The organism is Blastomonas sp. AAP25 (assembly GCF_001295965.1).
GTDB classification, from domain to species: domain Bacteria; phylum Pseudomonadota; class Alphaproteobacteria; order Sphingomonadales; family Sphingomonadaceae; genus Blastomonas; species Blastomonas fulva.
Genome location: NZ_LJHP01000014.1, coordinates 1 through 57,000 on the forward strand (window position 1 = coordinate 1; position 57,000 = coordinate 57,000).

The 57,000-nt window shown below is 65.7% G+C and carries 52 protein-coding genes (1 of these 52 only partly in view); 22 read left to right on the forward strand and 30 right to left on the reverse strand.

Annotation, left to right across the window (positions count from 1 at the left end; genetic code table 11):
• Positions 1–92: 92 nt before the first annotated feature.
• The 8 genes from IP68_RS11235 to IP68_RS11270 all read left to right on the forward strand — a co-directional run bounded on the left by IP68_RS11235 (position 93) and on the right by IP68_RS11270 (position 6,776).
• On the forward strand, positions 93–1,262 hold the full coding sequence (locus tag IP68_RS11235) for an amidase (protein ID WP_054135091.1): 1,170 nt from the start codon (positions 93–95) through the stop codon (positions 1,260–1,262).
• On the forward strand, positions 1,259–1,564 hold the full coding sequence (locus tag IP68_RS11240) for an REDY-like protein HapK (protein ID WP_054135092.1): 306 nt from the start codon (positions 1,259–1,261) through the stop codon (positions 1,562–1,564). The genes IP68_RS11235 and IP68_RS11240 overlap by 4 nt, the downstream gene beginning before the upstream one ends.
• Entirely contained in the window at positions 1,564–2,361 is a 798-nt protein-coding gene (locus tag IP68_RS11245) for an SDR family NAD(P)-dependent oxidoreductase (protein ID WP_054135093.1), read from the forward strand. The genes IP68_RS11240 and IP68_RS11245 overlap by 1 nt, the downstream gene beginning before the upstream one ends.
• 192 nt (positions 2,362–2,553) lie before the next feature.
• Positions 2,554–3,420: a polysaccharide deacetylase family protein gene (locus IP68_RS11250; RefSeq protein ID WP_054135094.1), complete on the forward strand. Its 867-nt coding sequence runs from the start codon at positions 2,554–2,556 to the stop codon at positions 3,418–3,420.
• Positions 3,417–4,178, forward strand: a complete 762-nt coding sequence (locus IP68_RS11255) for an enoyl-CoA hydratase/isomerase family protein (protein ID WP_054135095.1) — start codon at positions 3,417–3,419, stop codon at positions 4,176–4,178. The genes IP68_RS11250 and IP68_RS11255 overlap by 4 nt, the downstream gene beginning before the upstream one ends.
• Before the next feature lie 4 nt (positions 4,179–4,182).
• Positions 4,183–5,070, forward strand: coding sequence for an alpha/beta fold hydrolase (locus tag IP68_RS11260; protein ID WP_054135096.1), 888 nt, complete (start codon positions 4,183–4,185; stop codon positions 5,068–5,070).
• A gap of 15 nt (positions 5,071–5,085) precedes the next feature.
• Complete coding sequence (locus IP68_RS11265) at positions 5,086–5,994, forward strand: hypothetical protein (RefSeq protein ID WP_054135097.1); 909 nt, start codon at positions 5,086–5,088, stop codon at positions 5,992–5,994.
• Positions 5,991–6,776, forward strand: coding sequence for an aspartate/glutamate racemase family protein (locus IP68_RS11270; RefSeq protein ID WP_054135098.1), 786 nt, complete (start codon positions 5,991–5,993; stop codon positions 6,774–6,776). Before IP68_RS11265 ends, IP68_RS11270 begins: the two co-directional genes overlap by 4 nt.
• Positions 6,777–6,892: 116 nt before the next feature.
• Here the strand turns inward: IP68_RS11270 and IP68_RS11275 are convergent, their stop codons facing one another.
• The gene (locus IP68_RS11275) at positions 6,893–7,870 is read right to left on the reverse strand and encodes a quinone oxidoreductase (protein WP_054135182.1); all 978 of its coding nucleotides are present in this window, start codon (positions 7,868–7,870) and stop codon (positions 6,893–6,895) included.
• Positions 7,870–8,637 carry a hypothetical protein gene (locus IP68_RS11280; RefSeq protein WP_054135099.1) on the reverse strand — a complete coding sequence of 256 codons (768 nt, stop codon included), beginning with the start codon at positions 8,635–8,637 and terminating at the stop codon, positions 7,870–7,872. The genes IP68_RS11275 and IP68_RS11280 overlap by 1 nt, the downstream gene beginning before the upstream one ends.
• A 126-nt stretch (positions 8,638–8,763) precedes the next feature.
• On the opposite strand from IP68_RS11280, the gene IP68_RS11285 reads away from it, so the two are divergent.
• Positions 8,764–9,510 (forward strand): hypothetical protein, encoded by a 747-nt coding sequence (locus tag IP68_RS11285; RefSeq protein WP_156318070.1) that lies wholly within the window; start codon positions 8,764–8,766, stop codon positions 9,508–9,510.
• Between the two features lie 24 nt (positions 9,511–9,534).
• Here IP68_RS11285 and IP68_RS11290 read toward each other — a convergent pair whose 3' ends face one another.
• From IP68_RS11290 to IP68_RS11350, 13 genes are all read right to left on the reverse strand, one after another.
• Positions 9,535–10,998, reverse strand: a complete 1,464-nt coding sequence (locus tag IP68_RS11290; protein WP_197275785.1) for an exopolysaccharide biosynthesis polyprenyl glycosylphosphotransferase — start codon at positions 10,996–10,998, stop codon at positions 9,535–9,537.
• Between the two features lie 207 nt (positions 10,999–11,205).
• Positions 11,206–11,871, reverse strand: a complete 666-nt coding sequence (locus tag IP68_RS11295; RefSeq protein ID WP_082382307.1) for a bifunctional 2-polyprenyl-6-hydroxyphenol methylase/3-demethylubiquinol 3-O-methyltransferase UbiG — start codon at positions 11,869–11,871, stop codon at positions 11,206–11,208.
• Between the two features lie 34 nt (positions 11,872–11,905).
• Positions 11,906–12,736, reverse strand: a complete 831-nt coding sequence (locus tag IP68_RS11300; protein WP_231683931.1) for a GDP-mannose 4,6-dehydratase — start codon at positions 12,734–12,736, stop codon at positions 11,906–11,908.
• A gap of 11 nt (positions 12,737–12,747) precedes the next feature.
• On the reverse strand, positions 12,748–13,779 hold the full coding sequence (gmd, locus tag IP68_RS11305) for a GDP-mannose 4,6-dehydratase (protein ID WP_054135104.1): 1,032 nt from the start codon (positions 13,777–13,779) through the stop codon (positions 12,748–12,750).
• Positions 13,780–13,826: 47 nt separating this feature from the next.
• Entirely contained in the window at positions 13,827–14,981 is a 1,155-nt protein-coding gene (locus tag IP68_RS11310; RefSeq protein ID WP_054135105.1) for a glycosyltransferase family 4 protein, read from the reverse strand.
• A gap of 4 nt (positions 14,982–14,985) precedes the next feature.
• On the reverse strand, positions 14,986–16,038 hold the full coding sequence (locus tag IP68_RS11315) for a glycosyltransferase family 2 protein (RefSeq protein ID WP_054135106.1): 1,053 nt from the start codon (positions 16,036–16,038) through the stop codon (positions 14,986–14,988).
• A 40-nt stretch (positions 16,039–16,078) separates the two neighbouring features.
• The gene (locus IP68_RS11320; RefSeq protein ID WP_197275786.1) at positions 16,079–17,233 is read right to left on the reverse strand and encodes a DUF1972 domain-containing protein; all 1,155 of its coding nucleotides are present in this window, start codon (positions 17,231–17,233) and stop codon (positions 16,079–16,081) included.
• Positions 17,234–17,253: 20 nt separating this feature from the next.
• Positions 17,254–18,327, reverse strand: coding sequence for a dTDP-glucose 4,6-dehydratase (gene rfbB, locus IP68_RS11325; RefSeq protein WP_054135108.1), 1,074 nt, complete (start codon positions 18,325–18,327; stop codon positions 17,254–17,256).
• On the reverse strand, positions 18,327–20,432 hold the full coding sequence (locus tag IP68_RS11330; protein ID WP_054135109.1) for an acyltransferase family protein: 2,106 nt from the start codon (positions 20,430–20,432) through the stop codon (positions 18,327–18,329). Before IP68_RS11330 ends, rfbB begins: the two co-directional genes overlap by 1 nt.
• On the reverse strand, positions 20,425–21,282 hold the full coding sequence (gene rfbD, locus IP68_RS11335; protein ID WP_054135110.1) for a dTDP-4-dehydrorhamnose reductase: 858 nt from the start codon (positions 21,280–21,282) through the stop codon (positions 20,425–20,427). Before rfbD ends, IP68_RS11330 begins: the two co-directional genes overlap by 8 nt.
• The gene (rfbC, locus tag IP68_RS11340; RefSeq protein WP_054135183.1) at positions 21,279–21,824 is read right to left on the reverse strand and encodes a dTDP-4-dehydrorhamnose 3,5-epimerase; all 546 of its coding nucleotides are present in this window, start codon (positions 21,822–21,824) and stop codon (positions 21,279–21,281) included. Before rfbC ends, rfbD begins: the two co-directional genes overlap by 4 nt.
• Positions 21,821–22,720, reverse strand: a complete 900-nt coding sequence (rfbA, locus tag IP68_RS11345; protein WP_231683935.1) for a glucose-1-phosphate thymidylyltransferase RfbA — start codon at positions 22,718–22,720, stop codon at positions 21,821–21,823. The genes rfbC and rfbA overlap by 4 nt, the downstream gene beginning before the upstream one ends.
• 243 nt (positions 22,721–22,963) lie before the next feature.
• Positions 22,964–24,427: a flippase gene (locus tag IP68_RS11350; RefSeq protein WP_054135111.1), complete on the reverse strand. Its 1,464-nt coding sequence runs from the start codon at positions 24,425–24,427 to the stop codon at positions 22,964–22,966.
• Between the two features lie 254 nt (positions 24,428–24,681).
• On the opposite strand from IP68_RS11350, the gene IP68_RS11355 reads away from it, so the two are divergent.
• Complete coding sequence (locus tag IP68_RS11355; protein WP_156318072.1) at positions 24,682–25,962, forward strand: hypothetical protein; 1,281 nt, start codon at positions 24,682–24,684, stop codon at positions 25,960–25,962.
• Positions 25,963–26,063: 101 nt separating this feature from the next.
• On the opposite strand, the gene IP68_RS11360 is transcribed toward IP68_RS11355, so the two are convergent.
• The 6 genes from IP68_RS11360 to IP68_RS11385 form a co-directional block, all read right to left on the reverse strand.
• On the reverse strand, positions 26,064–27,278 hold the full coding sequence (locus IP68_RS11360; protein ID WP_156318075.1) for a hypothetical protein: 1,215 nt from the start codon (positions 27,276–27,278) through the stop codon (positions 26,064–26,066).
• Between the two features lie 13 nt (positions 27,279–27,291).
• Positions 27,292–29,490, reverse strand: a complete 2,199-nt coding sequence (locus tag IP68_RS11365) for a polysaccharide biosynthesis tyrosine autokinase (protein ID WP_054135114.1) — start codon at positions 29,488–29,490, stop codon at positions 27,292–27,294.
• Positions 29,491–29,509: 19 nt separating this feature from the next.
• Positions 29,510–30,247, reverse strand: a complete 738-nt coding sequence (locus IP68_RS11370) for a polysaccharide biosynthesis/export family protein (protein ID WP_054135115.1) — start codon at positions 30,245–30,247, stop codon at positions 29,510–29,512.
• Complete coding sequence (locus IP68_RS11375) at positions 30,240–31,694, reverse strand: O-antigen ligase (protein ID WP_156318077.1); 1,455 nt, start codon at positions 31,692–31,694, stop codon at positions 30,240–30,242. The genes IP68_RS11370 and IP68_RS11375 overlap by 8 nt, the downstream gene beginning before the upstream one ends.
• A 254-nt stretch (positions 31,695–31,948) precedes the next feature.
• On the reverse strand, positions 31,949–33,733 hold the full coding sequence (locus tag IP68_RS11380; RefSeq protein ID WP_054135117.1) for a hypothetical protein: 1,785 nt from the start codon (positions 33,731–33,733) through the stop codon (positions 31,949–31,951).
• A gap of 123 nt (positions 33,734–33,856) precedes the next feature.
• Complete coding sequence (locus IP68_RS11385) at positions 33,857–34,858, reverse strand: class I SAM-dependent methyltransferase (protein WP_054135118.1); 1,002 nt, start codon at positions 34,856–34,858, stop codon at positions 33,857–33,859.
• Between the two features lie 225 nt (positions 34,859–35,083).
• On the opposite strand from IP68_RS11385, the gene IP68_RS11390 reads away from it, so the two are divergent.
• The 9 genes from IP68_RS11390 to IP68_RS11430 all read left to right on the forward strand — a co-directional run bounded on the left by IP68_RS11390 (position 35,084) and on the right by IP68_RS11430 (position 44,052).
• Entirely contained in the window at positions 35,084–36,016 is a 933-nt protein-coding gene (locus tag IP68_RS11390; protein WP_054135119.1) for an NAD(P)-dependent oxidoreductase, read from the forward strand.
• Between the two features lie 72 nt (positions 36,017–36,088).
• Positions 36,089–37,378 (forward strand): NAD(P)/FAD-dependent oxidoreductase, encoded by a 1,290-nt coding sequence (locus tag IP68_RS11395; protein ID WP_054135120.1) that lies wholly within the window; start codon positions 36,089–36,091, stop codon positions 37,376–37,378.
• The gene (locus tag IP68_RS11400; RefSeq protein ID WP_054135121.1) at positions 37,375–37,827 is read left to right on the forward strand and encodes a GtrA family protein; all 453 of its coding nucleotides are present in this window, start codon (positions 37,375–37,377) and stop codon (positions 37,825–37,827) included. Before IP68_RS11395 ends, IP68_RS11400 begins: the two co-directional genes overlap by 4 nt.
• Positions 37,824–39,275 carry a UbiA family prenyltransferase gene (locus tag IP68_RS11405; RefSeq protein ID WP_054135122.1) on the forward strand — a complete coding sequence of 484 codons (1,452 nt, stop codon included), beginning with the start codon at positions 37,824–37,826 and terminating at the stop codon, positions 39,273–39,275. Before IP68_RS11400 ends, IP68_RS11405 begins: the two co-directional genes overlap by 4 nt.
• Complete coding sequence (locus tag IP68_RS11410; protein ID WP_054135123.1) at positions 39,275–40,609, forward strand: FAD-binding oxidoreductase; 1,335 nt, start codon at positions 39,275–39,277, stop codon at positions 40,607–40,609. Before IP68_RS11405 ends, IP68_RS11410 begins: the two co-directional genes overlap by 1 nt.
• Position 40,610: 1 nt before the next feature.
• Positions 40,611–41,339 carry an SDR family oxidoreductase gene (locus tag IP68_RS11415; protein WP_054135124.1) on the forward strand — a complete coding sequence of 243 codons (729 nt, stop codon included), beginning with the start codon at positions 40,611–40,613 and terminating at the stop codon, positions 41,337–41,339.
• Positions 41,340–41,355: 16 nt separating this feature from the next.
• A complete protein-coding gene (locus IP68_RS11420) occupies positions 41,356–41,985 on the forward strand; it encodes a DedA family protein (protein ID WP_054135125.1) in 630 nt (209 codons plus the stop codon).
• 190 nt (positions 41,986–42,175) lie between these two features.
• Positions 42,176–42,997, forward strand: coding sequence for a class I mannose-6-phosphate isomerase (locus tag IP68_RS11425; RefSeq protein ID WP_231683936.1), 822 nt, complete (start codon positions 42,176–42,178; stop codon positions 42,995–42,997).
• Positions 42,994–44,052, forward strand: a complete 1,059-nt coding sequence (locus IP68_RS11430; protein WP_054135127.1) for a mannose-1-phosphate guanylyltransferase/mannose-6-phosphate isomerase — start codon at positions 42,994–42,996, stop codon at positions 44,050–44,052. The genes IP68_RS11425 and IP68_RS11430 overlap by 4 nt, the downstream gene beginning before the upstream one ends.
• Positions 44,053–44,082: 30 nt before the next feature.
• Here the strand turns inward: IP68_RS11430 and IP68_RS11435 are convergent, their stop codons facing one another.
• Positions 44,083–46,371 (reverse strand): hypothetical protein, encoded by a 2,289-nt coding sequence (locus IP68_RS11435; RefSeq protein WP_054135128.1) that lies wholly within the window; start codon positions 46,369–46,371, stop codon positions 44,083–44,085.
• Positions 46,372–46,389: 18 nt separating this feature from the next.
• A complete protein-coding gene (locus IP68_RS11440; RefSeq protein ID WP_156318081.1) occupies positions 46,390–47,286 on the reverse strand; it encodes a hypothetical protein in 897 nt (298 codons plus the stop codon).
• Positions 47,287–47,423: 137 nt separating this feature from the next.
• Here IP68_RS11440 and IP68_RS11445 point away from each other — a divergent pair, with 137 nt between their 5' ends.
• Positions 47,424–47,921: a VOC family protein gene (locus IP68_RS11445; RefSeq protein ID WP_197275787.1), complete on the forward strand. Its 498-nt coding sequence runs from the start codon at positions 47,424–47,426 to the stop codon at positions 47,919–47,921.
• Between the two features lie 26 nt (positions 47,922–47,947).
• On the opposite strand, the gene IP68_RS11450 is transcribed toward IP68_RS11445, so the two are convergent.
• The 5 genes from IP68_RS11450 to hemC form a co-directional block, all read right to left on the reverse strand.
• Positions 47,948–50,080, reverse strand: coding sequence for a transglycosylase domain-containing protein (locus tag IP68_RS11450; RefSeq protein ID WP_054135130.1), 2,133 nt, complete (start codon positions 50,078–50,080; stop codon positions 47,948–47,950).
• 163 nt (positions 50,081–50,243) lie between these two features.
• A complete protein-coding gene (locus tag IP68_RS11455; protein ID WP_054135131.1) occupies positions 50,244–50,870 on the reverse strand; it encodes a molybdenum cofactor guanylyltransferase in 627 nt (208 codons plus the stop codon).
• Positions 50,871–50,875: 5 nt separating this feature from the next.
• Positions 50,876–51,787 (reverse strand): mitofilin family membrane protein, encoded by a 912-nt coding sequence (locus tag IP68_RS11460; protein ID WP_054135132.1) that lies wholly within the window; start codon positions 51,785–51,787, stop codon positions 50,876–50,878.
• Positions 51,787–52,500: a uroporphyrinogen-III synthase gene (locus tag IP68_RS11465; protein ID WP_054135133.1), complete on the reverse strand. Its 714-nt coding sequence runs from the start codon at positions 52,498–52,500 to the stop codon at positions 51,787–51,789. The genes IP68_RS11460 and IP68_RS11465 overlap by 1 nt, the downstream gene beginning before the upstream one ends.
• On the reverse strand, positions 52,500–53,492 hold the full coding sequence (hemC, locus tag IP68_RS11470) for a hydroxymethylbilane synthase (protein ID WP_082382311.1): 993 nt from the start codon (positions 53,490–53,492) through the stop codon (positions 52,500–52,502). The genes IP68_RS11465 and hemC overlap by 1 nt, the downstream gene beginning before the upstream one ends.
• A 41-nt stretch (positions 53,493–53,533) precedes the next feature.
• On the opposite strand from hemC, the gene tsaD reads away from it, so the two are divergent.
• Both tsaD and IP68_RS11480 read left to right on the forward strand, forming a co-directional pair.
• Positions 53,534–54,580 (forward strand): tRNA (adenosine(37)-N6)-threonylcarbamoyltransferase complex transferase subunit TsaD, encoded by a 1,047-nt coding sequence (gene tsaD / locus IP68_RS11475; RefSeq protein ID WP_054135134.1) that lies wholly within the window; start codon positions 53,534–53,536, stop codon positions 54,578–54,580.
• A complete protein-coding gene (locus IP68_RS11480; protein ID WP_054135135.1) occupies positions 54,577–55,566 on the forward strand; it encodes an NAD(P)H-dependent glycerol-3-phosphate dehydrogenase in 990 nt (329 codons plus the stop codon). The genes tsaD and IP68_RS11480 overlap by 4 nt, the downstream gene beginning before the upstream one ends.
• 251 nt (positions 55,567–55,817) lie before the next feature.
• Here IP68_RS11480 and IP68_RS11485 read toward each other — a convergent pair whose 3' ends face one another.
• Both IP68_RS11485 and IP68_RS11490 read right to left on the reverse strand, forming a co-directional pair.
• Positions 55,818–56,618 (reverse strand): epimerase, encoded by an 801-nt coding sequence (locus IP68_RS11485; RefSeq protein ID WP_054135136.1) that lies wholly within the window; start codon positions 56,616–56,618, stop codon positions 55,818–55,820.
• A 55-nt stretch (positions 56,619–56,673) separates the two neighbouring features.
• On the reverse strand, positions 56,674–57,000 hold the 3' portion of the coding sequence (locus IP68_RS11490; protein WP_171900259.1) for an acyl-CoA thioesterase. The gene runs 81 nt beyond the window's last position; the window shows 327 of its 408 coding nt (coding positions 82–408); its start codon lies off the right edge, out of view; it ends in the stop codon at positions 56,674–56,676.

Below are 57,000 nucleotides of genomic sequence, written 5' to 3' on the forward strand. Positions count from 1 at the left end.
GGGGGGGGGGGGGGGGGGGGGTGGATGCGAGCACCACTGTCGGCTCCATCTCGCCTACCCACCCCTAACCCCTCCCTGAAAGGGAGGGGAAGGTGACCCTCGACCCCTACAACGCCTTTGTCGAACACGCCCCCGACGCTCCCACATCGTCCGGCTCCCTCACCGGCATCACCGTCGGCGTGAAGGCCAACATCGCGGTCGCAGGCCTGCACTGGACCGCCGGCATGGCGCTGTTCCGTGACCGGATCGCCAGCGAGGACGCCGAAGTCGTCGCCCGTCTGCGCGCTGCCGGGGCGTCGATCGCCGGCATCCTCAACATGGAGGAAGCAGCGCTCGGCGCCAAGACCGACAACCCATGGTTCGGCGCCACCCACAACCCGCACGCGCACGGCTACACCCCCGGAGGCTCCTCGGGCGGCAGCGGCGCGGCGGTCGCCGCAAAGCTGTGCGATGCGGCGCTTGGCACCGACACCATGGGATCGATCCGCATCCCGGCGGCCTATTGCGGCATCTATGGCTTCAAGCCGGGCCCCGAGCGCGTCAGCCAGCATGGTCTCGAGCTCGCCGAGCCCGGCTTCGATGCAATCGGCCCGCTGGCGCGCTCGCTCGATCTGCTCGAAAAGGTCGCGCGCGTCATCTCCGAGTTCGGCGAAGCGCCTGCCGCGCTCGGATGTGCGACACTGGCCGATCTTGGCGCCGTCGAATGCGAGCCCGCGGTGCTGGAGGGTTTCGGCGCGGCAAGGTCCGCGATCGGCGAGATCGCGCACGTCACCCTGCCCCACCCGCTCTCGCGGGTGCGCTATGCCGGGTTCATACGGACCGTGCGCTTCATGGCCACGCACTTCGCCGACGCCGACCCGGCCCTGCTCTCCGATCACCTCAGGCGGCTGATCGCATATGGCCCGCGCCGGGCGGAGGCGGACTGGGCCGAGGACCAGCGCGTACTGGCCGAAACGGCGGACGCGGTGCGCGCGATCGTCGCCGACCATGGCACCTTGCTGCTGCCCACCGCGCCGCAGACCGCGTTTGCGCATTCCGCCACAGCCCCAGCCAACCAGGCCGATTTCACCTGCCTCGCCAATGTCGCAGGCCTGCCCGCGCTCGCTCTGCCCGCAGGGTTCAGCGCCGATGGCCTGCCCGTCGGCGTGCAACTGATCGGCGCGACGGGGAGCGAGGTTGCCCTGTTCGCCCGCGCGCGCGCGCTCGATGCCGCGCTCGCCGCCTATCGCCCGCCCACTCTAGCCAAGGAGCCCGTCCCATGAAGATCATCGTGCTGTTCAATCTCAAGCCCGGCGTATCGGTCAGCGACTATGAAGACTGGGCGCGCACCCGCGACATTCCCGGCGTCAACGCGCTGTCGTCGGTCAGCAGCTTTACCGTGCACCGCGCGACCGGACTGTTCGGATCGGACGCCGCCTCGCCGTACGCCTATATCGAGATCATCGACATTGCCGCGATGGACCCGTTTATCGCCGACATCAGCACCCCCGAATTCCAGGCGATGGCCGCGCCCTTCCAGGATTATGCCGACAACCCGCAGTTCATCCTCACCGAGGATCTGTGATGCGCCGGTTCGAGGGGAAGACGATCGTCGTCACCGGCTCGGGCAAGCACAAGGGGCTGGGCCAGGCGATCCTGCAGCGCTTTGCCGATGAGGGCGCGAACTGCGTGCTCTCGGACCTCGTCATCGATGCCGAGGCGCAAGAGGTCGCCGCCGAACTGCGCGGGCGCGGGGCAAAGGTCGAGGCGATCGCGTGCAACGTCGCCAAAGCGGACGAATGCCGCGCGCTGGTCGATGGCGCGATCGCCGCGTTCGGGTCGCTCGATGTCTTCGTCAACAATGCTGGGATCGGCTTCATGATGAAGCCTTTGCTCGATGTCGACCCGGCCGACTGGGACCAGGTGCTCGCCGTCAACCTGTCGGGCGCGTTCTACTGCACCCAGGCTGCGGCCAGGGCGATGATCGCAGGTGCGCGCGGCGGGCGGATCATCAACATCGCCAGCCAGGCCGCCAAGACCGGCTTTCCGCACCTGCCCGCCTATGTCAGCTCGAAGCATGGCATGGTCGGGCTGACGCGCGCGAGCGCGGTGGAGCTGGGCGCGCACGGGATCACCGTCAACGCGGTCTGCCCCAACCATGTCACCACCGGCCTGGGCGCGCAGCAGAACGAGTATTTCTCGAAGCTCTTGGGCTTTGCCAGCGTCGAGGCGTATCTTGCCAACATGAAGGCCAAGAACCCGATGGGCCGCCCGGGCCTTGCCAGCGACACCGCGTCCGCCTGCGCGTGGCTGGCGAGCGACGATGCGGTGTACGTCACCGGCGAGGCGCTCAACGTCTCGGGCGGCGAGGAGATGCACTGACGCAAACCTCCTCTCCCCTTGCGGGAGAGGATACGAAGCCTTGCGAGCTTGCTCGCCAGGCGCAGTTGGAGAGGGGGGCGCAAGATCGCCACCGCAGCATCACCCTCTCCCAGCTTCGACTAGGACCTTGCCAGGTCCAAGTCTGCGCAACCCTCTCCCGTCATGGGAGAGGGATTTTGGAGACGAAGTGAAATGATCGAAGAACGGATCGACTGGCCAAACGGCGCGAAGCTGGCGTTGAGCGTCGTGGTCAATGTCGAGGAAGGCAGCGAGATGACCATCGCGCGCGGCGACCGGGGGATGGAGCCGGTCGACGAGCTGGGTGTCCACGTCAAATCCGCCATCCGCAACTATGGCAACGAGAGCAACTATCTCTACGGCATCAAGGCCGGCGCGCCGCGCGTGGTCAAGCTCTTGAAGCGCTATGACATCATGGCGAGCTGGACGGTGGCGGCGATGGCGCTGGAAAATCATCCCGAGATCGCTGCGGCCATCGTCGAGCTGGGCCACGAGCCGGTCAGCCATGGCTGGCGCTGGGTGCACCAGTTCAAGATGGACGAAGCGGCCGAGCGCGAGTTCATCGCGAAGGCCGTCGACTCGATCGAGAAGACCACGGGCACCCGTCCCTATGGCTGGCTGTCGCGCTATCTGCACACCGACAACACCCGCCGCCTGCTCAGCGAGGCCGGGTTCGAATATCATATGGACGACTATTCGGGCGACATTCCCTATTGGGACCGCGACACCGTGCCCGGCAAGCCGATGGTGATCATGCCCTATCAGCTCGACACCAACGACATGAAGATGTGGACCGATCCGGCGATGACGCCGAACCAGTGGCTCGACTACGCGGTGCGCTGCTTCGACCAGCTCTATGCGGAAGGCGAGGAGGGCAATCCCAAGATGATGTCGCTGGGGCTGCACCTGCGAATCATCGGCAGGCCCGGGCGCATCTGGGCGCTGGAGGAGTTCTTCCGCCATGTGCGCAGCAAGAACGACGTGTGGGTGACGACAAGGCGCGCGATCGCGCAGCATTTCGCCTGGACGGTGAAGCCATGACCCTCTCCCTTACCCTCGATAACCGCATCGCGCACCTGATCGTCGACCGGCCCGACAAGCGCAACGCGTTCACGCAAAGCATGTGGGAACAGCTGCCCGGGCTCATCGACCAGGCGATGATCAACCCGGACGTGCGCGTGATGATCCTGCGCGCGAGCCAGCCGGGTGCGTTCAGCGCGGGAGCGGATATCGCCGAATTCGGTGCAGGCGCGCAGGACCCGCACTGGCGCACCAAAAACCAGGCCGCGATCCGCCGCGCGATGGAGACGCTGGCGCGCGCGCCCAAGCCGGTGATCGCGCAGATCGAGGGCGACTGCATCGGCGGCGGCTGCGGGCTCTCGCTGGCCTGCGATTTCCGCATTGCGGCGCCTGCCGCGCGGTTCGGGATCACGCCTGCCAAACTGGGCCTCGTCTATTCGCTGCATGATACCAAGCTGCTGGTCGATCTGGTGGGCCCAGCGGCGGCCAAGCGCATCCTGTTCACCGCGCAGCTGATCGATGCGGACCAGGCGCTGCGGATCGGGCTGATCGACGAACTGGCCGACGATGCCGCCGCCGCCGCACAAGCGCTTGCGGTTCAAATCGCCCAGGTTTCGTCGCATAGTGTGCGCGCCAGCAAGGCGATGATCAGCCGCATCCTCCACGGCCAGGCCGAGGACGATGCCGAAACGCTGGCGCAGTTTTCCGATGCCTTTGGCGGGCCAGATTTCGCCGAGGGCGTCGCGGCGTTCCTCGCCAAGCGCAAGGCGGAGTTCTGACAGGATGGACGGCGTTGCATCACCTGCAACCGTGCGCCGCCGCTATGTCGACGGCCCTTTCGGCCAGATCCACGTGCGCGAGGCAGGACAGCCCGATCCGGCCCGTCCGAGCATTGCCTGCTTCCATATGAGCCCGATGACCGGGCGCACCTTCGAGCGTTTCATGGGGCCGTTGTCCGCGATCAGCGGGCGGCATGTGATGGCGTTCGACACGCCGGGCTTCGGCATGTCCGATGCCCCGCCGCGCCCGCCCGCCATCGCCGATTACGCCGATGCGCTGATCGCGGGAATCGAGGCGATCGTGGCAAACCGCGCGGTCGACCTGATGGGCTATCACACCGGATCGATGATTGCCTGCCAGCTGGCCGCCGAGCGCCCCCGGCAGATCCGGCGGCTGGTGCTGGTCTCCGCGCCGGTGTTCACGGCAGAGGACCTCGCCCAGATGCGCGCCGAATACCGCCATCGCGCGCCAGAGGCCGACGGCAGCCACATCCTGCACCGCTGGCAGCGCTTTCACCACCACTTCTCGGCCGGCGGGCTGCCGCTCGACGCGATCAACGATGCCTTTCCCGATGGGCTGATGGGCCGCAACATCGAGCATTGGGGGCATGATGCCGCGTTCGGCTTTGCTCCGGGGATGCGGCTGGCGGACGTCGATCAGCCGGTGCTGCTGCTCAATCCCGAGGATGACCTGCGCGCGCACACCCTGCCCGCACCTGCGTTGCTTAGCCATGCTCGCATGGTGATGCTCGATGGCTGGGGCCATGGCTTTCTCGATCTGCATGCGAACGAGGCCGCCGCTTTGGTCGAGAGTTTTCTGGCCGCACAGGCCGACCCCTTTGCCGCACTGACCTTGCCCGCCTGCACAAGAAAGCCTGTCCTGTCCGCATAACCGAAAGGCCCACCGATGTCGCATCACCTCAAGCACGGAACGATCATGGGGGGCGTTGTCGTCACGCCCGATCTGGACGCGGCATTGGCCGATTATCAGGGGCGGCTGGGGCTCGATCTGGTCGAGACGGGCCCGCTTGCTGCCGATCTTGCCGCGAGCTGGGGGTGCCCACAGAGCGCAGGCGCGCCTTATGCGATGCTGCGCCCCCAAAGCGGCGCGCACTGCTTTATCCGGCTGGTCGAGCAGGCAGACCATCCCGATTTCAAACCCACCCGCACCTATGGCTGGGCCGCTTATGAGCTGACGGTCAAGGACGTGTTCGGCTGGCCAGATCGGCTCGAGGGCAGCGGGTTTCGCGTCATCGGCCCGCCCAAGGAGATCGCGGGCCTGCCCTATTTCATCCCGATGCAGGTTCTGGGGCGCGGCGACGAGATGATCTATCTGAACGAGGTGGCGATGGATACGCCCTCGTCCGACCTGCCCAGGGCAATGAGCCTGACCGACCATATCTTCATCGTGATCCTCGCGGCGCAGGACCGGATGGCCTCGGTCGACTGGTACCGCCACGCGCTCAGGCTCGACGAGGGTGACAGCTACACGCTCGAATACTCGATGATCAACGCTGCCTTCGCCAAGCCGGCGGGAACGCAGACGGTCATCACCATGGTGCAGAACGAGCGGCTGCCGATCCTGGAGATCGACGATTATCCGCCGGAAGCGACCATCCGCCCCGCGCATGCCGGCATGCTGCCGCCGGGCAATGCACTGGTGACGCTGGCGGTCGAGAGCTTCGACGATCTCGACGTGGAATTCCTGACCGAGCCGGTGCTGCGGCATGGAGACCTGTACATGGGCAACATGGCCGCCACGGTGCGCGGGCCCTCGGGCGAACTGATCGAGCTGATCGAGACCGGGCTGTTGTGAGGCGGATCGGTCTGATCGGGGCGGCGGTCGATCCGCTGGCGCGGACAGGCCCGGCCCCCGAGCTGGCGGCGCTTTTTCCCGGGATCGAACTCATCGCCTTCCCCTCGCGCGTCCCTGCCTTCCCCTACACCCCGCTCGAACAGGCGATGCAGGCGCTTGGGCATGCCGAGGCCGCGCTGCAGGCAGCCGATGATGGCTGCGGCGCGGTGGTGATCGACAGCGTCGGCGATTACGGGCTCGCCGCAATACGCGCGATGCTGCCTGTCCCTGCGATCGGATCGGGCGAGGCGGGGCTGGCCGAGGCGGCTGCGCAGGGCCGCAGGTTCGGGATCGTCACCGTCTGGCACGAATCGATGAACTTCATCCTTGCCGAACGCCTTTCCGCGAGCGGTTGCGCAGAGCTCTGTGTCGGCATCGTCAATGTCGGAGAGGAGAGCGATACCGAGACGCTGTCCGGGCCCGACGGCTATCTGGCGCAGGTCCGCGAAGGCCGTACGGGCGTGGTCGGCAAGGTGCTCGCGGGTGTCGCCGAGCTTGCCGCGCGCGGCGCCGAGGCGGTGATGCTGGGCTGCACCTGCATGTCGGGCATGGCCGATGGAATCGCGGACGCGGTCGATATCCCGATCATCAACCCGCTGGCCGCAGGCGTCAGGGCAGCGATCACGGCACCGCCGCTATCCGTGACACCGCATCTGCGCGAAGGCCGCGCCGACCTTCTGCGAGCGATGGTAGCCGCGGTGGCGGACGAACCCGCCGAAGACTGCCCGGTCTGCATCGGCTGACGCGGTCCCCTGCGGACGCAGGGGCCCATCTCCTGCCCCAGCCAGATAGCACAGCGGATGGGAGATGGGCTCCCGCCTTCGCGGGAGATGGGATAGGGCTTCGTTGCGTTACCCCGTCAAGGAACCAGCAAGGTCGATCCGCTCGTCGCGCGTGATTCGAGATCGCGGTGCGCCTGCGCCGCCTGTTCGAGCGGATAGGTCTGGCCGATGGTGACCTTGACTTTGCCCGATCCGATCATCTCCCACAGCCGCGCTGCGCCGGCTGCGCGTTCGGCGGGGTCGGTGTAGTAATCGAACAATGTTGGCCGGGTGTTGTAGAGCGAACCCTTGGTGGCGAGCACGCCTAGGCTGATCCCGGTCACCGGCGCGCTGGCATTGCCATAGGAGACGATCAGCCCGCGCTTGCCGGTACTGTCGAGCGAGGCTTCCCAGGTATCGAGCCCGACGCCGTCGAACACCACGCGCACGCCCGCGCCACCGGTCAGTTCGCGAACGCGCTTGGCGGTGTCCTCGCGGGTATAGAACACGATATGGCCGGCGCCCGCCTGCTGCGCGAGCGCGGCCTTGGCCTCGCTGCTTACCGTACCGATCACGGTCGCGCCCACGGCCTTGAGCCATTGTACCAGCAGCAGCCCCACCCCGCCGGCGGCGGCATGGACCAGCACCGCCTGACCCGGCTGGACCCTGGCGCAGCGCTCGACCAGAAACTCGGTGGTGCAGCCCTTGAGCAGGGCCGCAGCCGCGATCTCGTCGGAAATGTTGTCGGGCAGCTTGAACAGGCTCGACGCCGCGACATTGCGCACATCGGCATAGGCACCGCGCGCCGGGCCAAAGGTCGCGACGCGGTCGCCTACCGCCAGGCCTTCGACGCCTTCGCCGACCGCTTCGATGAAGCCTGCCGCTTCCAGCCCCAGACCGCTGGGCAGCTCCACCGGGTAGATCCCGCCGCGATGATAGGTATCGATATAATTGAGACCAACCGCGGTCTGGCGCAGCGTCACCTCACCTGCACCGGGTGCGGGGACATCGACCGTGTGCCATTCGATCACTTCGGGCCCACCGGTCCGCGCGAACATCGCTGTGCGTGCCTGCATCATTCTGCTCCATCCAATGTGCAACTGGCCTGCATCCAGCGCTGGTTGATTCCGACCCGGACCGCGCCGGGGTCGGCCCAGCCATAGGCGACCGCCCGGTTCGTGTCATCGGGGGTAAAGACATAGAGCACGAGGCTCGGGCGGTTGCGGGTCGGCTCGGGCCAGACCACATTGCGGATACGGATGATGGCTTCAGGCGCGCCGCTGTCGCCGCCGCCAAGCCGCAGCCGCCCGCCCTGATCATGGGTGCGCATGTTGCTCTTGAACAGCCAGTCCTCGTTGTTCTCGGACGTGGCACCGGCAGATCCAGCGGCATCGCGCTTCACCGTCAGCCAGCAGGTGAACGGCCGCGCCCGGCGCAGCAGCGTAGTGCTGCCATCGGGAAGGCGCAGCGTCATGCCAGCGCCATCGATCCGCAGCGGCACGGCCGCCCCGGCACAGCCTTTGCTTTGCGGCGAGAAGGTCATCGCGCCATCAGGCGACGCGGTCAGCCCCAGCGTGCAATCGCCGATGCGCCATCGATCGGCGCTTGCGACCACGGCTTCGCTGGCCAGCACGGTTCCGAACCGGTCGATCGTCTGCCAGACCAGCGCCGAACCCTCGCCCGGATCGATCTGTACCCCGGTCCACGGCGGCGGCGTGCGGCCGGCCTCGCCGTCGAAATACACCTGCTCCTCGTTGGTGAAGATGCCCTGGGCGACGGGCGCAGGCTGCGCCAGCGCGGGGCTGGCGACGCCGATCAGCAGCGCGGGGAGAAGAGATGTCATCGTTGCATTGAAGCGGCGGCGGGCGCCCGGGTCAATCGAAATGTCCGGACAAATTGCGCTTCACGAAGGACGTGCTAGTCTTGGCACCCATGAAGGCAGGAGACGATGATGGTCCGGATGTTCTGTATGGCTGCGGCATGGCTGTGCCTGGCGCTGGTTCCTTTGCGCGCAGCGCCCGAAGAGAACGCGCGCGCGGTGCTGGAGCGCGCGGTCGAAGCAGCGGGCGGCGAGGCCTGGCTCAACCCAACGACGCTGTATCTGGCAGGCCATGCGGTCTTCTATTCACCCGACAGCGCCACCCCGCGCAGCACCGCGGACGACTATCGCATGTGGCGCGCGATGAATCCGAACCGCACCACCGCGCACGGCGCAGACGGCAAGGTGCGGATCACCGCAAAGTCCGGAGACAGGCTGATGTTCGAGGTCGGGTATGACGGGACCACCACCTGGACCGAAAAGGGCGTGATGCCCAAGGACCAGGCCGATGCCTATTGGGCGAGCAATTTCGGCTTCGGTATCATCCGCGAAGCGCTGGGCACCGGCTTCACGTTGGAACGCGCGCCCGATCGCGATGTCGGCGGCCACTCGATCGCGCTGATCCGGGTAATCTCCCCCGATGGCGCGACCACCCTGTTCGGCATCGACCGGCAGAGCCACTATATCCGCTATATGGGTTTCGTCACCCCGCGCGGCTTTCACGAGCGGCACTATGACGACTTTATCCGCCTGCCCTCAGGATGGGTGCAGGCGCGCGAAGTCACGCTGTATTACAACGGGGTGAAGGCGAACACGGTGTACTGGCGCGAGGTGAAGGTCGGCGAGCCCATCGATGCTGCGCTGTTCGCTCCGCCCGAGACGGGTGCGCAGCGCTGAACCCAATCGACCGGACGATGCCGGTCAGAATGCGTTCTTGTGAAACACCACCATCGCGGTGCCCAGCAGGATGCGGATGTCCGACATCAGGCTCCAGTGCGACACATATTCCAGATCCGACTGCAGCCGCAGCGTGAGATCGGTCTTCTGCTCGGTAGCACCGCGGAACCCGCGCACCTGCGCAAGGCCGGTGAGGCCGGGCTTGACCACGTGGCGCTGCCAGTAACGCTCGTCGATATCCCAGAACAGCGCATCTTCCGCGCGCGAACCCAGCGCATGCGGGCGCGGCCCGACCAGGCTCATGTCGCCGAACAGCACGTTGAGGATCTGTGGCAGTTCATCGATGCTGGTGCTGCGCAGGATGCGACCCACGCGGGTGATGCGGTCGTCATCGCGCGACGTGGAGCGGTTGCCATTGGCATCGCACACTTCCGTGCGCATCGATCGGAACTTCCAGATCTTGAACGGCCGGTTGCCAAGGCCGATCCGTTCCTGCCGGAAGAACACCGGGCCGCGGCTGTCGAGCTTGATCGCAAGACCGACCAGCGCGAAGGACGGCAGCAGGAAGGGCAAGGCTGCCAGCGAAATGGCAAGATCGAAGGCGCGCTTCATCATCTGGTGGTTCCAGGCCAGCCGACCGCTGTTGAGCAACAGGCTGGTATGGCCGGAACGCTTGGAAATGCTGAGCGCGGCGAATTCGTCGAGTTCGGGCACCACGATTTCGCAGCGCACGTCGAGCGTCTTGAGCGCCGATGCCCAGGCCGACCGCGCCTGAGGCGAGCAGTGGATCACCACGCGGTCCATGCCCTTGGCCAAAGTGCCCAGACGGTTGACCGCCACCGCGCTCGCTAGATCGGGATGCAGGCCCATCGCCCGTGCCTCGATCGCGCCGGGACCTGCGGTCGCTGCCATCGGGACGCCGTCGTAGATGCACAGGATCGCGTACACCCCTTCGTCCAGCCGCTTGCGGAACACCACGCGGGTGATGGTGCGGGTCACCGCGATGCCGGCAAGGCTGAAGACAATGCCCAGGAAGAACACCCCGCGCGAGAACTCCGCGCCGATCTTCATGAAGAAGGCGATCAGCAACAGGCATCCCGCCGCCCGCACGAGCGCGCCTGCGGCCGAGGCGATGCCGGACCAAAGATTGCTGACCTTGCGGGTGTTGTGCGCATTGTTGTTGAGCGAAAACAGCAGGAACAAGGGGACGCTGATCGCGACCATGTTGGTGGCGTGATCGGTATCGAGGCTGCCGAGGTATAGCAGGCTGGCGAGGAAGAAGCCCGCCATGATCGAGGTGACATCGGTCGCGATTGACAGCAGCGACATGAGGCCGCGCATCCGCTTGCGGCCCTTGAGGCCGTCGAGCCGGACGAGCGTGTCGAAATCCACATGATCCCCATGCCCCGTCTGGATTGGGGCGGAATCAAGGTCCTGACCGGTAAGGCTGGCAGGGGTGACAAGCGCGGATTTCTTGGCTGTCAGCATATTGGATTTGGCTCCTGCGATTCGATCCATCATGCGCCCATACGGCCAAGCAATACCAGAGTCTGCTGCAATGCACAATAGCAGGCCGCCGGATCCCAGCCACGATGGCCGTGGTCGGCGCACGGTCCGGCGTATTCAGGCGATAACTCGAAGCGGCGAACCGTCGCGCGTTTCGGCACCAAAACCGATTCGCGCAGACGCGGTTCGTCAGTCAGTCCGTCGCACGCGGATGAGATACTGGAGGTTGGTGAAGCTGTTGAGCGCGCCCAGGCTCAGCGCCCGCGCGAGCTTGACCTTGGTGCCACCCGGCGCGTTGCCCCGGATCTCCTCGAGCTTGAGCCCCGAGCTGGTCATCAGTTCGATGGCCGTGCTGCGGACGAAGAAACGCAGATGCGTGCGATCGAGAATGCCGTCATCGGCCAGGTCCCAGCGATTCTGGAAGGCCAGCGGAAGGAAGGCGGAATAGTGCCGCACATTGGGCACGCTCGCGACGATCACGCCACCGGGCACCAGCGCCTTGTGCAGCCGGGCGACGATCTTCCACGGATCGACGAGGTGCTCGAGCACATCGAGGCACAGGATCGTCTGGAACGGCCCTTCGGCTTGCAGCACCGAATCCAGAAAGGCCGGCTCTTCGATGTTGCCGCTATAGCTGAAATCCTTGTGCACGCCTTCGGCGGTGGCATCGATCAGATCGATCACACCGACCCGGTCCGCCTTGCCGAGCTGCTTGAGCCGCACGGCCGTAGCACCAACCCCGCCGCCCACATCCAGCAGCGTCCCGCCGCCATTGGGAACCAGCGGAATGATCTCTTCGCGAATGTGCTTGTGGTAATCCATCCGTGATGGATCGAGGGCGGTCTCTTGTGTCATCAATTACCCCAGGAAAGCGGTTCAACGGCTCGTATCATGCCGCCAGCATCCATTCCAACGTATCTTCCAGGCTTTTTGGCTGCCAGTCTGGAAGCAGCGATTGCAGCAGGCTGGCATCGCCTGCGAGAATTTCGACCTCGTTCGCGCGCATGAACGCGGGATTTGTGGCGATCTCGATATCGTGTCCGGTGATCCGGCTGGCGATGGCGATGATCTGGCGGATATTCCATACCCTGCCGGTGCAGACATTCACGACCTGGTGAGCAGGGGGTGCCAGGCTCAGCCCGCAATAGGCCGCGACCACCGAGCGCACATCGCCGAAATCGCGGCTTACATCGATATTGCCCAAAGTGATCACCGGTTCACGCCTGCGGAAATGCGCCACGATCTTGGGGATAAGATACTGCTCTTCCTGCCCCACACCGGTGTAGTTGAACGGCCGCGCGATGGTGATGTGCAGCCGGTCCGCCCACATCCGCGCGCCCAGTTCCATCGCCCATTTGCTCACCGCATAATGGTTGGCGGGGTTGGGCGGGGTGGATTCATCGAGATAGCCGCCGGTCGTGTTGCCATAGATGTTGGCGCTGCTGGCAATCAGCACATGCGCACGCGGCGCGTGCCGCGCAACGGCATCGAGCAGGTGATAGGTGCCCAGCTGGTTGACCTGATAGAACGGGTCGACCGCATCGGTGCCCACGAACGCGATCGCGGCCAGGTGGATCACCCGGTCGGGACTGACGGCTGCGACTTCCGCATCGACCGCCGCGGCATCAGTGATATCGCTGGCAAACGGGACAACCTCGTGCCCGCGCGACAGCAGTTCCGCCACCAGATAGGTGCCGGTAAAGCCGTCAGCGCCGGTCACGAGAACCCGCATCAGAACGAGGCGCCGCGCGTGTTGCGCTCAATGTCCGCAGCCACCATCAGTCGGCACAGCTCCTCGAGCGGGGTGCTGCTCTTCCAGCCGAGCAGGCGCTCGGCCTTGTCGGCGCCGCCGATCAGCAGATCGACCTCTGCGGGGCGATAGAAGCGTGGATTGATGCGGACAAGCTGACGCCCGGTGGCCGGATCGGTGCCGACCTCGTTTTCTTCCTTGCCGCTCCATTCGATAGCCACGCCGGTTTCGGCGAACGCCAGCGTGACGAAATCGCGCACGGTGACTGTGCGGTTGGTCGCCAGCACGAAGGTTTCGGGCTCGTCATGCTGCAGCATCAGCCGCATGCCTTCGACATAGTCGCGGGCAAAGCCCCAGTCGCGCTTGGCATCGATGTTGCCGAGCTCGAGCACATCGGCCTTGCCCAGATGGATCTTGGCGACGGTGTCGGTGATCTTGCGTGTCACGAACTCGCGTCCGCGCAGCGGCGATTCGTGGTTGAACAGGATGCCGCTGGTGCCGAACAGGCCATAGCTTTCGCGATAGTTGATCGTCATCCAGTGCGCATAGAGCTTGGCCACGCCATAAGGGCTGCGCGGATAGAACGGGGTGTCCTCGGTTTGCGGGATCGCCTGAACCTTGCCGAACATCTCCGATGTCGATGCCTGGTAAAAGCGGATCTTGGGGTTCACGATCCGGATCGCCTCGAGCAGGTTGGTGACGCCCAGGCCCGTGATCGCGCCGGTGGTCATCGGCTGGTCGAAGGACACGCCGACGAAGCTCTGCGCGGCAAGGTTGTAGACCTCGGTCACGCCGGTCGAATCGAGCAGGCGGATCGCGGAACCCTGATCGGTCAGGTCGTATTCGACCAGATGCAGATTGGGGTGCTTGTCGACCCCCAGCTCTTCAAGCCGCCAGAAGTTGACCGAGCTGGTGCGCCGGTACGTTCCATAGACCGTGTAGCCGCGCTCGAGCAGGTTTTCTGCCAGATACGCGCCGTCCTGTCCGGTTACGCCTGTAATAAGTGCCTTCATCGATCCTCCAGAGGTCATATGCGCCCAGAACTGGTGAGGTTACGGGTCTAAAGTGATTCGGCTTGCGCCGATAGCATCCTGCCGGTCACGTCCCAATGGCGGTCTCGCGCGGCATAGGTGGCCGCATTCGTCGCCAGATCGGTCAGCTGTTCCGGGTTAGCCAGCAGTTCGCCGATGCGGGCTGAAAGCGATTGCGCATCACTCGCGGCAAAAAGCAAGCCGCGCGCATCGTCGCCGATGACATCGCGCATCGGTGGCAGATCGCTGGCCAGCACCGGCCGCTCCAAACTCATCGCCATCAGCGCCACCGCGCTTTCGTAGATTCGAAGATACGGCAGCGCGACGATGTCCGGCGCGCGGTAATAGGCCGGGGCGTCGGCATCGTCGACATGGCCGATATCGAACCGGATCCGGTCGTTCAGGCCGTGTTCGCTGGCAAAGGCGCGGTACTCGGCCTCCTCTTCAGGCTTCATCTTGCCCGCGACCAGCAGCAGCAGCCGCGCATCGTCGCGATGCGCCACCAATGCCTCGAGCAGCACATGCAGGCCCTTTTCGCGACGCGGATTGCCGAAGAACAGGATGACGAGCTTGTCCTGCGGCAGGCCCAGCCGCTCGCGCGCCTGCACCTTGGAGGGCGGGTCGGGGAATTGCGCGATGTAGTTGCCCGAAGGCACCACGGTGACGTTGGCGGGCGCTCCATCCAGCGCCGCCAGCAACGCGGTCTGCGAAAAGCCGTTGTGCGCGATCAGCAGATCGCACGCGGCTGCGATGCGGCCGAGCTGCGGACGCTGGTTGGGCTGATCGAGCCGCGCCACATCGTGCACGATCGCCATGGATTTCATCCCCAGCAGCTTGCACAACCGCACCGCGTAAAGTTCGAAGATATCCATCTTGAACAGGTGAAAGATGCACACCTTTGCGCCGGACTTTTTGGCGGCGAGCAAAGATGTCGTCAGGTCGCGCATCAGCCGCAGGCCGCGGATTGCCTTGGGATCGGAGCCATAGATCGCCTTGAAGGTATCCACCTTGCGATAGCGTGCGCCCACGTCGGTCGATGCAGGCAGCGAATACAGGGTCGTGGCATGCCCCTGATTGACCAGCGCGTGCGCCTGGTTGTCGGTGTAATAATGCATGCCGCCATGCGAGCCGATCGTCTCGATGATCGCGATGGCGGGCTTGGGGCTGGACGCGGCGGAAGACATGGGTTCAGCTTTTTCCCTTGATGGGCGTGGGTGCGCGGCTGGCCGACAGCCAGGCGCCCGTGCGATAGCGACCGGCCAGGAAATCGCGAAGCGCGTGCAGCACGATGCGCACCCCGCGCATATCGCCCTTCAGCCCGTATTTCGCTGCGATGGCGCACAGCCGCGCGATATTGGCAGGCACCGCGCCCGGCTGGAACCGTTTGGCGACGCGCAGGCGGTTGACCAGATTGTAGTAGAGCGAAAGGTCGCTGGGGCGGCCGCGGGCGTTGGTGCCGATCGAGCCGCCTTCCTTGTGGAACACCACAGATCCCGGCGCCCAGCCCACGGTGAACTGCGGCTTGCCGCGCAATGTCCAGTCGATCTCCTCGAAATAGAGGAAATAGCTTTCCTCCATCAGCCCGACCGCATCGATGAAGCGCCGCGACGCCAGCATCGATGCGCCGGGGGGATAGGACATCTGCGCCTCCACCTCGGCGCGCGAGGGCAATGTCGCGAGCGTCGCGCCCTGGCCGATCTCGCCGCCCGCACCGCGCGCGATGTCATAGCGCCCCGCCACCGCCTGCACTGTGGTCTTGTCGTGGTGGTAGACCAGGGTCGATCCACAGATTCCCATCCGCGGATCCTCGGCCATCCGGGCGCGCAGTGCGCTCAGCGAATCGGGTAGAACCTCGGTGTCATTGTTGAGCAGCCAGACCGCCTCGATGCCCCTGTCCGCCAGCGCCAGCGAGATGCACAGGTTGTTGCCGCCGGCAAAGCCCAGGTTGCGCTGCGAGGCGATGATCGTGAGATAATGGTCCGGCGCGGTATTGTTCAGATCGCTGTCGGACAGCATCCGGAAGGTCCGACCCGATTGCGCGAGCGGCCCTGCTGCCCAGGCGGCAAGCTTTTCCGCCGATCCGTCGCCCGAGCCATTCTCGCACACGAGCACCGCGACATCCGGGTCGGCCAGATGCTGCAGCGATTCGAGGCAGGCGATGGTGTCGGCCGCATTGCGCCAGTTGACGATGGCGATCGCCACGCGCGGCGCCACCGCCACCGGGGCGGGACCGGCGCTCATGCGCTTGCCCCTTTCGGCTGGAGGCCGGGCGCGGCGCGCATCAATAGGCCGGCTTCACCGGTGCGCCGTCGGCGACATCTTCGAGCAGCATGCGGTACTGGCCCAGCACCTTTTCCCACTCGAAATCGCGAGCATAGCGGGCGCGGGCGGCCACCCGCGCGGCATCGGCTGCGGCAGGATGGTCAAGCAGATGCTCCATATGCGCGGCGCACTCCTCGACGGTCGCAAAATAGAACTGCCCTTCGCCTGCGGTCCACAGGTTGAAGCGGTTGTTGTGCGCAATCACCGGGTTGCCGGCACCCAGCGCCTCGACCAGCGAGGGGTTGGTACCGCCCACCTGATGGCCGTGCATATAGGCGAGCGTGTAGAAGCGCAGCGCCGCCAGCCGGTCTGCGTCGTAGATCGCGCCGGGAAAATCAACCTCGGCGCTGGCGGCCGCCTTGACCTTCTGGTGATAGGCGTTGCCATCCTCCAGCTTGCCCAGCACCACCAGCCGCGCGTTGCGGGGCTTGAGCGAGAACGCCTGCACGATCTCGAGAATCGAGTTTTCAGGCTCGATCCGCGCGATCGAGACGAAATAGCGGTTCGGCGTCACACCCAGCGGCTCGAGCAGCGCGGCATCGGCGCCGGTGATCAGATCGGCCCCATAAGGGATCACCACCGACTTGATGCCGCTGACCGAACGCAGATGGTCCGAGATCGAGGGGTGGTCGGCAATCGCAACCTGGCTCAGATACGATCCGGCACGCTCGTTGAGGTAGAACCAGGCCTTGGCGGCTGCGGACCATTTGGCGCGCTTCCACTCGATCCCGTCCATGTTCATCACCACCTTGCGGCGCTTGATGCGGTTCAATGCGGCGAACACGGCGGTGTTGTAGCCCAGCACCAGATCGACCCCCGGGCGCGACAGCACGTCGCGCGTCGCCTTGAGATCGAAGCTGATCGTGCCGACCGGGCCTGTCCGCGCGATCGGGATGTGGCGGCGGTGGACACCCTGCCACTCGTCGTCGTAAAACCCCATGTCGGCGCCCGGCTGGACATCGTCCTGGCAATAGACGGTCACGTCCCAGCCATGCTGCACCAGATAGGGCGCAAGCCGCGCGGCGAAGGTCTCGAACCCGCCATGCGCGGCGGGAACGCCCCGGCAGCCCAGAATGTTGACGCTGCGGCGCGGATTGGTGGCGGATTGAGTCACGGTATCCCCCTTGCCCGCCATCAACCCTTGTTCAGCTTCGCGCGTTCGAGCAGCGGCTGCCACCAGCCCTCATTGGCCAGATACCAGGCAAGCGTCTCGGCAAAGCCCTGGGGGAAATCGCGCGCGGGTTCATAGCCCAGCTCGCCGCGGATCTTGCGCTCGTCGATGGCATAGCGCCGGTCATGGCCCTTGCGGTCCTCGACATAGGTCTTGAGGCTGGCGGTCGGCTGGCCCTTGGCGGCGGGCGCATCGGGGAAGCGCTGGGCCAGCGTCGGATCGGCCGCAAACGCCGCATCGACGCCCGCGCAGATTTCCTCGACCACGCGGATATTGGGGAGCTCCTGCCCGCCCCCGACATTGTACACTTCGCCGACCCGGCCGTTCTTGATGATCAGCTCGATCCCCAGGCAATGGTCCTCGACGTGCAGCCAGTCGCGCACGTTCATGCCATCGCCATAGATCGGCAGGCTGCGGCCCGACAATGCGTTGAGCACGAACAGCGGGATGAGCTTTTCGGGAAACTGGTAGGGCCCGTAATTGTTCGAGCAGTTGCTGGTGGTGGTCTCGAGCCCGAAGGTGTGATGGTAGGCGCGCACCAGATGGTCCGAGCCTGCCTTCGACGCGGAATAAGGCGAGTTGGGCGCATAGGCCGTGGTCTCGCTGAACGCGGGGTCCTCGGGGCCGAGCGATCCATAGACTTCGTCGGTCGAAACGTGGTGGAACCGGTGCGGCATGCCGCTGCCCTTGTCCAGCCACGCGGTCTTGGCGGCCTTCAGCAGGCTGTGCGTACCGATGACGTTGGTGGTGACGAACGCGTCGGGCCCGGTGATCGAGCGATCGACATGGCTTTCGGCGGCAAAGTGCACGATCGTGTCGATCGCATGATCGGCCATCAGCTTCGAGACCAATGCGGTGTCGCAGATGTCGCCCTCGACCAGCTCTACCCCGTCAAGCCCGTCCAGATTGGCCCGGTTGCCCGCATAGGTCAGCGCATCGAGCACGATGACGCTATCGGCAGGCGCCACCTTGCGCCACCGGTGCACGAAATTGGCGCCGATAAAGCCGGCTCCGCCCGTTACAATCAGATTTGCCATCAGTTGATCTTTCCAGGATTGATGTCTTGGGCTGCGCGGCTGGATGCGGGCGACCCGGATTGAATGGTCTTGACGAAGGACGGCAGCAACAGCGTGTTGGCGTATCCCGTCAGGTGGTCGGTATCGAAATAAAGCGGCTTTCCATCCTTGTAGCCCCTGCATGTCGTGCCCGGACACAGCACGGGAAAGGGATCCCATATCTCTGCTCCCGGGGTTGCTGCCACCGCCATGGTCAGCATCTCCAGGGTTTTGCTGCGACGCAGCATTTGTTCGGCAGCTAGCACGTCGGTTTTGCGGTCACAATAGGGGTTTATGCGCGTCCAGGCGTCGGCGCAGCGGAACAGCGCGGTGGGCAAAGTCGGCTTGGGCGCCTCGAGGACGATGCGCAGGCCCAGCCTGTTGAAGGGAGCCAGCGCCGCAATCGCGCGGGCAGCGCCCTGGCCGATCGTGGTGGGAACGCCGGGGCCCGGGGGCGCTGCTGGCACGCCCCATTCGTCGCGATAGCGCGGCGTGTACAACGCCGAGACGAGCAGGACATCGTTGGCGCGGGCGTTGCTGCGCACGCTGGCGAGCACGGCGTTGCGGAAAGCGTCGCAGTCTGGCCGGGGGGCGAGATAGGCGCCGTCGAGCAGCGGGCAGCCGCCGCGCGACAGGATGCGCACCGGTGTCCGCGCCTTTGCCGCGAGTTCGAACGCCATCCGCTCATAGGCGCCGCCGTGCGAATCGCCGGTGATGAACACCTGGGGCAGATCGCCGCGCCCGCACTGCGGTGTGAAGACGATCTCCTTGCCACCCTGAAGGCCTGTCTCCTGACGGCTCACCGAGCAATCGGCGGCGGCCGCTTCGGGCAGGCTGTAGGGATCCCACACCAGCCGGTCGTTGGTCGCCGAGAGCCCGGCGACCGGGCGCAGCAGGGCCATCGACACCGTCACCGCACCGACCAGCGCACCGATCGCAGCGAACGCGCCGAAGAAGCGCAGCATGCTGGCCGAGCGCACCGGACGGCTGTGCCGCAACGGCTGCTCGATCCAGTAATAGCTGCCGATCGCCAGCGCGAACATCGCTGCCAGCGCCGCCAGCTTGAGCGGCAGGCTCTCGAGCCCGGTGGTCCAGCGCATCATCACGATGACGCCCCAGTGCCACAGATAGAGCGAATAGCTGATCTTGCCGACGAAGCGCAGCGGCGCGGTGCTGAGCAGGCGATCGGCGATGGAACCGGGGAACAGCCAGACGGACACGATCAGGGCTGCGGTGGCGAGACACGGCAGCAATGCGCCGGGGAAGGGGAACCCGCGCCCCGGCACCAGCCAGAAGCTTGCTATCAACGCAAGCAGCGCCAGCCCCGACGCCGGGCTCACCAGCGACGCCGATACCGGCAGTCCCTTGCGGCCAGACCAGCCATCGAGCTGGCAGCGCAGCAACAGGCCGAGCCCGAGCTCCCAGAAGCGCGTGGGCAGCATGTAGAACGCGAAATCCTGCCAGACGGCAGTGAAATGCCATGCTGCGACCAGCGAGCCGAGGCAGAGCGCCCAGGTGAGGCCGAGCGTCACCATGCGGGCAGACGGCAGCGCCTGCCGCCGCACGATCAGAAAATAGGAGAGGAAGGGGAAGAGCAGATAATATTGCTCTTCCACCGCCAGCGACCAAGTGTGGGTGAAGGTGTTGAACTCGCTGGCCGCGACGAAATAGCCGTTGGATTTCCACAGCAGCAGCAGGTTGCTCGCCCCAACGATCGCGCTGACCCCGGTCATGTCGATCAGCTTGGTCGCCGGAGACGAAGGCAGCAGCAGCATGCCGACCAGCGCCAGCACCAGCACATAGGCGAACAGCGCCGGCATGATCCGGCTCAACCGGCGACGATAGAACCAGGTGAAATAGTCGGTGAAGCTGGTCTTGCCCGAATCATAGACCGAATGCGCGACAACGAAGCCCGAGATGACGAAGAACACATCTACGCCGACGAAGCCGCCGGGAATCCAGCTGGCTTCGAGATGGTAGAACAAGACCGACAGCACCGCGAAGGCACGCAGGCCGTCGATTCCGCCGATAAACCGCGTCGGACCTTCCGAAGTGGCAGCGCCCCCCGCTGCTGCCGCGTCAGCCATTGGCCGCGATTTCGCCCAGCATCACCCGCAGGTTGGATCGCCAGTGCGGCGCGGGTGCGCCCAGCGCGGCGAAGGTCGAGCTCTTGTCGAGCACCGAATAATGCGGGCGGCGCGCTGGCAGGGGAAATTCGGCAGTGGTGATGGGGATCACGGGGACCGCCTTTTCGAGCAGCCCCCTGGCCAGCGCCTCTTCCTGGATCGCCACGGCAAAATCATACCAGCTGGCAGCGCCGCTGTCGGTGTAATGGTGGATGCCGGTGACGCCGTCGCGCGCCAGGGTCCACAGCGCCTGGGCCAGGCCCGGCGCATAGGTCGGCGTGCCGATCTGGTCGGCGACCACGCGCACCTCGGGCCGTTCAGCCATCAGACGCAGCATCGTGCGCACGAAGTTGCCGCCGGTGGGCGCATAGACCCAGGCGGTGCGGACGATCAGCGCATCCTTGCCCGCGGCCTGCTCGCCCGCCAGCTTGGTGCGGCCATAGGCGCTGACCGGATGCGGCGCGGCAACGGGCGCATAGGGCACGCCGCAGGTGCCATCGAACACGAAATCGGTCGAGACATGGACGAACCGGGCGCCGCACGCGCGCGCTGCATCGGCCAGCGTGCCGACCGCGGTGCCGTTGACGACCAGCGCCGCATCCTCTTCGCTTTCGGCCTTGTCGACCGCGGTATAGGCCGCCGCGTTGAACAGGATATCGGGCCGGACATCCGCGACGCAGGCGCTGAGCGCTGCGGCATCGGCGATGTCGAGCGTGTCGATATCATGGCTGACGATATCCGCGTCTGCAGGAGCGGTTGCGGCAAGGCCCCGGCCCAACTGGCCCTTGCCGCCGACGATGAGGACTTTCATGAATACGCCTTGATCTGATCGAATGCGGTGCCTTCGCGATCCTTTTGCGAGAGCTGCGGCACGATATTGCCCAGCGGCCAGTCGATGCCGACGGCAGGATCATCCCATTGCAGCGACTGCTCGCTCGCCGGTTCATACAGCGAGGTGCACTTGTAGAGGAAATCGGTGCCGTCCTCGAGCGTGAGGAAGCCGTGGCCGAAGCCCGGAGGCACCCAGAACATCCGCTTGTTGGCGGCGCTGAGTTCGATCCCGAACCACTTGCCGAAATAAGGCGAGGAAGCGCGCAGATCGACCGCGACGTCCCAGACGGCGCCGGACACGACACGGACCAGCTTGCCCTGCGGATTGGGGTTCTGGAAATGCACCCCGCGCAGCACGCCCTTGGCCGAACGGCTGTGGTTGTCCTGCACGAAGGCAAGGTCGAGCCCAGCGTCCTTGAAGCGCGCCTCGTTCCAGCTTTCGAGGAAGAAGCCGCGCTCGTCGCCGAACACCTTGGGCTCGATCACCAGCGGGCCGGGAATATCAACGGGACTGATGATCACCACACCTGCCCCTTGTTGGCCAGCAGCTGGAACAGGTAATCGCCATAGCCGCTCTTGCGCAGCGGAGTGGCGATGCGCTCGAGTTGGGCATCGTCGATAAAGCCGTTGCGCCAGGCAATCTCTTCGGGGCAGCAGATCTTCAGCCCCTGGCGTTCTTCGGTGACGCGGACATAGAGCGCGGCATCGAGCAGCGATCCGTGCGTGCCGGTGTCGAGCCAGGCATAGCCGCGGCCCATGATCTCGACCGACAGATCGCCCTGTTCAAGGTAGATGCGGTTGAGATCGGTGATCTCGAGCTCTCCGCGCGGCGAGGGCTTGAGATCGCGCGCAAGCTCGACCGCGCGGCCATCGTAGAAATACAGGCCGGTGACCGCGTAATTCGACTTGGGGTGCTCGGGCTTTTCCTCGATCGTCTCGGCCTTGCCGTTGGCATCGAACGAGACCACGCCATAGGCCTTGGCATCGCTGACATGATAGCCGAACACGGTGGCGCCTTCGGTGCGCGCATCGGCGGCGGCGAGCAGATCGACCAGGCCGTGGCCATAGAAGATGTTGTCGCCCAGTACGAGCACCGAAGGATCGCTGCCGACGAAATCCGCGCCGATATGATAGGCCTGGGCCAGACCGCCGGGATCGGGCTGGATCGCATAAGTGAGCTCGATGCCCCAGTCGCTGCCATCGCCCAGCAGCGCCTTGAACGCGGCCTGATCATGCGGGGTGGTGATGATCATGATCTCGCGCACGCCCGCCAGCATCAGCGTGGAGAGCGGGTAATAGATCATCGGCTTGTCGTAGACCGGCATGAGCTGCTTCGACGCGGCACGGGTCAGCGGATGCAGACGGGTGCCCGCGCCTCCTGCCAGGATGATGCCTTTTCTGTTGCTCAGCTTGCCCAACCGTCAATCTCCTCGTCGCATGTATCGGCCCTGCCCGCAGCGGCTATCCTGATGCGCAAGGCGGATGCCTTGCCGGATCGGGATTGCGCGGATGTGTGCTGTGCTCGGCTTCTGGCCAGGACCCTTGATCTTTCAGCGCAGTTTCGCTGACTGTTGCCACCCCTTTTGGTGGATGGAGCTATACAGCCATGGCAGGCCCTTGCAAGTGGCCGAAACGGGCAGTGCCCTAGCCTTCGGCCCGCTTTAGCGGACTCTGGCGATCGACTGCCGGCCCCAGGGCAGCACCCGCGTGATGATCTGGCGAAGCTGCGGGGGCGCGATCCACAGCCCCAATGCCATCGCGACCGCGGTCAGCAGCGCCCCGATGCCGAGCAGCGCCATCAGCGACAGCGAGGCGATTTCCGAGATCGCCAGACCCGCAAGCAGCAGCACGGCACAGCCCAGCGTCGCCCAGGGCGCCGCGATCCGCCCTGCGACCAGCGACAGCAGCACATAGTCCACCGCCAGACGCAGGCTGAACGTGACCGCCGCGCCGACCAGCCCGAAGCTGGTGAGCGCAAAGTACAGCACCGGGAGATACACCGGGAGCTCGACGAGCAGCACCTTGGTGACCAGATCGGGTCTTCCGGTGGCCTGCAGCCGGGCATAGGGCACCAGCGACAGCGAGTTGATCCAGTATCCTGCCAGCAGGATCTTGCCGACGAACCCGACCTCGCGCGCAATGTCGGCCCCGACCCAGATCGACAGGAACGGATCGAGGATGAAGACCCCGGCGATCATCACCGGGGTCATGATCGCAAGGACCGCGGTGATCGCGCTGGCGGTCAGCCGGTTCGCATCCTCTCCGGTCAGCGTGGCGAGCCGCGGGAACATCGCGTTGGTCAGCGACATCGGGACCACGGTGATTCGCTCGGCCAGCTGGAACACCACCGCATAATGGCCGACAACCACCGCGCCCAGGATCGCGCCGATCAGGAAGCGGTCCGAGACGACAAGCAGCGGTCCGATCATCGAGGTGAGCATCACCCAGCCGCCATAGCTGAGCAGCGGCTTGACCAGCTTGCGGTCGGGGCGCACCGGCTGGCCGCGCACGAGGTCCACCTGACAGCGCTGCCACAGCACCAGCAGCGCGAGCGCGCGCGCACCCAGCGCGGAGAGCAAGACCACCGGCAGATAGGGCCCATAAAGCCACGCCACCGCCAGCGGCAGCAGCTGGAACAGGGTGGTCGAGAGCACCGAGATGATGTTGACCTCGAGAAACCGCTCGCGCCCCTGCAGCGCGCCGGTGAGCACGCCGGTCGTCGTCGCCACCGGCACCGCCAGCGCGAGCAGCGGTGCGGCTGCGATCACTTCGGGGCGCAGCGCCTCGTCGACGCGGAAGAAATGGCCGAACAGATAATAGCTCAGTGGCCAGAACAGCAAAGCGCCCACCGCCCCCATCACCACGTTGACGCACAAGGCCGTCCAGAAGGTGGCGGCGCGCTCTGCAGGCGGCGCATCCCTGAGCGCGGCAATCCGCTGCGACGTCGCGCGGCCCAGCCCCAGATCGAACAGCCCGAAATAGCCGAGCAGCAACCAGGCGATCGCCAGCACGCCATAACGGTCCGGCCCGACGAGCTTGAGATAGACAGGCACCGTCGCCAGCGCGAGCACGATCGGCAGCGCGGCACCGACGAGGTTGTAGGCAGAATTGCGCGAGACGCTCATTGGGGGTGTCCATTTGCCGCGCCGGGGTCCGGCAGGCATGTCAGCGCGGAAAAGCAGGGCGGCGTGATCGGTTGCACTGAAAATCCCACCTCTGGTTGCTGCGCTCGCGCATAGGCGCTGCGGGACGGGTTCGACAAGGGCTTGTTCAAGGCCGATCAAATTATGTAATGTCCGCCGCGCAGCACATTTGCCATCGGCTTTGCCATCATGGTAGCAGCGCGCATACCGCCTCAACCCATCATAAGGTGCGATCCTTGGCCAACGCTTCAGCCCCCTATTACGCCATGCGGCCCCAGGCCGTGGCAACACGCCCCAATTCGCTCTTTGCGGTCGGTGGCCTGGGAGCGGCCTATCTGACGTTCGCCGCGTTGTGCACCTCGCTGATCTTCTACGGCTTCGTCGCCGATCTTCTCGGAGCGGCGGGGGAAACCATCCGTCTGTCCGCGATCGTGGCGACCGCGATCCTCACGCTGACCGGCGGTGCCATCTGCCTTTGGCGGGGAAAGATCTTCGCCGCAGGCCTGACGCTGGCGGGTCTGTTTTCGATCTTTCTGTTCCTGTTCGTGTTCTCGATGAACTCGGGCGTCCCGTTCACGGTCAATTCGGGTGGCGAGTATATCGGGCTGACGTTTGTCGGCCTGTTCGCCCTGACGTTCCAGGACCGCAGCTTCGGCCGGTTGATGCGCTGGTTCTACATCCTGTGCTGCGGCTATGCGGTGTTCTATCTGATGGCATCCGGCGCGATCAGGCTGGGCATCATCGATACCGGCGGCATCACCCGGGCCATCGCCAGCGCGGACGATGCCGGTCGAGGCGACCGACTGCACGCGGCAGCATTGCTGCTCGTTTTCGGGACTGCCTATTCGGTGGTCCAGATGCGCCTGCGCTTCGCCGTCCCTTATCTTCTGGCAGCAGGGCTGTTCGCGATAGCGTGGTGGGTAACGGAATCCCGCGCCATCACCACCGTCACCTTTCTGGTCATGGTGGGGTATGTCGCGCTTCGCAACGTTCCGCTGATGGGCCGCGCGGCATTTCTGGCGTATCTCGCAGGAACGCTTTTCTCCATCCTGCTGCTGATCGATCCCAGCCTCAATCCGTTCCTGTATTTCGGTGATCAGTCCGCATCGATCCGCGTGAATTCGGTCGATATCGCCTCTCAGTCGATGCAATATTACTGGCTGACCGGCGCCGGAATCTCCTTCGGTGTCGAGAACTATCGGCCGCTCACCGGGATCACCTACTTCTTCCCCGGCGACATCGGCATGATGGGCATCTTCTACATGTATGGCGTTGCCGGCCTGATGATCTACATGTTCATCAGCTACCTCGGCTGCCACAGCTATTGGCCGGTCCTGAAGCTGGGATACAGCGCGGTTCTTGCCGAAGCGGTGACGCTTACCGCCATCGTCCTCGCCTTGTACAGCCTGCAGGCGCCTCAGTACAACGGAGGGTCGTCGGGATCGATCTTCGCGATGATGCTGATTGCGCTAGCCCTGCAACCCAGACAGGCACAGGCCATTCCGCGGCCAAGGTGACGCTTGCCGGTCGCAAGACCACCTGATGCACTAGCACTAGCACCTAGGACGCAACCCGTCACCGGCTGCGGTCACCTGAACGCCTAGCGGGCAGCAACCGTTCAGTTGGGTGCGAGTTGCAGCTGCGAAATGGAGAATTCGGAAGGGATCTGAGCATCCGCGCCGATCGCGTTGGCGGTCAGCCGGAGCAGTGTGCACGATGCCGGGGTGGCAAGCGCGGCGCTGTATTGCGCTCGTCCACGGGTCAGCGGGACATCGCCCTGCCAGAACACCGGTGCCGACTGCTCGCCGACACAGGCTGCCGTCCAGCGGACCTGCGCCTGCGCCGAGGACTGCCCGTAATCGATCGTGTGGCGAAGCTGGTAGGCGGTTCCGGGCGTTACCGGGATATCTCGAGCGGCAAATCTGCCCGACGCGAGCGGATTGACCATGACCGCCAGCGTCCTGCCATCTTCCAGCGACGCATTGAGATCGCCAGTCTGCTCGAACGACCATGCAAGGCTTCCGAACCGGCTGTCGGTGGTGGTGCTGTTCCAGCCTGGCGCCGCAAACGCCTTTGCATCGAACGCGGAGAACACCTTCGGCGCGAGCGCCAGTGCCCTTGCCCCGTCGCCGCGCGCCATCAGCCGATAGAGGATCTGCGCGAACGCGGGCTCGTAGCCGGGTGCCGCCATCCGGTTCGCGACCGGTTCGACCAGCGCAACCACGTTATCGATATCGGCCTGCGCAGCCGTCCCCACGAAAGGCACCGCCCAGCTGGCCTTGCGCGCGATATAGGGCCGCACGGCCGCACGGAAGTCTGGCTGCGCCAGCGCCGTGGTCATCTGCGGGAACAGCGCCTTCTGCAGATCGGGCCGCACCAGCATCGCGGCGTCATAGTGGACCAGCGCCCGGGCGGGGGCTGCGTTGCGGCGGTGGTATTCCGCCAGCCACAGTTCGGTGATGCTGTCGCGGCGGGAAACGCGGCTGGCCATCTGCATGGCCTTGAGCGCTTCGGGCTGTCGGCGGCTGATTTCCTCGTGCACGCCCAGCGTACGCAGCAGCACACGGTTGAGCGGGTCCTGGCGCAGGCCAGCGCGCGCGTTGGCAGCATCGTCCGCGCCGGCTTCGAACTGGTTGCGCACCACCATGCGGTCGTTCATCGCGGCCGCCACCGCGCCCGGATCGGTCGGGCGGGCGCGATACGCGGCTTCGGGGTTGGCGCGGCGCATGTTGCTCGCCACCGAATAGTCGAACGACCAATAAGCCAGCACCAGCGCTGCAAATCCGAGCGGCCAGCGCGCCGCGCGCGCCGCAGGCGAGGCAGCCATCAACACGGGGTACCCATCCTTACTGGTCGAGGTCCTTGCGGTCCGAGCCATAGCCATAGCCGTAACCATAGCCATAGCCGTAACCGTAGTTCATCGATCCTTCGCCGACCTTGGTCAGCACAACACCCGACAGGCGGGCGTTGGCCATGACCAGACGCTGGATCGAGCTACGGATGCCGCGGACGGCCGGGCCGACCGATTCGACCACATAGACCACGCTTTCGACCGCCTTGGCGATCAGCGGCGCGTCGGTCATTCCGAGCACCGGCGGCGCATCGATCACGACATTGTCGTACTGGGTGAGCGCCTGCGCGATCAGCGAGGCGAGGCGATCGCCGCTGAGCAGTTCGGCAGCGCTCGGAGGCGAACGGCCGGTCGAGATGATCGACACGTTCTTGAGCTCGGTCGGCTGGATGAAGCTCTGCCAGTCATCCTCGCCCGCCAGATAGTTGCTCAGGCCCTTTTCGTTGGTCATGCCCAGCATGCCGTGGATCGAGGGCGAGCGAAGATCGCCATCGATCAGCAGCACGTTCTTGCCGGTGCGGCCGAGCACGATGGCGAGCGCCATCGAGGTCGAGCTCTTGCCCTCGCTCGGCCGGGTACTGGTAACCGCAAGCGACTTGGGGAAGCCGTGGCTGGTCGAGAACGACAGGTTGGAGTGGATCGAGAAGTACGCGTCGTAGAGCGCGGACTTGAGATCGGCCATCTCCTCGGTCGCATTGCGCTCCACCTTGGGGGTGATGCCCAGCAGGGGCAGCCCCAGCAGCGCATCGACCTGGGTCGGATCGCGGACACCTTCGTCGATCTGCTCGAGACCGAATGCCGTGGCACCAGCAAGGGCAACGCCCAGGAAGGTGGCGATCAGCAGGTTGAGCAGAAGGTTGGGCGAGGACGGACGATCGGGCGCATTGGCCGGTTCCACAACGCTGATGTTGTTGACCCCGACCTGCCCGGCAACGCCGATTTCCTTGTAGCGCTGCAGCAGCGCGTCATAGATCTGGCGGTTGGTGTCGGCATCGCGCAGGAAGGCGGCATACTGGATGTTCGCCTTGTTCTGGACGTCCAGACCCTGTTTGAGCGTTTCCACCTTGGCGCGCAGCTCGGCCTCGCGGCGCGCGGCTTCGCGATATTCGGACTGGCGTGCACGCGAGATCCGCTGGGTTTCCTGGCTGATCGCGTTGTCGGTGGTGGCAAGCTGCTGCTTGAGTTCCTGGACGGTGGGATGCCCGTCCTCGAGCTGCACCCGCTTCTTGGCATATTCCGCCGCGATGGTGGCGCGCTGGCCACGCAGGCTGGAAAGCGAATTGCTGGTCACCGATTCGCTGGTCGATTCCCCGGCAGACCCGCTGCGTGCTTCGGCAGCGATGCGGGCGGCGGTCGCCTCGTTGAGCGCGCTGGCCATTTCGGCCAGCTGCGCGCCGGCAAGCGTCTGGTTGGAGGTCGTGCGGCCTTCGCTGTCGCGGGTTTCGCCCAGCGAGACGATGCCGTTGCGCGACGCATAGTTCACCGCGAGCTTTTCGGATTCGTCGAGCCGCTGGCGCAGGGTGACAAGGCGTTCCTCGAGGAACTTGCGCGCATCGGCGGTGGAGGCATATTGCCGGTCCATGCTGGTTGCGATGAACGCTGCGGCCCATTCATTGGCGATCCGCGCCGAAAGGTTCGCATCGCGGCTTGTATAAGTGACGTTGACCAGCTTCGAGTTGCGGATCGGCGCGATGTCGACATTGTCGAGCAGCAGATTGATGATCAACCGCCGGTTCTTGTCCTTGATCTGCTGCGCGGACAGGCCCGGCGACTTTTCGGTCAGCACATCGCCATCGATGCCGTGCGCTGCCAGAAAGGTCTCGTTGTTGTAGAGCGCCAGCGAGGCTGCGACGCGCTCGGCCAGCGGACGCGCGGTCAGCAGCGTGTACTGGGTCGCGTAGAACTCCTGGTCCTGCGGCGTGGTCTGGGCCTCGATGCCCTCGACCATCGTGATCTGCTTTTGCTGGCGATCGATCTGGATCTGGACCTGCGCGGTGTACTGCGGCGACATGAACAGCGTCACCACCACGCTCAGCACGATGCAGCCCAGGATGATGCCGAGCATCAGCCAGCGCCAGCGCATGACCGTGTACCAGTACTGCAGCAGCATCGGCGGCACCGATGGCCCGATAGCTCCTGTCGTCGGATAGCCCCGCTGGGGTTCTAAAGCGCCGAAATTTTCTGTGTTTTGCATGTCTGGTCCAGCGCTTGCGTCAGTTGTTGTTGCCGAGCAGGAAGATCAGCGGGCCGACAATCGGCGGCACCACGGTGAACAGGTCCTTCATGTTCCGCCGGGCCTGCGAATCGCCCACCACGACGGTGTCATTGGGGTACAGCTCCGGATCGGCATATTGACCGCGCTCGATCGCCTTGGCGTCGTACAGCGCTGCATATTGCTGCCCGCCGACCTTGCGGAAGACCAGCACTTCACGCTTCTTGGAGAATTCGGTCCAGCCTTCGGCACGCGCGATCGCCTTGAGCAGCGTCATGTCGCCGACGATCGGATAGATGCCCGGCTTCTTGATCTCGCCGCTGATCGCGACCACCTGGCTGGCGGTTTCCTTGAGGTTCACGGTGACCTGCGGATTGCGCAGATAACGGCCCTTGAGCATCGATTCCATCGTGCGCGCAATCTCGCCCGGGGTCTTGCCTGCCACTTCCACCGTCCCGATCAACGGAAAGGTGATGCGGCCGCCGGCATCGACCTGGATTTCATCGGCCTTGAGGTCCTCGTTGCCGAAGACGTCGATGCTCAGCATGTCATAGGGGCCGACGATGAACGGACGCTGCGAAGCACCATAATCGGCCGAGGTCGGCACGGGGAGGGCATCGGCCTGGACCAGCGCCAGGTTGGCGGCGCCACCCAGCTGGACCGGACCGCCAGAAGCACACGCCGTGCTGATCAGCGCGGCGACGAGCGGGACGAAAACCATACGCGCACGTTCAAACATTGGCTTCCCTGCCCTTAACTTCGCGAATTGCGTGATTCGGTCGACAAGACCACACGACCGCCAGTGCGAAAACCGACGCCATGATGGGCGTCCTTAGCGGATAATCGACGCTGCTCGCAATGGCCAAAACCAGCACCATGATCAGCCCCAGGCGGTTGAACTTGCTTTGCGTTCCGCGCGCGCCCCGGCAACGCCACGCCGCCACACAGAACATCACCACCGCAGCGGCAAGCAGAATGATCCCCGGAATACCGGCCATCAGCACCACTTCAAGCCAGTCGTTATGGACGTGGTTCGAATAGCTCGCGCTCAACAACCGGTTGGGTTCGTGGATCTGGTAGACCTCGGCATAGCTGCCGACACCCGATCCCCAGGGCAGATAGCCGGGCAGAAACGCCAGCACCTCTTCCCACACCGAATAGCGCAGATCCTCGTTGATCAGCGACAGCCGCTCCACCGCGACATTGCGCGACATGGCAAAACCGATTCCGGCCAAAGCTGCCACTACGGCGGCGACGCCCACGCCCAGCGCGATCTTGGGCCGCGCGCCGCCGCGCAGCCAGTGCGTGGGCAGAAGGCCAAGCTGCATCGCGGGGATCGCGAGGATCGCGACCACGCACACCAGCAGCCCCATGCGGGAGCCGGTGACGAACACCAGCGGCACCACGGCAATGGCCAGCGCAGCGGTCAGCACCCGCAGGAAGCTGCCGTCGAACCCGAAGCGCTCGCCGGTCGCCGCGATCAGCGCCAGCATGGGGAACAGCATCGCCAGCAGCGCGGCCTGATGGTTGCGGTTGGCAAACAGCCCTGGGGGCGTGTCCGACATGATCGCATAGAGCTGCACGTTGATCCCGGCCGCCTGCATCACGCCCACCAGCCCGCTGAGCAGCACCAGCCCGGTCAGCGCGACGAGCAGCCAGAAGGTGTCGCGGTCATCCAGCTGGATCGCAAGAAGGAACACCGCGATCGGCGCGAACAGCGCATAGAACGCGTTCCAGGCGCCCAGGGGCACCATCGCCAGCGGCAGCCAGATGTCGGGCTGCCCGGCCAGTTGCTCGACATCGAGGATGATCTCGCGGCCCGCCAATGCTTGCCAGATCGCAGGCGGCAGCGGCACCAGATGCGCGATGGTGATGAGCACGATCGCCGCCATCATCACCAGCGGGGCGCGATAGGCGCGCCACTGTTCGGCGGTGGTGGTGGCAATCGCATAAAAGGCCAGCAGCACCGATGCCGGACGCAACAGGATGAGCGTCGGGATTTCCTTGCGCGAGCTGCCGCCGATCAGGAACACCAGCGCCAGGAACGCCAGCAGCAGCCAGAAGCTGCGGCTCCGGCGGCTGGTGCGCGGGGCAGACTTGGTGCGCGACTGCGTCTTGGAGCGATAGCGCTTGCCATCCGCGCCCACCTTGGTGACCTTGGCCTTGTTCAGAAAATTCAACGCCATCAGTGCCGGGCCTCAGGCGCCGTCGGGCGCGTGCCCGCCATGGCCATGCGCGATGCACGCTGGCGACAGGCTGACACATTGGGGTAAGACGGAAACGGGATTGCCACGTGCCTGCTCGACTCTTTCAACCGGGTTGCACGACCTGCTGCCGGCTCCCGCCGGTCATCATGTCGCTAAGGCTTTGCTGGGTAGCGCCGGAATGCGCAAGTTTTTTGTCGTTAACGGCCCGGCGCTTGCCGCGCGGCGCGCCTTAATCAGATGCCGGGCAGATCGGCTTCAGCAAATCGACAGGCCGTTTTCTCATCGGGATCAAGCGCATAGAGCGTCACCGCGCCCGCGCCCCAGCGCGCATTGACATGACCCTGCCAGCCCGGGTTGGAATTGCGGACGGCCTCGCCCAGCGTGCGGCCCGGGCTGCGCATCGCATAGCCTGCCACCTGCCCGGCGGAATTGAGCGCGACGATATGGTCGAACTGGGTCGCGCTGCCCTGCAGCGTTCCGGCGATCCGCCAGCCGCCCCCGGGCAGGGGAACCGGCGCAGAAGCGGTCCCCGAACAGCCGCGCTGGCGCATGTCATAGCCCCTGGGCAGCGGCTGGCCGAGCAGCGCCGACCAGCGGTGCTGGAACGGGGCGAGCCGCTTTTCGCGCAAGACATCGAAGGTGGCGAGCGTCCGCGCGTCGGGCTCGAGCATGATCACCCGCAAGGCGGCGACATCGAGCGTGCTCGAAAGGATCGCGGTGCGCGCGCCCACCCGGTCGGCCTGGTGGCCGCCACCCAGAAACTGCTCGCCCGACTTGCCGGTGGCCACCGGCGACAGGCCCGGGCTGACGATCATGGCCTTGACGATGAACGGCTGGCTCGCGGCGATGACCAGCCCGAACAGCAGCGTGCCCAGCGCTGGAACGGTCCGCGCCCAGGCACGATCGGCCAGCGGCAGGGCCCCCACCAGCAGCACGGTGGTCATCCAGAACATGTCGGCCGAAGTGCCGTAGCGGCTGGTCGCCGCCGAATAGACCGGACATTCGACCCCGCGGCCATAAGCGGTCACCGCAGCGGTCCCCACCAGAAACGCCAGCAGTGCCATCAGGAAGCCGACGATCGGCCGACGACGCTGCTCGGCATCGAACAGGGCGCGCAGCGACAGGAATGCGGCGGTCAGCAGACCGATATAACCCAGCACGCCGGTGACGATCAGCGTCGTGTCGGTAAAGCTGGCGGTGCGGAACACGATGCGCGCGACCGGCGCGCCGAGATAGACGCCGAGATAGCCCAGCATCGAGCCGATGCTCTGCAGCGACAGATAGCTCTGCGCCTTCTGGGTGTCGTAGACATCGGTGCACAGCACGTCGGCGCTACCGGTGGCGAGCAGCAGATAGACGCCGATGATCGCGGCTCCGGCGATCGCGGCGGTGACGATGTCCCTGGCTGGGCGACCCAGCGCCCAGGCCAGCGGCGCAAGCAGAAAGCCTGCCAGAATGCCGTTGGCCATGGTGACGCCGGCGGTGGCCGCGATCGCGATCGACAGCCACAGCCCCTTGGCCCCCTTGCCGAACGCCAGCGCGGCGAAGGTGAAGGTCGCCAGCACGAACACGCCCACGATCTGGAGGTTGAACGCGCTCATGAAATTGGCCACCGGATACGCCCAGAACAGGATGATGACCGCAAAGCCCTGATACACCCAGGACAGCCGCGCCTGGCGACAGACCCACACCAGCAGCACGGCATCGGCGACGAGCAGCAGCACCGTCACCACCATGTTGAGCGCCGAAGACCCCGATGCCAGCCAGATGTCGGCAGCATAGACCAGCCGCGGCGCCATGCTCACATGGCCGTTGAGCGAATCGAAGAAGCCGCCGAAGATTTCCCGATAGGTGAGCAGGCCCCAGCTATCCCAATGCGGCACGCCGATGAAGGTGCGTGCGATCATCAGCAGCAGCAACAGCCCCGTCAGCCCGCCCAGAGCGAACCACGCCGACCGGGCCAGCCGCTCCGCGATGCCACCGTTCGACTGCCGAGAATCAAGGGACACAGATGTCATGACAATTCCTGCTGGTCTGGATCATTTCTCTGACGGGACCGCTCCGCGTCGCTCCCGCCGGTGGGGCCTGTCTGCACGCGCGCATGGGGTTCAATGCCTGCCGGGCTCATTGCCTGCCCGGACTCAGACCCTGACGGCGGAGATCAGAAGCTGGTGATCGCCGCGATGGCCAAGATCGGCGCTGTGATAAAGGTGCGCGGCGACATCCGTAAAGCCGACCGCGCGCAGCTCGTCCAGCGCGTCCCAGCCATAATGCCGGAAACACAGCGCGCCGTTGATCGGATCTGTCGGGTTGCCGTGCATTTCCACCGGAAGGTGGTGCACGATCGCGCCGTCCGGCTGCATTTCAGCGCGAACCGTGGTTTCGTGCCTGTCCGCAGTGAACGGAATGGTGAGCACCAGCCTGCCGCCGGGGCGCAGCACGCGGGCGATCTCGCGGAACGCGGCGGCATTGTCCGGCACATGCTCGAGGACGTCGAACGACATCAGGACATCGAAGCTGGCATCGGCGAACGAGAGGGCCTGGATGTCCTGATGGTTGATCCCCATGTGGCGCGAGCCCGAGGGCGAGCCGGGCTTGAGATATTCGCTGCCGGTGACATCGGCAAACCGCCCCTTCAGCCAGCGATAGGTCGGTCCGAACTGCTCGGTGATGTAGATCGCATGATCGGCGCGCATGCCGAGGTCCTGGATCGCGATCTGCAGCGCGGCGCGCACCCGGCTGCGCAGCCCGCATCCCCTGCAGATCAGATGCTCGCGCCAGTTGGGCTGGGCACGGCCGTCCGCATCGGTGCTGACATATTCCATGCTGGTGACGAAGACGGTGGGCGCGTTGCAGATCGAGCAGAAGCCTTCCAGCCCGAAGGCGAAGGCGCCCGGCTGCACGGCGGCAGCGTCCGCCGCCCGTTCGGCCGCGCGCTGGTCCGCGCTCTCGGCCAGCCAGGCGTCATACTCGCTTTTGCTGCGGAACACCGGGCTCTCCATCCGCGCCCGGCCTTCGAACCGGGGGATGCTGCCCTTGATCGGCATGTGCGACAGCGCCACCGATTGTGCGCGGAAGGCGGGAACGGCAAGCCTGGCCAGAAACGGCGAGCTTTTGACAATGCGCTTGAGTGACGACGTCATCGTGTTTCCTGATGGCCTGCCCATGGAACAGGGCAGCGGTGGCGACTTCGAGCGTCTAGTCAAATCGACGCCACATGACCAGACGTTAAAGGACGGCAGGCCCGGGCGAACGATCCTGCACCGCCGCCCCGATCGCCCGCGCGCGCTTGTTTGTTGCACTGCAACCAAAGCATCCCTAATAGTCCGCCGCATTTGCACGCCGCAACAGGCTGGGAGAGACCGCAGGTGGGGAAGAAGATCGTTATCACCGGGGGCGCGGGTCTGGTGGGCCAGAACCTCGTCGCCAAGCTCAAGCAGCGCGGCTATACCCGGATCGTCTCCATCGACAAGGCTGCCGCCAATTCGGCGATCCTGCGCGAACAGCACCCCGACATCGAGGTTATCGTCGCCGATCTGGCGCGCGAGGACGGCTGGCAGCATGCGCTGGCCGATTGCGACGCGCTGGTCCACGGCCATGCGCAGATCGGCGGGCTGGTGCCGCAGGAGTTCATCGACAACAACATCCTGGCCAGCGAACGGGTGATGGCGGCAGCCGTGCAGCACGCGGTGCCCTATGTGGTCAACATCTCGTCCTCGGTGGTCAATTCGCTGGCGGTGGACGACTACACCGAAACCAAGAAGGCGCAGGAAAAGCTGGTTGCCGAAACCGGCCTCACCCAAATCGTGCTGCGCCCGACGCTGATGTTCGGCTGGTTCGACCGCAAGCATGTCGGCTGGCTGGCGCGCTTCATGGAAAAGGTTCCCGTGTTCCCGATTCCCGGCGACGGCAAGTATCTGCGCCAGCCGCTGTATGTCGGCGATTTCTGCGACGTGATCGTCTCGGCGATCGAGAAGAAGATGACCGGCGCGTACAACATCACCGGGCAGGAGCGGATCGACTATATCGACCTCATCCGCGCGATGAAGCGCGCGACGGGCGCGGGCGCGGTCATCGTCAAGATCCCCTACGGCCTGTTCGCGATGCTGCTGCGCACCTATGCGCTGTTCAGCAAGAACCCGCCGTTCACCGAAAAGCAGCTCAAGGCGCTGTCGACCCCCGACGTGTTCGAGATCATCGACTGGCCGGGAATCTTCGTTGTGCGCGCGACGCCGCTGGACGAAGCCTTGAAAGAGACCTTCGGCCACCCGGTTTATTCGAAGATTGCGCTGCAGTTCTGATCGCGGCTATTCGCCGGGCCGGGGTAACTGGATCATATTGAGGCCTGCTGCCGTGCGGGCCGGGAGAATCGAATGTCACGTGTCGTCGTCATCGGTGCCGGAGCCATGGGGCTGGCCGCGGGCTATCATGCCGCAAAGGCGGGCCATCAGGTCGAGGTGATCGAGGCATCGCCCGATGCAGGCGGCATGGCGGCGCATTTCGATTTCGCCGGAATGTCGATCGAGCGCTTCTACCATTTTGTCTGCAAGACCGACCAGCCGACCTTCGATCTGATGGCCGAGATCGGCCTGGGCGACAAGATGCGCTGGCGCGACACCTCGATGGGCTATTTTTCGGGCGGCAAGCTGCACGGCTGGGGCGATCCGTTCTCGTTGCTGCGCTACCCGCATCTCAGCCTGATCGAGAAGATCCGCTATGGCGTACTCGCCTTCGTGTCGACCAAGCGTGACAGCTGGGACGCGCTGGAAACGCAGAGCGCGCGCGAATGGATCACCCGCTGGTCGGGGAAGAGCGTCTACGACAAGATGTGGAAGCCATTGTTCGACCTCAAGTTCTTCCAGTACGCCGACAATGTCTCGGCCGCCTGGATCTGGACACGGGTCAAGCGCACCGGCCGCTCGCGCAAGTCGATCTTCCAGGAGCAACTGGGCTATATCGAGGGCGGCAGCCAGACCCTGGTCGACCGGCTGGTCGAACGTATCGAGGCGCTGGGTGGCAAGGTCATCCTCGGCAACCCGGTGAGCAAGGTCGTCAGCGAGAACGGCAAGGTCACCGGTGTCGAGGCCGCAGACGGCTTCCACGGAGCCGACCATGTCATCTCCACCGTGCCGACACCGCTGATCTCCACGATGATCCCCGACATGCCCGCCGACTGGAAGGCCAAGTATGACGCGATCGAGAACATCGGCGTGTGCTGCCTGCTGTTCCGGCTGAAAAAGTCGGTGACGCCGCATTTCTGGGTCAACATCATCGAACCCGATATCGAGATCCCGGGGATCATCGAGTTTTCGAACCTGCGTCCAGTGCCCGGCGGAGAAACCGTGGTGTACGTGCCCTATTACATGCCGGTCACCCACCCTAAGTTCGCCTGGGACGACCAGAAGCTGATCGATGAGGCATTCTCGTACATCCAGCGGATCAACCCCGCGATCACCCGCGACAATATCGTCGCGACCAAGGTGGGCCGCCTGCGCCATGCCCAGCCGATCTGCGAGCCGGGCTTTGCCGCCAAGATCCCGCCGGTGCAGACCCCGATCGCCGGGCTCCAGGTCGCCGATACCTGCTTTTATTATCCCGAGGACCGCGGCGTTTCGGAAAGCGCGCGGCTGGCGAAGGACATGGTGGAGAGCATCCCGGCATGACCAGCCTGTCGGACAAGGTTGCCGAACCGGCGACCCCTGACGGCGGTGAAGGCAAGCGCTTCGCCAGCTTCATCGTCACCGGCGGCATCGCGGCGCTGGTCAACCTTGGCTCGCGCTGGCTGCTCAGCCATGTGATGCCCTATGAGGCAGCGGTGTCGGTCGCCTATCTCTTCGGCATGACCACCGCGTTCCTGCTCGCACGCTTGTTCGTGTTCAATGCCAGCGGCGACAGCTGGCTCGCCGAATATGGCCGCTTCGCCGTGGTCAACGCGTTCAGCTTCCTGGTCGTGCTGGGCGTCAGCGCAGGCATGCTGCGGCTGGTCCTTCCGTTCATCGGCTGGGACTGGCATGCAGAGGAGATCGCGCATCTGGTGGGCGTGGTCAGCCCGATCGTGCTGAGCTATTACGCGCACAAGCACTATTCCTTTGGCGAGAAGAAGAAGCCGTGATCGACGAGCAGACCCGCAAGGCCGGGGCCACCGACACAACCCCGCTGATCGTCGATGTCGATGGCACGCTGATCCGCACCGACCTGCTGTTCGAAGCCGCCTTGCAGCTGGTCGCCACCCAGCCATGGAACAGCTGGAAGCTGGTGACCTGGCTGGCGGGCGGCAAGGCGTCGCTCAAGAAGAATCTGGTCGATACCGTCGATCCGCATATTGCCAGCATGCCGCTGCGCGCCGAGACGCTGACCGCCATCGAGACGGCAAAGGCTGCAGGGCGACCGGTGTGGCTGGCGTCAGCATCCGATCACCGCTGGGTCGAACAGATCGCCGCGCGGATCGGCGGGGTCGATGGCGTGATGGGATCGGACGGGGTCACCAACCTGTCGGGCTCCAACAAGGCGGGCGCGCTGGTCGAGCGGTTCGGCCACAAGCAGTTCGACTATATCGGCGACCACATGGTCGACATGCCGGTCTGGGATGCCGCGCGGCGCCCGATCGTGATCGCGCAGAGCGGCGGGCTCGAGCGCGCGGTCAAGCGCCGCTTCCCCGATGCGGAGATCATCGCCCGGCCGCGGACCCCGATCCGCCCTTATTTCAAGGCGATGCGCCCCTATCAATGGGCCAAGAACGCGCTCGTCTTCCTCCCCGCGATCGCCGGACACAGCATCGGCGACCTTGCGGTGCTGCTGGCCGCGTTCATGGCGTTCTGGGCGTTCAGCCTGGCTGCCTCGAGCGCCTATATCATCAACGACCTGCTCGATCTGCCGGGCGATCGCGACCATCACCGCAAGTCCAAGCGCCCCTTTGCCGCCGCCGACATTTCGATCCCGCGCGGGATCCTGATGGCGATCGGGCTGATGGCGGCGGCGATCTTCATCGCTGCGCTGCTACCGCTCGAGTTTCTCGCGATCCTGCTGGGCTACGTCGTGCTGACGCTTGGCTATTCGCTGTTTCTCAAACGGCAGATGCTGGTGGACGTCATCATCCTGGGCGGGCTCTACACCATCCGCGTGCTGGGCGGGATCGCCGCGACCGGCGAGGAAAAGTCTCAATGGCTGCTGATGTTCTGCCTGTTCTTCTTCCTCAGCCTCGCCATCGTCAAACGCTGCTCGGAACTGGTGGCGCGGCGCGACGCGGGCAAATCCTCGCCCCCGGGGCGCGGTTATGCGATCAACGACCTTGCCATGCTGCTGCCTTTGGGCGCGGCGGCGGGCTATGCCTCGGTGATGGTGGTGATGCTGTATTTGAGCAGCCCGCGCATGCTGTCGCTCTACGCACACCCCTTGCGGATGTGGCTGATCTGCCCGCTGCTGATCTACTGGATCAGCCGCGCGCTGATGCTCTCCAACCGCGGCGAGATGCACGATGATCCGATCATCTTTGCCCTGACCGACAAGGTCAGCTGGCTGACCGGGGTTGCCGCCGCCGTGATCATCGCGATCGCGATCTGATGCCGTATCAGGCGCCTCTTGCCGGCTGGGGTCGCTATCCGGTGCGCGAGTGCACCGTGTGGCAGCCGACCACGCCGCAAGCGCTGCACGAGACGCTGGCGCCGTTGCCCAACAGCATCGCGCGCGGCAATGGCCGGTCGTACGGCGATGCCAGCATGAACCCGGCCGCCACCATCGACATGCGCAGGCTCGACCGGCTGATCTCGCTCGACGAGGCGACCGGGACTTTGGTGTGCGAGGCTGGCGTGCTGCTGTCGGACCTCGTTGCAGCCTTGGTGCCGCGCGGCTGGTTCCCGCCGGTGACTCCCGGCACCCGCATGGTCACCATCGGCGGGATGATCGCCAGCGACGTGCACGGCAAGAACCACCATGTCGCAGGATCGTTCTGCGACCATGTCGACTGGTTCGATCTCGACCTTGGCGATGGCCGGGTTGAGCGCTGCTCGCCGATCCAGAACACCGATCTGTTCGCCGCGACCTGCGGCGGCATGGGGCTCACCGGCATCATCGTGCGTGCGTCGTTCCGGATGCTCAGGGTCGAAAGCGCGTTCATGCGCCAGCGCACGATCCGCGTGCCCGACCTCGAACAGGCTCTCGCCGTGTTCGAACAATCGCACGGATCGACCTATTCGGTGGCGTGGATCGACTGCATGGCGACCGGCAGGAGCCTTGGCCGCTCGGCGATTCTGCTGGGCGAGCATGCGAGGCTGGACGAGCTCGACCCCGCCCGCCGCGCCGCGCCACTCGCGCGCCCCAACCGCAAGCCCAAGACGATCCCGATCGACTTTCCGAACTTTGCCTTGAGCGGCTTCAACGTGCGGATGTTCAACCATCTCTATTACGCGATGCAGCGCCCGGGCGACGCGGTGGTCGATCTTGATCCCTATTTCTACCCGCTCGATGCGATCTTCGAGTGGAACCGGATCTACGGCCGCCAGGGCTTTGTGCAGTACCAGTCCGTCCTTCCGCTCGCGTCAAGCGAACAGGGCATGCGCCGCCTGCTCGAGGCGATCTCGGCTGCGGGCGCCGGATCGTTCCTGGCAGTATTGAAGCGCATGGGGCCGCAGTCGTTCGGGATGCTGAGCTTCCCGATGGAAGGCTACACGCTCGCGCTCGACTTCCCCGCGACACCTGACAACTTTGCGCTGCTCGAGCGGCTCGACGCGATCACCGCCGACCATGGCGGGCGTGTCTACCTGACCAAGGATGCTCGCGTCTCGCCCGAGCGCTTTGCCGCAGGCTATCCCAGGCTTGACGAATTTCGTAACCTTCGTGCGCGATACGGCCTCGACCAGCGCTTCTCGTCGCTGCTTTCACAAAGATTGGGTCTGTAAAATGCTCGCTTCCCCCGTTCTGATCATCGGTGCCCGTTCGGATATCGGCCGTGCGCTCGCCAAGGGCTATGCCGCCAGGGGCTGCGAGGTCATCCTGGCCGCGCGCGGCGACATCGGCGCCGATGCGACCGATCTGGCCTTGCGCACCCAGGCGAAGGTCCGCTCGGTCAGCGTCGACATCACCGATGGCGCGCCGGACGCGTTCTTCGATTCGCTGGGTGTGGTGCCGGGCACCGTGGTGATGCTCGCAGGGCTGCTGGGCGACCAGGCCGAATCGGCGGCGCATGACGACATCGCCGCCAAGGTGATGGACAGCAACTATGCCGGCCCGGCGCGCTATCTGCTTGCCGCCGCCCGCCGCATGGCGAACGTGCCCGATGGCTGCATCATCGGCATCAGCTCGGTCGCAGGCGAGCGCGGGCGCGCATCCAACTTCATCTACGGATCGGCCAAGGCCGGGTTCACCGCCTTCCTCTCGGGGCTGCGCAACGCGCACGCCAAGACCGGGCTGCACGTGATGACGGTCAAGCCCGGCTTCGTGCGCACCCAGATGACCGCGGGCATGAAGCTGTCGCCGGTGATGACCGCCGAGCCCGAACAGGTCGCCGACGCGATCCTGAAGGCGCAGGACAAGAAGGCCGACGTGATCTACACCCTCGGCCGCTGGCGCCTCGTCATGGCGATCATCCGCGCGATCCCCGAGCCGATCTTCAAGAAACTCTCGCTCTGATCTTCCGGCGCGGCGCATGAACGGCCTGCTCCAGCTTCTGTCGGACTTCATGACCGATCACCGCTGGCTGGCGGGTCCCGCATTCGGGCTGATCGCGTTCGGCGAATCGCTCGCGGTGATCGGCATCTTCATCCCTGCCACCCCGATATTGTTCATGGTCGGCGTGCTGATGGGCAGCGGCCGGGTCGATGCGACCGCGGTCGCGCTGTTTGGCATGGCGGGCGCGATTGCGGGATACTGGCTGTCGTGGCGCGCCGGGCTGCAATTGGGCCATCGCGCCTGGCAGGCCCCCGCGCTGGCGCGGCACCGGCGCGGCATCGCGCGCGCGCGGCTGTTCTTTCGCCGCTGGGGCGGTATATCGCTGGTCGGCGGGCGCTATGCGCTGGGCCCGTTCCAGTCGATGCTGCCGCTGGTGGCGGGCGTCGCCAGGATGGATGCCCACCGCTTTCATCGCTGGAACGTGCTTTCGGGCGTGCTGTGGGTCAGCCTTGTGCTCACCCCGGGCTTTCTGGTGGGGCGCGGCATCGAAATCGCAGGGGTCGGCAAGGCATGGCAGGACGAGATCATCTCGCTGCTGCTGCTGGCAAGCTGCTTGCTGATCGTTGCCGGGCTGATGGCCGGCAGCATCAAGAAACTTTTTGAATAGCCTGACTTTTTTCCGCCGTGCGCGTTACGCTTTATGCAACATCGCGGAACTGGCGCTTCTCCACGGACCGGCACCGGCCCGGTCGAGCCGTATCCCGGACCGGCGTGTCGCTGCAAAGGGTTGACGTGTCACGCTTGACTGGACTGGAAGCATCGCGGAAATGGAAGCAATGGATGTGATGGCTCTCCCAATGAAGCTGACGACGCGCCAGGTGGCAAAGCCATGGGGGAGAGCCGATATCCCGGCCCCCTTCACCAACACGGGGCCCGACAGGATCGGCGAAATCTGGTTCGAGGCCGAAGATGCAGCGCCGCTGGCGCTGATGGTGAAGTACATCTTCACCAGCGAGAAGCTGTCGATCCAGGTCCATCCCGGCCATGCCTACGCGCGCACGATCGGCCTGTCCGGCGGCAAGGAGGAGTGCTGGCTGGTGCTCGATGCCGAGCCCGGCGCGACGCTGGGGATCGGTCTGGTGCGCGACCTCAGCGGTGACGAACTGCGCGCGGCTGCGCTCGATGGCTCGATCGAGCAGCTGCTTGCCTGGCACCCGGTGGCGCGCGGCGACTTCTTCTACATCCCGGCTGGCACCATCCACGCCATCGGCGCGGGGCTCAGCCTGATCGAGATCCAGCAGAACGCCGATGTGACCTTCCGGCTGTACGATTATGGCCGCCCGCGCGAACTGCATCTCGACCAGAGCATCGCGGTTGCGAACGCTGCGCCCTATCGCCACACGCTGGCGCGGCACATCGATCTGGACACCGACCAGACACTGGTCGACGGGCCGCTGTTCGGGCTTCGCCTGGCAGGAGATGCCCCCCAAACGCTGGAGGGCACCGGCCCGCTGCTGGTGATCCCGATCGAAGGCAGCGTTTCGGTGCAGACCGCCGCCGGTGCGGTCACCGCGGCCGCGGGTGAATGTCTCGCGGTCGATCCAGCCTCTTCCTATCACGCCAGCAACGGCGCGCGCCTGCTGCTCGCCCGCGCTCATGAGAACGGCCAGACTGCATGACAAAAATCCTTCCCGTGATCCTTTCGGGCGGCTCGGGTACCCGGCTTTGGCCGCTGTCGGTCGCAGCCCGCCCCAAGCAGTTCCTGCCCCTGGTCACCGACCGGTCGATGTTCGCCGACACGCTGGCCCGCGCCAACGGATCGGACAGGTTCGGCCCCGCGCTGATCATCGGTGCCGAGCGTCATTGCGATCTGATGCAGGCCGAACTGGCCGAGGCCGGGCTCGATGACGCACGGATCCTGCTGGAACCCAGCGCGCGCAACACCGCGCCTGCCATCGCGCTGGCGGCGCTGGCGGCAGGATCGGGCGATGCGGTGATGCTGGTGATGCCCAGCGACCATGTCATCGGCGATCTGGATGCGTTTCTCGCCGCGGTCGACGCCGCGCGTCCCGCCGCCGAACAGGGCTGGCTGGTCACCTTCGGCATCGAGCCGACCGGGCCCGAAACCGGCTTTGGCTATATCCTCATGGCCGCGCCGCTCGCCGATATTCCCGGGGTCCGCAAGGTCGAGCGCTTCATCGAAAAGCCGCCGCGCGACAAGGCCGAGGCGATGCTGGCCGAGGGCAACCATGCCTGGAATGCCGGGATCTTCCTGATGCGCGCCGATCGCTATCTCGAGGAGCTGGCCCTGCACGCCCCCGACATGCTGCGGGCGGCAAGGCAGTCGCTGGAGGGCGTCCAGCTCAACGCGCGCACCATCCGCCCGCTGCCCGGCCGCTTTGCCGCCTGCCCTTCCGATTCGATCGACTATGCGGTGATGGAACGCGCCGACCGCGTCGCCATCGTGCCGGTGTCGTGCGGTTGGTCCGATGTCGGCAGCTGGGACGCGCTGGCAGGCATCGCCCCGCCCGACGACGCCGGCAACACAAGCCATGGCGAGGTCATCGCGATCGATTGCAGCAATTCGCACATCCATGCCGACGGCATCACCGTCACCGCATCGGGCATCAGCGACCTCATCATCATCGCCAACGGCAGCCACGTGATGATCGTCCCCAAGGGCCGCTCGCAGGACGTCAAGAAGATCGTCGAGGCACTGAAGGCTGGCGGATAGCAGCGGCTGGCGGACAACCGGTCTTCCGCGTCAGGATCTGAACCACCGGCTTAACCGTTTGGGCGCGCTGAGCACCCAGAGGTCCGGACGCTTCTTGCGCGCCCAGGTCCACATCGCAGACACCACGATATACACGAAAAACGGCACAAAGATCGCCAACGCGTAGATCATGACCGCTTCGGTCACGTACATGATCGCATCGCCGGAAAAACTGGCAGGAAAAACGCCCAGCAGATCAATCTCGACGGGCACGGCCTCTTTCGGTGGAACGGCTTCCGGGTCTCCTGCTGCGGTCTCACCGATCCAGTAGATCATCTGGCCTGCGCCGAAGATGCCCGTGCCGCCGAGCAGGATGTTGAGTTCGGTCTCGCGGCGCGCAGCATCCGCATCCACCTTCTGCTGGTGGCGCCGGCCCAGATCGCTGGCGTGGTCTTCCAGACTGGCAATCGCCATCGCGAGCGCGTCCTTCTTGCGCGTCGTGCCACGCAGCTCTTCCAGCTTGGTGAACACGTCGCGCTCGGTGTCATAGCGGAAAGGATTGGCGTAACGGAATCGCTCGAATTCCCGATACTCGGCCAGCTTGACCTGATTGATGGCAAATTCCGCCTTGTCGAAGCCGGTGCTTCCATCAAGCGGTTCGCGTTCTTCAAGGGCAGCGGCTGCCGGGCTCAAGGGCTCGGGGTGCTTGCTATAGGCAACCAGATGTTCGATCCGTTCGATGCGCGCCATGCTGCGGTCTTCGTGCTCGCGCGCCAGGAACTCATTGTGCAGCGTGAGCACATGGATGAGAAACGCATAGGGACAGGTACCGATGTAATCGTTGCCGGTTTCCAGGCTCCGGCTCTTGGGAACATAGGTGACCATCGCGCGGTGATTGGCATAGCGCACGAAAAAGCGTTCGTCGGATTGCTCGTCGCTGTCAGGATAGATCGGATCGATGCTGTCCAGAATTTCCGATGTGTCCTGGTTCATGAAGTCGATGATGTTCTGATTGAACCCGGCAAGGAACAGGTAGTCGAGACAGTCCGCGCGGCCCCGCTCGAAGGCGGGGATGTGCAGCGGCTCAGGAGACTCGAGCGCCTTGCCCTGGGCGTCCACCGTGCGCAAAGCCGTGCCATTGCGCAACGCAACGGCAAGAGCGTCAACATCGGGAAACAGGCTGTCAGGCGAGGGCCGCAGATAGCCCAGTTGCGGGCTGATCAGCGCTGCGTAATCCAGCGGGTTGTCTACCCACTCCCAGTAGCTGGCATCCAGTTTCACCGGGCTTGCCGATGCCTCGGAGGCCTTGACCCGTTCCGCCAAAGCCTCCTGATACGGCGCATAGCATTCCTCGCGCACCATGACCTTGCGAGCGACGCTGGCCTTTGTCGAGGGATCGATCGGCATCAGCCGCTTGAAGAAGCGCTCGTCATCGAACAGAAACATGAACCGGCACTTGGGCACCATCAGTCCCGGCACCTCGATGAACGGCACTTCGCGGATCAGCAGCGGCTCCAGGTCCTCGACGGGTCTGGTGCCGGTTTCCTTGGCCAGCCTGCCAAACAGCCTGCGTGCATCGACCAGCATCCGACGCTTGACGAAGGGCCAGAAACTGTCGGTGTTTCCGGTACGGTCGGTGACCTTGATGCCGTCCAGCGGGCTGATGCCGGTCCGGTCGTCGAACACGGATGTCTGGGCACCGGGCGCCGCGCTGTCGTGCGCGATCTCGAACTCCTTGGGTGCGGCCAGCTTTTGCAGCAGCGATAGGAAGTAATAGGTCGATGGATCATAACCCCGCCCGTCCCCGTCGATATCGCGCGATGCGTAATGATGGCTCAACGCCAGATGATAGCTGAGTGCGCCGTTGTTATGCGCCAGCCAGAACCTGCGGAACCGCACTGCACGCTCGTCGTCCAGCCCTGGCGGGCTAGCGCAATAGGTGACCCCTTCCGTCGACCATTCGACGGTCTTGGGCATCCTGAAAATCAGTTTCTCGCTTTGGCGAATGTGCCTTTCTGCCGCCTTGCGCTGCGCATGCGGGTCTGCCGACGTTATCAACGGCGCGTCGTCTGCGGCCAGCAGATGTTCCTGCACCTCCCCCAGAACCTCGCGGTCGGCAATGTCGTTGAAGAGTGGATCGATGGCGTTGCGCAGCAGCACCGAGGGGAGATGCGCCTGCTGGACCCTGGCAAACAGCTTGTGCGTCAGCCTCCTGTCAGGCTGACCCACCGCTGCCGCAACGTCCTCCGGCGAGATATACAGCGAAAGGGTCCAGTAGAGCGTGCCCGGCCGGGCATCCTCAAAATCCTCGCATGGCTCCCAGTCTCCCCGCACCGCCATCTTGGCCCCCCTTTCCTGCTAGCGCACCGCCAGAGCCAGTGCGCGAAAGCTGTCATACTCCGTTGTCGGCTTGGCAGACCGGAGCCACGACAGGGCGGGCTCCATCGGCAGGAGGGCAACCGGAGGGGTGCGCGCGGAAAGAGCAGCCAATTGCCTGGTTGCCACCCCACCGGGCTGGTCTTGCGTGCCCTTCAGCACCGAAATCGCGAAAAAGCTCTGCAGATGGTCGTGCAGGAATCCGGCATCTACCGCGTCGCCCGGAAAATCCACAGCAGCATAGATCAGCCCGTCATCGCTGTGTTGCGAAGCAGACAAAGCGGGCTGGATGTACGGAAAATCCACCACCTTAGCCCCCATACGTGACCATATCGCCAGACGGTCGACCTGATCGATTCCGGAATGCGCGGTATCGGCAGCATATTCTGCGGCTGTCAGCCGCAGCGGATCGTTCTGTTCAATGAAGACGGCTGGCGCGGTACCCTCGCGGTCGAGATCGAGCGCAATCAGAGAGAGCATCCGCACCGCTGCCAGCATCTTGCGCAGCATTCCGCGCCCGCGTGAGGCGGGTTCGACATAGACGTAATTCAGCGCAATGGCTGCCGGGGGCAATTGCGCGTCACGATCGATCGCTGTCGCCAGAAAGTTGGCGCCCCCCAGCAGCGTTCCATCGGCATCTTCGAATACCGCCACCAGTTCCGAATGGACCCGGCCAAAGGCGTGACGATAGGCTCCGTTCAAGGCGAGACACGCTTCGAACCCTTCGAGTTCCTCTCGCTCGTCTGGCAGGACAAAGGCCCGGTCATAGCCTGCAAAGAACCGGGTCAGCACGGGGGACCCCGGGTCCTCGGTGGCAAGCGCCCTCACGCCATCGGCAAGGTCGAGCGTGATCAGCGAGTTCATGGCTGGGCCGGTCATCTGGCAACACTGTCATGGCGCATTCACCGCTGCAAGATGCTGGTTGGTTCCGAAAGGCCATGCCCTATGGCGCACGGCCTCGAAACCTGTCCTCGCGCATATTGCCTCGCACCGGGAAATGGCTGAAAAGCACAGGCATGGTCTCACGCCCATCCCTCTTCGCGCCATGGCTTGCCGTAGGAGCGCTGTACCTCGGGATCGCGGCGTGCAGCGCCGGCGGTGGGACTGCGGCTGGCGAGGACAACAGCACAAAGGCGCGCATGATGGGCAATCCGGTGGTTCATTTCGAGATCCCCGTCACCGACATGGACCGGGCGGTGGCGTTCTATGAAGCCGTGTTCGGCTATCGGCTGACCCGGCAAGAGGTCGACGGATATGACATGGCGTTCTTTGCGCGCGCCGACGGGGCTGCGGGTGCGAGCGGGGCGCTGGCCAGAGGCGATGTCTACAGGCCGAGCAAGGAGGGCGTGATCGTCTATTTCGACGTTCCCGATATCGATGCGGTGCTGCAAAAGGCCAAGGCCCGAGGGGCCAGGATCCTTTACGCGAAGAAGGATATCGGCGCGGCGGGGTTCGTCGCCGAAATCGAGGACAGCGAAGGCAATCGCATCGCGCTGTCGCAGGGGGGGGACTGATCCCGGGCGCGGCTATTCCTCCCCACCTATTCCTCGTCGCGCAGCGCCGGGGCGACCCGTTCTTCCTGCGGCGTCGGCGGCGGACGGCGCACCGGGGGCCGGGGTTCGGCCTGACGGACCTGCGGCCGGTTGACCGGATCACGGCCAAGCGCGCGATCGATGAAATTGTCGTCCAGCCGCTCGGGCTGCTGCACCGGCGGCGGCGCGAAAGGGTCGGGCTCGGCGGGGCCTCGGCCCGGATCGATCGGGTTGCCGTTCTCGTCGATGAAGATCACATCGTCGGGCGAGCCGAAATAGGCCTCGTCATCGGGCTCGAGCTGCCACTCGGGAAGCTTGAGCTCGGTATCGAACGGCTCGACCTTGCGCTTGGCGACCGCGACCTTCATGAACGAGGCGAACGCGCGCGCGGGCGCGGTGCCGCCCTGCAGCCCGCCGACCGGGCGGGCATCGTCGCGGCCCATCCAGACGCCGGTGGTGATCCCGCTCGAAAAGCCGAGGAACCAGCCATCCTTGTTGCTGTTGGTGGTGCCGGTCTTGCCCGCCACGGGCCGCCCGATCTGCGCGGCGCGCCCGGTGCCGACATTGACCGCGGTCTGCAGCAGGTCGGTCATCCCGGCGGTGACGTGCGGCGGAACGAGCACCTGGCTCATGTCGGATTCATGGCTGTACAGCACCTCGCCATCGCTGGTGGTGACCTTGGTGATGCCATAAGGCGAAATCGCAACCCCGCCCGAGCTGACCCCGGCAAAGGCGCGCACCATGTCGATCACACGGACCTCGGACGACCCCAGCACCATCGAGGGCAAGGTCGTGATCGGCGTGGTGATACCGAAGCGGCGCGCCATGTTGGCGATCGAGCTGGTGCCGACATCCTCGCCGATCCGCGCGGCGACGGTGTTCTTGGAATAGGCAAAGGCGGTGCGCAGCGTGATGTCGCCCGCATAGCTGCCGCCGCTGTTACGCGGAGACCAGCCGCCGATGGTGATCGGCGCGTCGGTGACGATGTCCTCGGGCGTGTAACCTGCCTCGAGCGCGGAGAGATAGACGAACAGCTTCCACGCCGAACCCGGCTGGCGCAGCGCGCTGGTTGCGCGGTTGTAGTTGGAGGTGACGTAATCGGTGCCGCCGACCATCGCGCGCACCGCGCCATCGCGGTCTAGCGAGACCAGTGCGCCCTGTGCGCCGCGCGGCACATGCGCCTGGATGGCCGCGGTGCCTGCGCGCTGCATGTTGAGATCGAGCGTGGTCCACACCACGATCGGCTCGCCATTGTCCTCGATCAGCGTATCGAGCTGCGGCAATGCCCAGTCGGTGAAATAGCGTACCGAATTCTGGCCCTTTTCGGGCGCGAACTCGACGCCTTCAAGGTCTGCCTCAGCGGCCTGGGCAGGTGTGATCGTGCCGACATCCTGCATCACCTGCAGCACCACGCCCGCACGGCCCAGAGCAGCCTCGCTGTCGGCGGTGGGGGAATAGCGCGAGGGCGCCTTGACCAGTCCGGCGATGATCGCGGCCTCGGCGAGCGACAGCGTCTTGGCATCATGGTTGAAGAACTTGCGCGCCGCCGAATCCACGCCATAGGCGCCGCCGCCGAAATACACCTTGTTGAGGTACAGCTCGAGGATCTGGCCCTTGGAGAACTTGCGCTCCAGCGCCAGCGCGAGCACGCCTTCGCGGATCTTGCGGGTGTAGGAACGGCTGTTGCTGAGGAACACGTTGCGCGCGAGCTGCTGGGTGATCGTCGATGTGGCCCGCACGCGGCCGCCGCCTGCGACCGAATTGTAGATCGCGCGGCCGATGCCGATCGGGTCGACGCCGGGGTGATAGGCGTAGCGGCGGTCCTCGACCGAGACCATCGCATCCTTCATCACCTGCGGAATGTCATCGATATCCAGCCATTCGCCGAAGCTCGGGCCCAGTTGCATGATCTCGGTGCCATCGGCGGCCTTGACCAGGATCATCTGGCCGTTGGGCGAGGATTTCAGGTCCTGGAAGCTGGGCAGCGAGCCCATCACGGTGACCACCGCGACGACCAGGCCGATCAGCCCGATCACCGCTGCTGCCGAGCCGATCTTGACGAAACGCCAGAACCACAGGCGCGGACCGCTTGCGGGCCTGGGCTTCGACGCGGCCCTGTCACCCTTGTCTTTCACCGCCATGTGCAATCGGCCCCGATCATTGTGCCCAGCTCATTGTGCCAGGCTCATTATGCAACGCGCGCATCAGCCGCGCCGCAGCAAAGCGCCGCGTTTTGCAGCATCCGGCTTTCGCGTTGCTGAATATCGTGTCCAGTGCCATGCGCCAAGGCGTTTCGGTGCGGCCTCATGCCGTGCCCGGCCCGCCTGGCGCGTCGCCTGCCATATCGCCTGCAAGCGCCTGCGCCATTGCGAGTTCATGCGGCGTGTTGACGTTCATCAGCGCGCCTGGCTCCGGAAACTCCACCGCGCGCGCGCCCAGCGCCTCGCCCAGGCGGCGCAGCGACCATTTTTCGGCGCATACCTCTGCCGGAAGCGCTGCGATCACCGCGCGCGTGTCCCACAACGCAAAAGCGGGCTGCAAGGCGCCAGGGGTTCCGCCGTCGCCTGTGGCCATCGCCACCGGCGCAGATGGCGCCAGCCGCGCGACCAGATCGTCCGGCACGAAGGGCGCATCGACCGGCGCGGTGACGAACGCATGCACGTCGCGCGCCGCCAGATGCAGCGCCGCCGCGCGGATCGCGCCGACGGGTCCCGCCGGGCCTTCGGGGAGATCGGCGATCGCCTCGAGCCCGGTGCCATAATCATGCGGCGCCGACAGCAGCACCTGCCCCACCTGCCGCGACAATCGCCGCACCACTCTGTCGATCATGCGTTCGCCGCCGATCAGCGCCAGCGCCTTGTCCTCGCCCTGCATGCGGCGCGACTGGCCGCCTGCCAGCACCACGGCGACCTGCGGCAGGGACATATCCATCAGGCTCAGTTCGCAGGCGCCTTGGGGGCCAGCGGCGAGGGCTGCTCGATCGGCTGGCCAGCGGCATCGCGCAGGCCGCGAGGTTCGAGAATGGCAGCGCTTTCGATGATGTCGAGAGCGCGCCGCGCCTCGGCATAGATCCGCGCCTTGGCCAGCCAGTCGGCGGCCTTGTTGCTTCCGGGCAGCCGCTCGATCTCGGCGAGTGCAGCCTCGACCCGCCCGGCCTCCAGATAGCGCTTGGCGCGCTGCAGCCGCTGCGAAGGGGTCTGCGACACGCTGCCCTGCTGCTCGACGACGAAAAGCTCGCTCGCCTCGCGCTGCAGCGCATCGAAAAAGCCTTCATTGGCGGCGCGGCCCGAGACGATCGAGGGGCCGATCTCCTCAAGCTGCGCGCGCAATTGGTCCATCGTGACGGGGTTGCGCGCGGCGCGCACGATGGTGGCAACCGCATTGGGCTGCGCCGCGCCGAAACGCAGCTGCAGCTGGCCTTCGAGATAGCCCAGTGCCGAGGCGCGGTCGAGCGCGCGGCGCGCGGCAAAGGCGATCAACAGCCCTTCGGCGCGCCCGGCATTGCCCGATGCCTCCTGCGCCTGCACGTTGATCAGCGACAGCCGGTTCTCGAGCTCTGCCACCCGCACATCGAGCGCACGCGGCGAAACCGGGCCCCCGAGCATGCCGCCTGTCATCGCAGGCGGCGGGCCGCCGGCGCCGGGACCTGCCGGATCTGCGGTAATGACATTGCGGTCGAGCGCGGTCTGCGCAGGCGTTGCAGGTGTTTCGGTGAACCAGCCCGAGCGGGTGATCAGCCAGCCCGACAGCGTCGCTCCGCCGACAAAGGCAAGCGCCAGCAGGATCAGCAGCGTCCTGCCGCTGGCGCCTTGCGAGGGGCGGCCCGGGCGGGGGGTCTCGGGGTTCATCATGTCTCCGGTTGGTGATTGGGTGCGGCATGCTGGCACAGGGCGTCCGCCACGTCCAGCAAAGCACGGTCGTCGGTCGAGGCCGCCACGCGGACCGCCGCCCAGCCGGACCCCGCCGCATCGACCAACGCGGGCGCGAACAGCGCGAGGCTGATCCGCCCGCGATCCAGTCCGGCGGAATCGACCAGACCGGCAAAGTGCGAGGCCGCGCGCGCCGAATGCAGCAGCACCACGCAGGGGTTGGCCAGCGCATCTGCCAACGCAGGGGGCATCGGCAGCGCGCGCGAGCGATAGACGATGCGGGTGTCGATCGCGAGGCGGCTGTCGGGAAGATCGACGCGGTCTTCGCCCGCCAGCCGCAGGATGTGCAGATGGCCGTCCTCGACCAGCATCGGCAGCAGGGCGGCGAGCCCGCCTTGCCCCTGGCCGCGCACCCGGAAGCCGAGGTCCAGCGCCATCCGCGCGGTCTTGCCGCCCACCGCATAGAGCGGCAGGTCCTTGAGGTCCGCGAGCGCCGGGCCGCCATGGCGAAAGACATTGGCGCTGCCCACCAGCAGAGCATCATAGGCGGACGGATCGGCGGGGCTCCAGGCGACCTGCTCGATGACGAATAGCGGCGTCACCAGCGGATCGTGCCCCGCAGCGCGCAGCGCCTGCGCGGTTGCGGTGGCGCCGGGCTGGGGCCGCAGAACGATGATGCGCGCGCCCGCCATCAGCCCGGATGGAACAGCCGCGTGATCGTCTCGGGGGCCTGGGCCAGCAGATCGGCGGCCAGCCTTGCAGGTGCGCCCGGATCGCTGGCCGCAAAGCGGATGTCGCCCGCGACATGCTGCGCGCCGTCTTCGGAATAGAGCACCGCACGCAGATGGATCGTGGTGCCCGAAATCCGCGCCAGCGCCGCGATCGCCGAGTGGCAGTCGCCGCCCAATGCCTCGAGCAAGGCGCGTTCCGCCATCACGCAGGCCGAGGTCGGCGCATCGTCGATCCCGCCGATCAGCGCGCGCATGGCCGCATCATCCCGGCGCACTTCGATCCCCACCGCGCCTTGCGAGGGGGCAGGCAGCCAGCTGTCGCTGTCCAGCCGCACCGAGGCGATCCCCGGCAGCGTCTCGCCCAGCCGGTCGAGCCCGGCGGCGGCGAGCAGCGTCGCATCGGCCTCCCCGGCCTGCAGCTTGCCGATGCGGGTGGCGACATTGCCGCGGAACAGCACCGGCACGATATCGGGGCGAAGGCTGCGAATCTGCGCGGAGCGGCGCGGCGAGCTGGTGCCGAAGCGCGCACCGTGCGGCAGCGCATCGATGCTCGCAGCGCCCAGCAGGACATCGCGGACATCCGCGCGCGGCAGCATCGCGGCGAGCACGAACGCTTCGGGGCGGATCGTCTCGACATCCTTCATCGAATGCACCGAAAGGTCGATCGTGCCCCCGCCCAGCGACCAGTCGAGCTCGCGCGTCCACAGCGCCTTGCCGCCGACATCGGCAAGCGGGCGGTCGGTGATCCGGTCGCCGCTCGCCACCACCGGTGACAGCTCGACCTGATCTTCGGCCAGCCCCCAGCGCGCACGCAGCGCGGCGGCGGTCATGTGCGCCTGCGCCATCGCCAGCGGCGAGGCGCGGGTGCCCAGCCGGATGGGCCGGTCGGCGAGGATTTCGGCTATGCCTTCGGGCAGGTCGGCGCGGGCGCCGGGGTGCAATGTCTCTCCCATGCACCTTGTGCTAGCGGCCAATAGCGATAAGGGAAAGCCCCATGGCAATCATCCTCGGCATCGAATCAAGCTGCGATGAAAGCGCGGCCGCGTTGATCGGGTCCGATCGCAGCATCCTGGCGCACCGGCTGGCTGGGCAGGAAGACGCGCACCGTCCCTATGGCGGCGTGGTCCCCGAGATCGCCGCGCGCGCGCATGTCCAGATACTCACCCCGTTGATTCAGGCCGCGCTCGACGATGCCGGGCTCACGCTCGACGATGTCGATGCGGTCGCCGCGACCGCAGGCCCCGGGCTGATCGGCGGCGTGATGGTCGGGCTGGTCACCGCCAAGGCGCTCGCGATGGCGGCGGGCAAGCCGCTGATCGCGGTCAACCATCTCGAGGGCCACGCGCTTTCGCCGCGCCTCGCGGATGCGAGCCTGGAATTTCCCTATCTGCTGCTGCTGGTCTCGGGCGGGCATTGCCAGATCCTCCGGGTCGATGGCGTCGGCCAGTACCGACGGCTGGCGACGACGATCGACGATGCCGCGGGCGAGGCGTTCGACAAGACCGCCAAGATCCTGGGGCTGGGCTATCCCGGCGGGCCAAAGGTCGAGGCGCTGGCGAAAACCGGCGATGCGCGGGCGGTACCGCTGCCAAGGCCGTTGCTGGGCAGCGCCGAGCCGCATTTCTCGTTCGCAGGCCTCAAGAGCGCGGTGCTGCGCGCGGCGCAGAGCGGGAGCCATCGGCCCGAGGATATCGCCGCAAGCTTTCAGGCGGCGGTGGTGGATTGTCTGATCGACAGGCTCGAGAAGGCTCTGTCCGGCTCTGCCGACGAGGGCGAACCCCCCCGAACCCTTGTCGTCGCAGGCGGAGTCGCGGCGAACGGCGCGATCCGCTCGGCGCTCGAGGCGCTCGCGAGCCGCCACGATATGGGCTTTGTCGCCCCGCCTTTATGGCTGTGCACCGACAATGCCGCGATGATCGGCTGGGCGGGAGCAGAACGCTTCGCTTTGGGGCTGACCGATCCGCTGGATATCGCCGCACGCCCGCGCTGGTCACTCGACCCACAGGCAGAAGCGGCGCGCGGTGCAGGAGTGAAGGCATGAGCGACACCAAACCAACGGTCGGCGTGATCGGCGGCGGCGCCTGGGGCACTGCCCTTGCACAGATGCTGGCGAGCGATGGCCGCAAGGTGCTGCTCTGGGCGTTCGAACCCGCAGTGGTCGAGGAGATCAACGCGCAGCACCGCAATAGCGCGTATCTCGCCGGGATCGACCTCAACCCCGCGATCCGGGCCAGCACCGATCTGGCTGATCTGGCCGGTTGCGCGCTGCTGCTGGTGGTCACCCCCGCGCAGCACATGCGCCGCGTGCTTGCCGCGTTGCCGCCCGGCACCGCCGATCTGGTGCTGTGCTGCAAGGGGATTGAAGAGGCGAGTGGCGACCTGATGGTCGATGCCGCGCGCGCCGCGGCCCCGGGACGCCCGCTTAGCGTACTTTCGGGCCCGACTTTCGCGCATGAGGTCGCGCGTGGCCAGCCCACCGCGGTGACGCTGGCATGCGAGGATCACGCGCAATGGGAGCGGATCGCGCCCCAGATCGCGCGCGCCGCCTTCCGGCCCTATTTCACCACCGACATCACCGGCGCCGAAATCGGCGGCGCGGTCAAGAACGTGCTCGCGATCGCCTGCGGCGTGGTCGAGGGCCTGGGGCTGGGCCAGAACGCCCGCGCCGCACTGATCGCGCGCGGTTTTGCCGAGATGACGCGGTTCGGCCTGGCCTGCGGGGCGCAGGCGGAGACGCTGTCGGGCCTGTCTGGGCTGGGCGATCTGGTGCTGACCTGCTCGTCGGTAAGCTCGCGCAATTTCTCGCTGGGCAAGGCGTTGGGCGAGGGTCGTAACGCCGCCGATATCCTCGCCGACCGCGCCACCGTGGCCGAAGGCGCCTTCACCGCGCCGGTGCTGCAGCACGTGGCGCGCGACCGGGGCGTCGCGATGCCGATCGTCGACACGGTTTGTGCATTGCTGACAGGCGACGTCGCAGCGGGCGCTGCGGTGGCGGCGCTGCTGGCGAGGCCGCTGACAGCGGAATAGACGCCCCCTCTCGTCTGTGCCTCCCTACCCCGCTCAGTCTGAGCCTGTCGAAGGCCATTCAATCTGTTCGCGTAACCAAACATGTCATCCTGAACTTGTTTCAGGACCCATTGTGCGTTTCTGCGAAGTGGGCAGCGAGCCGTGAAATGGGCCCTGAAACAAGTTCAGGGTGACGGACTTTGACAGCCGGGGCAAACGGCGCGCGGCCTTCGACAGGCTCAGGCTAAGCGGCTGATGGTGAAGGGTCGTTATCACTCCCCCGCCAGTATCCCCGCCAACCCGGCCTCGTAATCCGGATAGCGCAACTCCCAGCCCAGCAACCGTTTCGCCTTGCCGTTCGCCACCCGGCGGTTCTCGGCGTAGAAGCCAAGCGCCATCGGCGACAGGTTCGCCTCCTCCAGCGTCTGCAGCGGTGGCGGCGGCATGTCGAGCAGGCGGCACGCCGCCTCGATCACCAGATTCTGCGAACAGGGCAGGTCGTCGGCGAGGTTGTACACCCCCGCCGGGCCTGCAAACGATGCGATCACCCCGCCTGCGATATCGTCGACATGCACCCGGCTGAACACCTGACCGGGCATCGCGATTCGCTTGGCTCCGTCATCGCGCACCCGGTCGAGCGCGCTGCGTCCGGGACCGTAGATCCCCGGCAGCCGCAGCACACGGACACGTGAATCGAGCGCTTGCCAGTCGAGATCGGCCTGGGTGCGCGCGTTGCGCCTGCCGGTGCCGACGATGGCGCCTTCATCAACCCACGCCCCGCGCGCATCGCCATAGACACCGGTCGAGGACAGATAGCCGATCCAGCGCGCGGGTGCGGCGCGCAACGCATCGGCATAAGCGGCGAGCACCGGGTCAGCGCCGCTGGCGCGATCGGGCGGAACGCTCGATAGGATGTGGCTCGCGCCTGCCAGCGCGGCGTGGACGGCGGCGCTGTCGACAAAATCGGTGTCGCCCGCACGGCCTGTGCCCTGCACCTGCCAGCCATTGGCGCGCAGCCGCTGCGCCAGGATCGAGGCGGTATAGCCCATGCCGAAGATGAAAAGCCTGCTCATGGCGCGCGACCCTAATGCCCTGGCAGCGGCTGACAAGCGTTTGCCGGGGTCTGCGTCAGGCCAGCCTGGTGTCGCGCACGATGGGACGCGGGCGGTGGTTGTCGTCGAGAGCGACAAAGGTGAACAGGCCGCTGGTCACGCGCACCTGCTGTTCGCCGCGGTCACGGGTCGCGATGACATCCAGCCGGATCGAAATCGAGGTGCGGCCCACCCGCTCGACCTCGGCATAGACCGAGATGATATCGCGCAGCAGGATGGGAGCAAGGAACTGCATCGCCTCGATGGCGACCGTGGCGCAAGGCCCCTGAACCTCGCGGCTGGCGACGATTCCGCCTGCGATATCCATCTGCGCAAGAACCCAGCCGCCGAAGATATGGCCGTT

What these genes read in the sequence shown, in the direction of transcription:
- IP68_RS11425 (WP_231683936.1), top strand. Translation starts at nt 42,176, where the DNA reads ATGAAGCTGACGACGCGCCAGGTGGCAAAGCCATGGGGGAGAGCCGAT.
- IP68_RS11440 (WP_156318081.1), bottom strand. Translation starts at nt 47,286, where the DNA reads ATGACCGGCCCAGCCATGAACTCGCTGATCACGCTCGACCTTGCCGAT.
- IP68_RS11330 (WP_054135109.1), bottom strand. Translation starts at nt 20,432, where the DNA reads ATGGCTGACGCGGCAGCAGCGGGGGGCGCTGCCACTTCGGAAGGTCCG.
- IP68_RS11240 (WP_054135092.1), top strand. Translation starts at nt 1,259, where the DNA reads ATGAAGATCATCGTGCTGTTCAATCTCAAGCCCGGCGTATCGGTCAGC.
- IP68_RS11310 (WP_054135105.1), bottom strand. Translation starts at nt 14,981, where the DNA reads ATGTCTTCCGCCGCGTCCAGCCCCAAGCCCGCCATCGCGATCATCGAG.
- IP68_RS11410 (WP_054135123.1), top strand. Translation starts at nt 39,275, where the DNA reads ATGCCGTATCAGGCGCCTCTTGCCGGCTGGGGTCGCTATCCGGTGCGC.
- IP68_RS11455 (WP_054135131.1), bottom strand. Translation starts at nt 50,870, where the DNA reads ATGGATATGTCCCTGCCGCAGGTCGCCGTGGTGCTGGCAGGCGGCCAG.
- rfbD (WP_054135110.1), bottom strand. Translation starts at nt 21,282, where the DNA reads ATGAAAGTCCTCATCGTCGGCGGCAAGGGCCAGTTGGGCCGGGGCCTT.
- IP68_RS11385 (WP_054135118.1), bottom strand. Translation starts at nt 34,858, where the DNA reads ATGACGTCGTCACTCAAGCGCATTGTCAAAAGCTCGCCGTTTCTGGCC.
- IP68_RS11445 (WP_197275787.1), top strand. Translation starts at nt 47,424, where the DNA reads ATGGTCTCACGCCCATCCCTCTTCGCGCCATGGCTTGCCGTAGGAGCG.
- IP68_RS11375 (WP_156318077.1), bottom strand. Translation starts at nt 31,694, where the DNA reads ATGGCGTTGAATTTTCTGAACAAGGCCAAGGTCACCAAGGTGGGCGCG.
- tsaD (WP_054135134.1), top strand. Translation starts at nt 53,534, where the DNA reads ATGGCAATCATCCTCGGCATCGAATCAAGCTGCGATGAAAGCGCGGCC.
- rfbB (WP_054135108.1), bottom strand. Translation starts at nt 18,327, where the DNA reads ATGGCAAATCTGATTGTAACGGGCGGAGCCGGCTTTATCGGCGCCAAT.
- IP68_RS11290 (WP_197275785.1), bottom strand. Translation starts at nt 10,998, where the DNA reads ATGCTGACAGCCAAGAAATCCGCGCTTGTCACCCCTGCCAGCCTTACC.
- IP68_RS11315 (WP_054135106.1), bottom strand. Translation starts at nt 16,038, where the DNA reads ATGAGCGCCGGTCCCGCCCCGGTGGCGGTGGCGCCGCGCGTGGCGATC.
- gmd (WP_054135104.1), bottom strand. Translation starts at nt 13,779, where the DNA reads ATGAAGGCACTTATTACAGGCGTAACCGGACAGGACGGCGCGTATCTG.
- IP68_RS11450 (WP_054135130.1), bottom strand. Translation starts at nt 50,080, where the DNA reads ATGGCGGTGAAAGACAAGGGTGACAGGGCCGCGTCGAAGCCCAGGCCC.
- IP68_RS11485 (WP_054135136.1), bottom strand. Translation starts at nt 56,618, where the DNA reads ATGAGCAGGCTTTTCATCTTCGGCATGGGCTATACCGCCTCGATCCTG.
- hemC (WP_082382311.1), bottom strand. Translation starts at nt 53,492, where the DNA reads ATGGGAGAGACATTGCACCCCGGCGCCCGCGCCGACCTGCCCGAAGGC.
- IP68_RS11350 (WP_054135111.1), bottom strand. Translation starts at nt 24,427, where the DNA reads ATGAGCGTCTCGCGCAATTCTGCCTACAACCTCGTCGGTGCCGCGCTG.
- IP68_RS11395 (WP_054135120.1), top strand. Translation starts at nt 36,089, where the DNA reads ATGTCACGTGTCGTCGTCATCGGTGCCGGAGCCATGGGGCTGGCCGCG.
- IP68_RS11275 (WP_054135182.1), bottom strand. Translation starts at nt 7,870, where the DNA reads ATGCAGGCACGCACAGCGATGTTCGCGCGGACCGGTGGGCCCGAAGTG.
- IP68_RS11435 (WP_054135128.1), bottom strand. Translation starts at nt 46,371, where the DNA reads ATGGCGGTGCGGGGAGACTGGGAGCCATGCGAGGATTTTGAGGATGCC.
- IP68_RS11380 (WP_054135117.1), bottom strand. Translation starts at nt 33,733, where the DNA reads ATGACATCTGTGTCCCTTGATTCTCGGCAGTCGAACGGTGGCATCGCG.
- IP68_RS11420 (WP_054135125.1), top strand. Translation starts at nt 41,356, where the DNA reads ATGAACGGCCTGCTCCAGCTTCTGTCGGACTTCATGACCGATCACCGC.
- IP68_RS11250 (WP_054135094.1), top strand. Translation starts at nt 2,554, where the DNA reads ATGATCGAAGAACGGATCGACTGGCCAAACGGCGCGAAGCTGGCGTTG.
- IP68_RS11245 (WP_054135093.1), top strand. Translation starts at nt 1,564, where the DNA reads ATGCGCCGGTTCGAGGGGAAGACGATCGTCGTCACCGGCTCGGGCAAG.
- IP68_RS11260 (WP_054135096.1), top strand. Translation starts at nt 4,183, where the DNA reads ATGGACGGCGTTGCATCACCTGCAACCGTGCGCCGCCGCTATGTCGAC.
- IP68_RS11280 (WP_054135099.1), bottom strand. Translation starts at nt 8,637, where the DNA reads ATGACATCTCTTCTCCCCGCGCTGCTGATCGGCGTCGCCAGCCCCGCG.
- IP68_RS11255 (WP_054135095.1), top strand. Translation starts at nt 3,417, where the DNA reads ATGACCCTCTCCCTTACCCTCGATAACCGCATCGCGCACCTGATCGTC.
- IP68_RS11400 (WP_054135121.1), top strand. Translation starts at nt 37,375, where the DNA reads ATGACCAGCCTGTCGGACAAGGTTGCCGAACCGGCGACCCCTGACGGC.
- IP68_RS11370 (WP_054135115.1), bottom strand. Translation starts at nt 30,247, where the DNA reads ATGTTTGAACGTGCGCGTATGGTTTTCGTCCCGCTCGTCGCCGCGCTG.
- IP68_RS11480 (WP_054135135.1), top strand. Translation starts at nt 54,577, where the DNA reads ATGAGCGACACCAAACCAACGGTCGGCGTGATCGGCGGCGGCGCCTGG.
- IP68_RS11285 (WP_156318070.1), top strand. Translation starts at nt 8,764, where the DNA reads ATGGCTGCGGCATGGCTGTGCCTGGCGCTGGTTCCTTTGCGCGCAGCG.
- IP68_RS11465 (WP_054135133.1), bottom strand. Translation starts at nt 52,500, where the DNA reads ATGGCGGGCGCGCGCATCATCGTTCTGCGGCCCCAGCCCGGCGCCACC.
- IP68_RS11460 (WP_054135132.1), bottom strand. Translation starts at nt 51,787, where the DNA reads ATGAACCCCGAGACCCCCCGCCCGGGCCGCCCCTCGCAAGGCGCCAGC.
- IP68_RS11415 (WP_054135124.1), top strand. Translation starts at nt 40,611, where the DNA reads ATGCTCGCTTCCCCCGTTCTGATCATCGGTGCCCGTTCGGATATCGGC.
- IP68_RS11430 (WP_054135127.1), top strand. Translation starts at nt 42,994, where the DNA reads ATGACAAAAATCCTTCCCGTGATCCTTTCGGGCGGCTCGGGTACCCGG.
- IP68_RS11295 (WP_082382307.1), bottom strand. Translation starts at nt 11,871, where the DNA reads ATGACACAAGAGACCGCCCTCGATCCATCACGGATGGATTACCACAAG.
- IP68_RS11265 (WP_054135097.1), top strand. Translation starts at nt 5,086, where the DNA reads ATGTCGCATCACCTCAAGCACGGAACGATCATGGGGGGCGTTGTCGTC.
- IP68_RS11365 (WP_054135114.1), bottom strand. Translation starts at nt 29,490, where the DNA reads ATGCAAAACACAGAAAATTTCGGCGCTTTAGAACCCCAGCGGGGCTAT.